Annotated in this window: 53 protein-coding genes, 1 pseudogene and 1 riboswitch (1 of these 55 only partly in view); of the genes and pseudogenes, 23 read left to right on the top strand and 31 right to left on the bottom strand. The window is 73.2% G+C overall.

Annotation, left to right across the window (positions count from 1 at the left end):
* Together ACZ4QV_RS28470 and ACZ4QV_RS28465 are read left to right on the top strand one after the other, a co-directional pair.
* A protein-coding gene (locus ACZ4QV_RS28470; protein WP_467763569.1) for a hypothetical protein crosses the window boundary here: on the top strand, positions 1-575 show its 3' portion. It extends 133 nt beyond the left edge of the window; only the last 575 of its 708 coding nucleotides appear in the window; its start codon lies beyond the left edge, outside the window; the stop codon is at positions 573-575.
* A gap of 57 nt (positions 576-632) precedes the next feature.
* Entirely contained in the window at positions 633-1,439 is an 807-nt protein-coding gene (locus ACZ4QV_RS28465) for an EI24 domain-containing protein (protein ID WP_361142438.1), read from the top strand.
* Here the strand turns inward: ACZ4QV_RS28465 and dapA are convergent.
* Both dapA and ACZ4QV_RS28455 read right to left on the bottom strand, forming a co-directional pair.
* A complete protein-coding gene (gene dapA / locus ACZ4QV_RS28460; protein WP_361588417.1) occupies positions 1,396-2,307 on the bottom strand; it encodes a 4-hydroxy-tetrahydrodipicolinate synthase in 912 nt (303 codons plus the stop codon). The genes ACZ4QV_RS28465 and dapA overlap by 44 nt on opposite strands.
* Positions 2,308-2,393: 86 nt before the next feature.
* A complete protein-coding gene (locus ACZ4QV_RS28455; protein ID WP_467763587.1) occupies positions 2,394-4,238 on the bottom strand; it encodes an endonuclease/exonuclease/phosphatase family protein in 1,845 nt (614 codons plus the stop codon).
* Between the two features lie 295 nt (positions 4,239-4,533).
* On the opposite strand from ACZ4QV_RS28455, the gene ACZ4QV_RS28450 reads away from it, so the two are divergent.
* The gene (locus ACZ4QV_RS28450) at positions 4,534-6,048 is read left to right on the top strand and encodes a hypothetical protein (RefSeq protein WP_361588415.1); all 1,515 of its coding nucleotides are present in this window, start codon (positions 4,534-4,536) and stop codon (positions 6,046-6,048) included.
* Positions 6,049-6,208: 160 nt separating this feature from the next.
* Here ACZ4QV_RS28450 and ACZ4QV_RS28445 read toward each other — a convergent pair whose 3' ends face one another.
* Both ACZ4QV_RS28445 and ACZ4QV_RS28440 read right to left on the bottom strand, forming a co-directional pair.
* Positions 6,209-6,649 carry a hypothetical protein gene (locus ACZ4QV_RS28445; protein ID WP_361142429.1) on the bottom strand — a complete coding sequence of 147 codons (441 nt, stop codon included), beginning with the start codon at positions 6,647-6,649 and terminating at the stop codon, positions 6,209-6,211.
* A gap of 23 nt (positions 6,650-6,672) precedes the next feature.
* Positions 6,673-7,830, bottom strand: a complete 1,158-nt coding sequence (locus ACZ4QV_RS28440) for a chymotrypsin family serine protease (protein ID WP_361142427.1) — start codon at positions 7,828-7,830, stop codon at positions 6,673-6,675.
* Between the two features lie 505 nt (positions 7,831-8,335).
* Here ACZ4QV_RS28440 and ACZ4QV_RS28435 point away from each other — a divergent pair.
* From ACZ4QV_RS28435 to ACZ4QV_RS28425, 3 genes are all read left to right on the top strand, one after another.
* Positions 8,336-9,799, top strand: a complete 1,464-nt coding sequence (locus ACZ4QV_RS28435; RefSeq protein ID WP_361142425.1) for an alkaline phosphatase PhoX — start codon at positions 8,336-8,338, stop codon at positions 9,797-9,799.
* Positions 9,800-9,884: 85 nt separating this feature from the next.
* A complete protein-coding gene (locus tag ACZ4QV_RS28430) occupies positions 9,885-10,994 on the top strand; it encodes an LLM class flavin-dependent oxidoreductase (protein ID WP_361588412.1) in 1,110 nt (369 codons plus the stop codon).
* A 30-nt stretch (positions 10,995-11,024) separates the two neighbouring features.
* Positions 11,025-11,663, top strand: coding sequence for an HAD family hydrolase (locus ACZ4QV_RS28425; protein WP_361588410.1), 639 nt, complete (start codon positions 11,025-11,027; stop codon positions 11,661-11,663).
* A gap of 31 nt (positions 11,664-11,694) precedes the next feature.
* Here ACZ4QV_RS28425 and ACZ4QV_RS28420 read toward each other — a convergent pair whose 3' ends face one another.
* Both ACZ4QV_RS28420 and ACZ4QV_RS28415 read right to left on the bottom strand, forming a co-directional pair.
* Entirely contained in the window at positions 11,695-12,252 is a 558-nt protein-coding gene (locus ACZ4QV_RS28420) for a flavoprotein (protein WP_361588408.1), read from the bottom strand.
* A complete protein-coding gene (locus ACZ4QV_RS28415; protein WP_361588406.1) occupies positions 12,249-13,595 on the bottom strand; it encodes a hypothetical protein in 1,347 nt (448 codons plus the stop codon). The genes ACZ4QV_RS28420 and ACZ4QV_RS28415 overlap by 4 nt, the downstream gene beginning before the upstream one ends.
* Positions 13,596-13,735: 140 nt before the next feature.
* Here ACZ4QV_RS28415 and ACZ4QV_RS28410 point away from each other — a divergent pair, with 140 nt between their 5' ends.
* Positions 13,736-14,143 (top strand): hypothetical protein, encoded by a 408-nt coding sequence (locus tag ACZ4QV_RS28410; protein ID WP_361588404.1) that lies wholly within the window; start codon positions 13,736-13,738, stop codon positions 14,141-14,143.
* 165 nt (positions 14,144-14,308) lie between these two features.
* Here ACZ4QV_RS28410 and ACZ4QV_RS28405 read toward each other — a convergent pair whose 3' ends face one another.
* From ACZ4QV_RS28405 to ACZ4QV_RS28395, 3 genes are all read right to left on the bottom strand, one after another.
* A complete protein-coding gene (locus tag ACZ4QV_RS28405) occupies positions 14,309-15,544 on the bottom strand; it encodes a TerD family protein (RefSeq protein ID WP_361588454.1) in 1,236 nt (411 codons plus the stop codon).
* 83 nt (positions 15,545-15,627) lie between these two features.
* Positions 15,628-15,900, bottom strand: a complete 273-nt coding sequence (locus ACZ4QV_RS28400; protein WP_030021300.1) for a GlsB/YeaQ/YmgE family stress response membrane protein — start codon at positions 15,898-15,900, stop codon at positions 15,628-15,630.
* 168 nt (positions 15,901-16,068) lie between these two features.
* The gene (locus ACZ4QV_RS28395) at positions 16,069-16,878 is read right to left on the bottom strand and encodes an NAD-dependent epimerase/dehydratase family protein (protein WP_361588402.1); all 810 of its coding nucleotides are present in this window, start codon (positions 16,876-16,878) and stop codon (positions 16,069-16,071) included.
* A 316-nt stretch (positions 16,879-17,194) separates the two neighbouring features.
* Here ACZ4QV_RS28395 and ACZ4QV_RS28390 point away from each other — a divergent pair, with 316 nt between their 5' ends.
* From ACZ4QV_RS28390 to ACZ4QV_RS28380, 3 genes are all read left to right on the top strand, one after another.
* Complete coding sequence (locus tag ACZ4QV_RS28390; protein WP_361142404.1) at positions 17,195-18,139, top strand: 5-dehydro-4-deoxyglucarate dehydratase; 945 nt, start codon at positions 17,195-17,197, stop codon at positions 18,137-18,139.
* Positions 18,139-19,398, top strand: a complete 1,260-nt coding sequence (locus ACZ4QV_RS28385) for a glycoside hydrolase family protein (RefSeq protein WP_361588452.1) — start codon at positions 18,139-18,141, stop codon at positions 19,396-19,398. Before ACZ4QV_RS28390 ends, ACZ4QV_RS28385 begins: the two co-directional genes overlap by 1 nt.
* A gap of 310 nt (positions 19,399-19,708) precedes the next feature.
* Complete coding sequence (locus tag ACZ4QV_RS28380) at positions 19,709-20,617, top strand: DUF7916 family protein (RefSeq protein WP_361142402.1); 909 nt, start codon at positions 19,709-19,711, stop codon at positions 20,615-20,617.
* Between the two features lie 72 nt (positions 20,618-20,689).
* Here ACZ4QV_RS28380 and ACZ4QV_RS28375 read toward each other — a convergent pair whose 3' ends face one another.
* The 5 genes from ACZ4QV_RS28375 to ACZ4QV_RS28355 form a co-directional block, all read right to left on the bottom strand.
* Positions 20,690-21,382 carry a class F sortase gene (locus tag ACZ4QV_RS28375; RefSeq protein WP_361637166.1) on the bottom strand — a complete coding sequence of 231 codons (693 nt, stop codon included), beginning with the start codon at positions 21,380-21,382 and terminating at the stop codon, positions 20,690-20,692.
* A gap of 191 nt (positions 21,383-21,573) precedes the next feature.
* Positions 21,574-22,080 carry a hypothetical protein gene (locus ACZ4QV_RS28370; RefSeq protein ID WP_361142397.1) on the bottom strand — a complete coding sequence of 169 codons (507 nt, stop codon included), beginning with the start codon at positions 22,078-22,080 and terminating at the stop codon, positions 21,574-21,576.
* 363 nt (positions 22,081-22,443) lie between these two features.
* On the bottom strand, positions 22,444-23,067 hold the full coding sequence (locus tag ACZ4QV_RS28365) for a response regulator transcription factor (protein WP_467763586.1): 624 nt from the start codon (positions 23,065-23,067) through the stop codon (positions 22,444-22,446).
* A gap of 113 nt (positions 23,068-23,180) precedes the next feature.
* On the bottom strand, positions 23,181-24,425 hold the full coding sequence (locus ACZ4QV_RS28360) for a sensor histidine kinase (protein ID WP_361145093.1): 1,245 nt from the start codon (positions 24,423-24,425) through the stop codon (positions 23,181-23,183).
* Between the two features lie 80 nt (positions 24,426-24,505).
* Entirely contained in the window at positions 24,506-25,276 is a 771-nt protein-coding gene (locus ACZ4QV_RS28355) for an IclR family transcriptional regulator (protein ID WP_361588397.1), read from the bottom strand.
* Between the two features lie 127 nt (positions 25,277-25,403).
* Here ACZ4QV_RS28355 and ACZ4QV_RS28350 point away from each other — a divergent pair, with 127 nt between their 5' ends.
* Complete coding sequence (locus tag ACZ4QV_RS28350; protein WP_467763568.1) at positions 25,404-27,134, top strand: aldehyde dehydrogenase (NADP(+)); 1,731 nt, start codon at positions 25,404-25,406, stop codon at positions 27,132-27,134.
* 11 nt (positions 27,135-27,145) lie between these two features.
* Positions 27,146-27,697, top strand: a complete 552-nt coding sequence (locus ACZ4QV_RS28345; protein WP_361637160.1) for a GNAT family N-acetyltransferase — start codon at positions 27,146-27,148, stop codon at positions 27,695-27,697.
* Here ACZ4QV_RS28345 and ACZ4QV_RS28340 read toward each other — a convergent pair.
* Both ACZ4QV_RS28340 and ACZ4QV_RS28335 read right to left on the bottom strand, forming a co-directional pair.
* Positions 27,675-28,328, bottom strand: a complete 654-nt coding sequence (locus ACZ4QV_RS28340) for a class I SAM-dependent methyltransferase (RefSeq protein ID WP_361637157.1) — start codon at positions 28,326-28,328, stop codon at positions 27,675-27,677. The two genes, ACZ4QV_RS28345 and ACZ4QV_RS28340, sit on opposite strands and share 23 nt — an antisense overlap.
* Before the next feature lie 41 nt (positions 28,329-28,369).
* Positions 28,370-28,756, bottom strand: a complete 387-nt coding sequence (locus ACZ4QV_RS28335; protein ID WP_361637154.1) for a hypothetical protein — start codon at positions 28,754-28,756, stop codon at positions 28,370-28,372.
* On the opposite strand from ACZ4QV_RS28335, the pseudogene ACZ4QV_RS28330 reads away from it, so the two are divergent.
* The 5 genes and pseudogenes from ACZ4QV_RS28330 (at position 28,719) to ACZ4QV_RS28310 (ending at position 32,350) form a co-directional block, all read left to right on the top strand.
* A pseudogene (locus tag ACZ4QV_RS28330) lies at positions 28,719-29,722 on the top strand (helix-turn-helix domain-containing protein). The gene ACZ4QV_RS28335 and the pseudogene ACZ4QV_RS28330 sit on opposite strands and share 38 nt — an antisense overlap.
* Positions 29,722-29,928 (top strand): DUF397 domain-containing protein, encoded by a 207-nt coding sequence (locus ACZ4QV_RS28325; RefSeq protein ID WP_467763567.1) that lies wholly within the window; start codon positions 29,722-29,724, stop codon positions 29,926-29,928. Before ACZ4QV_RS28330 ends, ACZ4QV_RS28325 begins: the two are co-directional and overlap by 1 nt.
* Positions 29,929-30,043: 115 nt before the next feature.
* Positions 30,044-30,250, top strand: a complete 207-nt coding sequence (locus ACZ4QV_RS28320; protein WP_467763566.1) for a DUF397 domain-containing protein — start codon at positions 30,044-30,046, stop codon at positions 30,248-30,250.
* Between the two features lie 192 nt (positions 30,251-30,442).
* Positions 30,443-31,174 (top strand): DsbA family oxidoreductase, encoded by a 732-nt coding sequence (locus tag ACZ4QV_RS28315; protein ID WP_361142378.1) that lies wholly within the window; start codon positions 30,443-30,445, stop codon positions 31,172-31,174.
* 117 nt (positions 31,175-31,291) lie between these two features.
* Positions 31,292-32,350, top strand: coding sequence for an aminotransferase class V-fold PLP-dependent enzyme (locus ACZ4QV_RS28310; RefSeq protein ID WP_361588381.1), 1,059 nt, complete (start codon positions 31,292-31,294; stop codon positions 32,348-32,350).
* A gap of 92 nt (positions 32,351-32,442) precedes the next feature.
* Here ACZ4QV_RS28310 and ACZ4QV_RS28305 read toward each other — a convergent pair whose 3' ends face one another.
* Positions 32,443-33,753 carry an alpha/beta fold hydrolase gene (locus ACZ4QV_RS28305; protein WP_467763565.1) on the bottom strand — a complete coding sequence of 437 codons (1,311 nt, stop codon included), beginning with the start codon at positions 33,751-33,753 and terminating at the stop codon, positions 32,443-32,445.
* 155 nt (positions 33,754-33,908) lie between these two features.
* Between ACZ4QV_RS28305 and ACZ4QV_RS28300 the strand changes: the two genes are divergently transcribed.
* Positions 33,909-34,499, top strand: a complete 591-nt coding sequence (locus ACZ4QV_RS28300) for an RNA polymerase sigma factor (RefSeq protein ID WP_361588377.1) — start codon at positions 33,909-33,911, stop codon at positions 34,497-34,499.
* 202 nt (positions 34,500-34,701) lie between these two features.
* The gene (locus ACZ4QV_RS28295) at positions 34,702-35,958 is read left to right on the top strand and encodes a maleylpyruvate isomerase mycothiol-dependent enzyme family protein (RefSeq protein ID WP_467763564.1); all 1,257 of its coding nucleotides are present in this window, start codon (positions 34,702-34,704) and stop codon (positions 35,956-35,958) included.
* Positions 35,959-36,057: 99 nt separating this feature from the next.
* On the opposite strand, the gene thpD is transcribed toward ACZ4QV_RS28295, so the two are convergent.
* From thpD to ectA, 4 genes are all read right to left on the bottom strand, one after another.
* Positions 36,058-36,957 carry an ectoine hydroxylase gene (gene thpD, locus ACZ4QV_RS28290; protein ID WP_361142364.1) on the bottom strand — a complete coding sequence of 300 codons (900 nt, stop codon included), beginning with the start codon at positions 36,955-36,957 and terminating at the stop codon, positions 36,058-36,060.
* A gap of 93 nt (positions 36,958-37,050) precedes the next feature.
* Positions 37,051-37,470: an ectoine synthase gene (locus ACZ4QV_RS28285; RefSeq protein WP_467763563.1), complete on the bottom strand. Its 420-nt coding sequence runs from the start codon at positions 37,468-37,470 to the stop codon at positions 37,051-37,053.
* 57 nt (positions 37,471-37,527) lie between these two features.
* Positions 37,528-38,796: a diaminobutyrate--2-oxoglutarate transaminase gene (gene ectB / locus ACZ4QV_RS28280; protein WP_361142358.1), complete on the bottom strand. Its 1,269-nt coding sequence runs from the start codon at positions 38,794-38,796 to the stop codon at positions 37,528-37,530.
* A 65-nt stretch (positions 38,797-38,861) separates the two neighbouring features.
* Entirely contained in the window at positions 38,862-39,377 is a 516-nt protein-coding gene (ectA, locus tag ACZ4QV_RS28275; protein ID WP_361142355.1) for a diaminobutyrate acetyltransferase, read from the bottom strand.
* A gap of 491 nt (positions 39,378-39,868) precedes the next feature.
* Between ectA and ACZ4QV_RS28270 the strand changes: the two genes are divergently transcribed.
* Complete coding sequence (locus ACZ4QV_RS28270) at positions 39,869-40,960, top strand: amidohydrolase family protein (RefSeq protein ID WP_361637134.1); 1,092 nt, start codon at positions 39,869-39,871, stop codon at positions 40,958-40,960.
* A gap of 953 nt (positions 40,961-41,913) precedes the next feature.
* Here the strand turns inward: ACZ4QV_RS28270 and ACZ4QV_RS28265 are convergent.
* Both ACZ4QV_RS28265 and ACZ4QV_RS28260 read right to left on the bottom strand, forming a co-directional pair.
* Positions 41,914-42,894, bottom strand: a complete 981-nt coding sequence (locus ACZ4QV_RS28265) for a bile acid:sodium symporter family protein (protein WP_361142349.1) — start codon at positions 42,892-42,894, stop codon at positions 41,914-41,916.
* Between the two features lie 76 nt (positions 42,895-42,970).
* Positions 42,971-43,339 carry an ArsR/SmtB family transcription factor gene (locus ACZ4QV_RS28260; protein ID WP_361142346.1) on the bottom strand — a complete coding sequence of 123 codons (369 nt, stop codon included), beginning with the start codon at positions 43,337-43,339 and terminating at the stop codon, positions 42,971-42,973.
* A 142-nt stretch (positions 43,340-43,481) separates the two neighbouring features.
* On the opposite strand from ACZ4QV_RS28260, the gene ACZ4QV_RS28255 reads away from it, so the two are divergent.
* Positions 43,482-43,865: a hypothetical protein gene (locus tag ACZ4QV_RS28255; protein ID WP_361142343.1), complete on the top strand. Its 384-nt coding sequence runs from the start codon at positions 43,482-43,484 to the stop codon at positions 43,863-43,865.
* A 32-nt stretch (positions 43,866-43,897) separates the two neighbouring features.
* Positions 43,898-44,644 carry an SDR family NAD(P)-dependent oxidoreductase gene (locus ACZ4QV_RS28250; RefSeq protein ID WP_361588367.1) on the top strand — a complete coding sequence of 249 codons (747 nt, stop codon included), beginning with the start codon at positions 43,898-43,900 and terminating at the stop codon, positions 44,642-44,644.
* 21 nt (positions 44,645-44,665) lie between these two features.
* On the opposite strand, the gene cobC is transcribed toward ACZ4QV_RS28250, so the two are convergent.
* On the bottom strand, positions 44,666-45,769 hold the full coding sequence (gene cobC / locus ACZ4QV_RS28245; RefSeq protein WP_361637130.1) for an Rv2231c family pyridoxal phosphate-dependent protein CobC: 1,104 nt from the start codon (positions 45,767-45,769) through the stop codon (positions 44,666-44,668).
* A complete protein-coding gene (locus ACZ4QV_RS28240) occupies positions 45,766-46,245 on the bottom strand; it encodes a cobalamin biosynthesis protein (protein ID WP_361637127.1) in 480 nt (159 codons plus the stop codon). The genes cobC and ACZ4QV_RS28240 overlap by 4 nt, the downstream gene beginning before the upstream one ends.
* 137 nt (positions 46,246-46,382) lie before the next feature.
* On the opposite strand from ACZ4QV_RS28240, the gene ACZ4QV_RS28235 reads away from it, so the two are divergent.
* Positions 46,383-47,108 (top strand): ZIP family metal transporter, encoded by a 726-nt coding sequence (locus ACZ4QV_RS28235; protein WP_361142332.1) that lies wholly within the window; start codon positions 46,383-46,385, stop codon positions 47,106-47,108.
* Positions 47,109-47,146: 38 nt separating this feature from the next.
* Here ACZ4QV_RS28235 and ACZ4QV_RS28230 read toward each other — a convergent pair whose 3' ends face one another.
* The 6 genes from ACZ4QV_RS28230 to ACZ4QV_RS28205 are packed head-to-tail and all read right to left on the bottom strand — an operon-like array spanning position 47,147 to position 54,638.
* The gene (locus tag ACZ4QV_RS28230) at positions 47,147-47,791 is read right to left on the bottom strand and encodes a VOC family protein (RefSeq protein ID WP_361588361.1); all 645 of its coding nucleotides are present in this window, start codon (positions 47,789-47,791) and stop codon (positions 47,147-47,149) included.
* Positions 47,784-49,190 (bottom strand): cobyrinate a,c-diamide synthase, encoded by a 1,407-nt coding sequence (locus ACZ4QV_RS28225; protein WP_361617199.1) that lies wholly within the window; start codon positions 49,188-49,190, stop codon positions 47,784-47,786. The genes ACZ4QV_RS28230 and ACZ4QV_RS28225 overlap by 8 nt, the downstream gene beginning before the upstream one ends.
* Positions 49,191-49,245: 55 nt before the next feature.
* Positions 49,246-49,845: a cob(I)yrinic acid a,c-diamide adenosyltransferase gene (gene cobO, locus ACZ4QV_RS28220; protein WP_361142324.1), complete on the bottom strand. Its 600-nt coding sequence runs from the start codon at positions 49,843-49,845 to the stop codon at positions 49,246-49,248.
* Positions 49,845-51,980 carry a putative cobaltochelatase gene (locus tag ACZ4QV_RS28215; protein WP_467763562.1) on the bottom strand — a complete coding sequence of 712 codons (2,136 nt, stop codon included), beginning with the start codon at positions 51,978-51,980 and terminating at the stop codon, positions 49,845-49,847. Before ACZ4QV_RS28215 ends, cobO begins: the two co-directional genes overlap by 1 nt.
* Positions 51,980-53,599, bottom strand: a complete 1,620-nt coding sequence (locus ACZ4QV_RS28210) for a cobyric acid synthase (protein ID WP_361142318.1) — start codon at positions 53,597-53,599, stop codon at positions 51,980-51,982. Before ACZ4QV_RS28210 ends, ACZ4QV_RS28215 begins: the two co-directional genes overlap by 1 nt.
* A gap of 31 nt (positions 53,600-53,630) precedes the next feature.
* Positions 53,631-54,638, bottom strand: coding sequence for a cobalamin biosynthesis protein (locus ACZ4QV_RS28205; protein ID WP_361617204.1), 1,008 nt, complete (start codon positions 54,636-54,638; stop codon positions 53,631-53,633).
* A gap of 131 nt (positions 54,639-54,769) precedes the next feature.
* A riboswitch (cobalamin riboswitch) is annotated at positions 54,770-54,916 on the bottom strand.
* Between the last annotated feature and the right edge of the window lie 232 nt (positions 54,917-55,148).

Genomic DNA, 55,148 nt, shown 5'->3' with positions numbered 1-55,148 from the left:
GGTTCGTGGACGAGGCTCGCTGTGTGTACGGGCGGCGTCATCGCTGCCCGGCCCTGCGCTGTGATTGTGGGTTCTACTGCTTGCATACGTTCGATCAGGCGCTGGCCTTGGCGTGTGCCGGTGAGCACCGGAGAGCGGTGCTGCTGGAGGTCACCGTGCTCGGGGCGTACATCCGTTTCGAGCGCGGGATGCGGTACGAGCGGCAGCGGGTGCGGGTGGCGCGGGTCGGCGCGTGTGCGTGCGGCCGGATGCCGTGCGCGTTCGCGGATGCCGGGTGGGGGCGTACGGGCTGGCGGGTGCTGACGGCCGTCTGCGCGGAGTGCGCCGCCCGGCGTGGGCGTACGGCGTTCGCGTCGTGGACGGCGGTGAGCTTCGCGGAGTTCGTACGGTGCGGGGGCGGGCCGCTGCGGATCGTTGCGGGTGGGGAGCCGGGGGAGCCGGAGGGTAAGGAGGAGGCGGTGTCCGAGGTGCGGTCGGTGCCCGAGCTGGCTGCTGAGGCTTCGCTCATGCAGGCCCGGCTCGACTGGTTGCAGCGGGAGCTGGCGCGGTTCACCGGCGGCGGCAGGGTTTCGTGACCGTATCCGTACCGTACGGAGACGGAGGCCGGTCGGGCGCCGTCTAGGCTGACGCGTATGCGCGATCTTGTGGCGGGAACGGGGTACCTGGGGAAAGGGCAGCGCTGGGTTGCCCGGCACGGCCGGTGGTGGGGGTTCGGGATGATTCCCGCGCTCATCGCCCTCGTGCTGTACGCGGGGGCGCTGGTCGCGCTGGCCTTCTTCGCGGGTGACCTCGCGGCCTGGGCGACGCCCTTCGCCGACGGCTGGGGATCGCCCTGGCAGGGGCTGCTGCGCGGGCTGTTCGTCGCGCTGCTGTTCGCGGGCGGTCTGCTGCTGTCCGTACTGACCTTCACCGCCGTCACGCTGCTGATCGGCGACCCGTTCTACGAGTCGCTGTCGGAGAAGGTGGAGGAGAGCGAGGGCGGCTGCCCGCCGGGTACCGGACTGTCGTTGTGGCGGGAGCTGTGGATCTCGCTCAGGGACAGTGTGCATGTGTTGGTGCGGGCTGCCGGGTTCGGGCTGCTTTTCTTTGTGCTGGGGTTCGTGCCGGTCGTTGGGCAGACCGTGGTGCCGGCGATCGGTTTCTGTGTGTCGGGGTTCTTCCTGACGGTGGAGCTGACCTCGGTGGCGATGCAGCGGCGCGGTATCCCGGTGCGGGAGCGCCTGCGGATGCTGCGCGGCCGTAAGGGGCTCGCCGTCGGGTTCGGCACTCCGCTGGTGCTGCTGTTCCTGGTGCCGTTCGTGGCCGTGTTCCTGATGCCGGGGGCGGTGGCGGGGGCGACGCTTCTGGTCCGTGATCTCTCAGGTGAGGATGGGGACGAGGGGGAAGCGGAGGAGGCTACTGCTGCGCCGTCTTCAGGGCCGTCGCCAGCTCGCTGGTGATTGCGGGGCCTGCTGCCAGAAGGGGTGCGCGGACCGGTCCGGAGGGTAGTCCGAGCACGTTCAGCAGGGCCTTGGCGGTGACCGCGCCGGGGTGTTCCGTCCCCGTCATCGCTTCGACGAGCGGTACGAGGCGGAGGTAGCGGCGCGTGGCCTCGGCCGGGTCGCCCGCGTCGTACGCGTCGAGGACGGCCCGTACCTCCCGCGGCGCGGCGTTGGCCACCGTGCTGACGCAGCCGACGGCGCCCATCGCGCGCAGGGGGAGGGTCTGCTCGTCGCAGCCCGCGTAGTAGGCCAGGCCGGTCGAGGCCAGTATCTTCGCGGTCTTCATGAGGTCGTACGCGCAGTCCTTGACACCCTCGATGCGTGGATGCTCCGCGAGCCGTTGGAGGGTGTCGGCGGTGAGTGCGGTACCGGTGCCGGTGCGGCCGGGGATGTCGTAGAGCATCACGGGGAGGTCGGTGGCGTCCGCGACCGTACGCAAGTGGTGGGCGACGGCTTCCCGGCCGGGGCGTGAGTAGGCAGGGGCGGCGACGAGCAGGCCGTGGGCGCCGGCCCGTACCGCGGCGCGGGCCAGTTCGACGGTGTGCCGGGTGTCGCTGGTGCCGACCCCGGCGGTGATCCGCGCCCGGTCGCCGACCGCCTCGGCGACGGCCCTGATCAAGGCCTCCTTCTCGGCGTCGGTGGTGGTGGGGGACTCGCCGGTGGTGCCGCTGAGGACGAGGCCGTCGCAGCCCTCGCCGACGAGGTGGACGGCGAGGCGCTGGGCACCGTCGAGGTCCAGGCCGCCGTCGGCGCGGAACGGGGTGATCATGGCGGCGGTGGTGCGGCCGAAGGGCGGTGGGGACGGGACGCTGCTCGTCGAGATCATGGAGCGGAGTCTGACCCCACCGTAGTCTTCAGGTCTACTTAGATGTGCTCCCGTAAAAGGTAAGCAGTGCTACGGCGAGCGGGGTGCTACGGCTTCAGGCGCAGCACCTGCGGGTCGTGGTCGCTCGACTGGTCCGCGTACTCCGCGTTGATGTGCACGATGTCGTAGTCCACGCGGCGCAGGTGGCGGCTGGTGAGCATGTGGTCCAGTACCTGTGAGTTGCCCTGATAGACGTAGCCGTAGCGCTCGCCGCGCGGCAGGCGGTCGACGAGGTCGGTGAGGACGCCGCCGGCGGTCAGGGCCTTGAGGGCGGGGGAGAACGGGAAGTCGTTGAGGTCGCCGGCCACCACGACATCGGCCCCCGGGTCCACGGCCAGGACGTCCTCGACGAAGCCGTGCACCGCCTCGGCCTGCTGGACGCGCTGGGTCTCCGACGTACGGGCCGGCGGCTGGAAGCGGCTGTCGAGGCCCTGGTCGCCGCCCTTGGAGTTGAAGTGGTTGGCGACGACGAAGACCGGGCGGCCCCGGAAGCAGAACTGGCCCACGAGCGGCTTGCGGCTGTTGGCCCAGGCCGTGTTGCCGGGGTCGATGCGGCCGGGCGAGGCGGTGAGGCGGGGCCTGCCGTGCGTCCCGGTCACCTGGACGGGGGTGGTGGCGTCGCCCCCGGCGACATCCGTGAACGAGACGCGGGCGGGGTTGAAGAGGAACGCGGTACGGATGTTGCCGCCGGGCTGGCCGCCGTCCTGGTTGTTCACCGGGTCGATCTGCCGCCACGCGTAAGAGGGGCCGCCGGCGGCCTTGACGGCGTCGGTGAGCTGCTTGAGGGTCGCGTCCGCCGAGACGGTTCCGTCGTTCGTCGGGCCGTTGTCGTCCTGCACCTCCTCCAGCGCCACGATGTCCGGTGCCGCCAGGTTCTTCACCAGCGCCTCGGCGAGCCGAGCGAACTTGGCGGGCGGTGTCTTCGGGGAGAGGTTCTCGACGTTGTACGTGGCCACGGCCAGCTCGTCGGCGCGCTGCTCGCGGGTGGTCTCGCGGGCCGGGCCGCGGTCGTCGAGCGTGCCCAGTTCGGTGGCGGCGATCCCGTACCCGCCGAAGTTGTCGTAGTCCAGCGGGCCGGCGGTGGTGCCGGTCAGCCGGTCGCCGGTGTCGGCGACCGGGAAGGGCCGCTGGGCGAAGGGGATGAGCGATGTGATCTTGATGCGGCCGGGGTTGGGGTCCTGGTACGAGCCGTACAGCGCGCCGCCGCGCACGGTGCGGCCGTGGCGGGGCTCGGCGGTCGCCCACAGCTCGTTGTGGGTGCTGGTGGGGCCGATGACGGAGGCGTCGGCGAGCGAGACCCGCATGCCCTCCAGGGACTCGTAGCGGTCCAGGGCGTACGCGTTCGGGCGCAGCGGCAGGTTCTCGATGCTCTTGCCGCCCGCGGACGGGGCGTATCGGTCCGGCACGGTGGAGGCGGTCAGTTCGACGGCCGCCGGGAGCGGGTTGCCGGCGGACGCCACGGTCCAGGTGGCGTCGGTGATCTCGGTGACGGACTGGAGGCCGGCCTGCTCACCGCCCGGGTAGTACTCGCTGACCGTGCCGGAGACCCGTACGGAATCGCCGACGGCGGCCTTCGGCGTCTGCTTGCCGGTGAAGACGAAGATCGCCTCGCTGGTGGCCGGGTCGCGGTCCGGCCGCGGGTCCTGCACCCAGAAGCCGCGGGCCGAGCCGAAGGCCCGTACCGCCGTGACCGTGCCGGGCACGTCGGCGACCTGTCGGCCCGCGAGCGGCGAGATCCGGGTCGTGCCCTGGACGTCGTGGATGCGGGTGACCGCGGCGGACGCGGTCTGCGGTACGGCGAGCAGCCCGCCGGTCAGCGCGGCGGCGACCAGCGCGGTCAGCGTGGCGGGCCTGCGCAGGGCGCGGCGGCGGGGCGTACGGCTCGTACGGATCGGTTCGTGCGGCGGTACGTGCGGTGGGGTGTGCGGCGGTATCTGCGCGGACACGGAGAGCCTCCGGAAGGCAGGCGAGGGGGTGGGGAACAGCGGATGAAAGGCGTGAACGCAGCGGAGCGGAAACGGTCCGGCAGCCTCTACGCGCGTCAATCTCTTGTGTGGCCACGGCAGTTGTCAAGGCTCGCCGGGTGTCCGGGAACGGAAACCAAGGTGAACCGCCCGAGATGCACGGAATTCCGTCTACGCTGGGGCTTCGCACGAGCCGTAGTCCGCACGAGGAGCTGAGCCCGAGATGTCCGCAGACCGCCCCACCCTGCCGCCGGTGCGGCTGCACTCCGACGCGGAGCTGGCGCGGGACGCGCTGAGCGCACCGCTCTTCGCCCGTGCCGCGCGGCTGGCCCGCTGGGCCGAGGCCGGCGTCCCCGTCGGAGTCGGCGGCGAGCTCCTTGAGGAGCGGCTGGCCGATGCCGTCGACCACCTCGGTCTGGCCGGGGACGAGGACGGCGCCGGGTACGCCGCCGAAGCCTGGCAGCTCGCGGTCGACACCGGACTGGTGGAGATCGAGGAGACCGAGGAGCCCGAGGAGGGCGCGGAGAGCGCGGGGGACGGCGACGAGCTGCCCGAGGCCGCCACCGGCACCGCCGCTCCCGGCGAGGAACTGTCCCTGCTGGCCTCCGGCAGCCCGCAGGACATCCTCGACATCTGGCTCGGCGGCATGGAGACCGTACTGGCCGACGCCGTGGCGCCCGACCTCTCCGACATCGCCGACCAGATCGCCGAGGGCGGCGAACTGGACCTGGACGCGATCGACTGGAACCCGGAGGAGGAGGCCGAGCTGCTGGACGGCATCCTCGGCAACCTCTACCTGCTCACCGCCCTCAACGAGGACCCCGCGCAGGCCGTACCGCTGCCCGCGCTGGCCGCCTCCATGATCGTCCCGGACGACATGGACGAGCCCACCGACGACATCCTCGAAGAGGTCTCCGAGGCGATGATGCGGCTCGACGACCAGTTCCGGGTGCTGCAGCCGATCGGCCTGGTCGACTACCAGCCGGTGGACGAGGCGCTCATCGAGGAGCTGGACGAGGACGGCGCCACGGTGCGGCCGGCCGAGCCCCTGGAGGACGAGGACGTCTCCCGGTACGGCATGGTCCGGCTCACCCCGCTCGGCGTCTACGCCGTACGCGCCCGGATGCTGGACGCGGGCGTCGACGCGCCGGCCGTCGGCGACCTCACCGACAAGGGCGCCGACGTCCTTCTGGACGCGCTGCCCGACTACCCGGAGCCCCTGGCGCAGGCCGAGTCCGAGCAGTGGCTCGCCGCCCGTACGCCCGTCGACGCCGCCCGTGACCTGCTCTCGGCCGCCCGCGGCGACGACGAGGACGGGCCGCGGCGCCGGCTGGCCTGCCAGCAGACGCTGTCGCTGGCCGGAGCCCAGGCCGAGCCCGCGCTGCGCGAGGTGCTCGACGACGGGCAGCTCGGCGGTCTGGCCCGGGTCTGGCTCGCCGAGCGCGGTGCGGCCGACATCCCCGAGCCGTCCCAGGACATGATCTTCTGGCTGACCGTGGACACCATCGCGGCACAGCTCGGCGCGGCCGAGGCCGACGAGGAGAGCGCGGCCGAGCTGCGCGGCCTCGTCGAGGGCGTGGTAGGTCAGCACAACGGCTTCTTCGACGCCGCCTGGCGGGTGGACCACCCGGCGACGTCCGACGTCCTGGAAGCCATGGGCCGCCTCCACCCGGACAAGAAGACCGCCAAGGAGGCCCGCAAGGCCGCGTTCAAGGCGCGGTCCCGGCAGGGGGGCTGAGCGTTCGCTCCTTCGTGGCAGGGGGCGAGCTTCCTGGCAGGGGGGCTGAGCGTCCGCGGCTTCCTGGCAGGAGGGGCCTCCCGGCTCCACGTGACCGGCGGGCGGCCGGAGCATTTCGGTGCTCCGGCCGCCCGCCGGCGTCTTCCGCGGCGGTGCGCCGTCAGCACACCAGTTGGGTCACGCAGTTGAACGTGGTGGACTGGCCGTTGAAGCCGTAGGTGCCGCGGTAGGACAGCGGGACCTGGAACTGGCCGATGATGGTGACCGTCGTGGCGCAGTTGCCGCCGGTCCCCGGACGCTTGGCGTCGATCCGCAGCGAGCTGCCGATCGAGCCGCCGGTGATGTCCCACGGGGCGCCGCAGATGCCGGAGGTGATCCGGCCGCCCGTGACGGCGTTGGTGTTCGGGTTGTAGTTGATCTCCATGTCGAAGGTGAGCGCCTGGTTGTGGAGCGCCATCTTCTGGGTGACCTGGAGGGCTTCGGCCGAGACCTCGCGCTGTACGGCGAACGCCTCGTCGCGGGTCTTGACCTCGGACCCCTGGGCGTTGACGAACTGGTGCTCGCGGCCCGGACCCTTCCTCTTCTGCGCTGCGCTGGACATGGCTCTCCCTCGGGCTCGATGGGTCAGGCCAGCTGCTCGGCGATCTCGACGCGCAGCAGCGTGCGGACGGTCTCGATGTGGTTGACGACGGTGACCGTCGACGAGCCCGCGAAGAGCAGTCCGACCGCGACGTTGTCGAGCGAGGTGACCAGCGAACCGGAGTCGCCGCCCGCCGAGATGTTCGTGGTCATGATCTGGTCCTTGAAGCGCGCCGTGCCGGCCGTGCCGTAGTTGACGTCGACCGTGGCGTCGGTGGAGACGATCCGTCCGAAGCTGATGTTGGTGGTCCGGCCGGTCTTCTTGACCAGGTCGCCCACCGCGACCGACGACTTGCGGCGCCACGCGCGCGGCGCGCCGCTGAAGTACTGCTGCCGGGTGGCGTCCTCGAACTCGATCTTCGCGAGGGCCGCGTCCACCACGTTGTTGTGCTGCGTCAGCGGGATCTGCGGGGCGAACTGGATCGAGATGAAACGGTCCAGCGTGCCGATCCGGTCCGCCGGGTCCGTACCTCCGTCGAACTTGCCCGGCTGGAGCACCGAGCTGCCCAGCGGCGCCCGGTTGGAGTCCGCCAGCACGTGGTTGTTGCTGAGGATGTAGAACTTGCCGGGTACGCCGAGACCGGGCGCCGGCGGGTTGGTCTGGGCGCCGGGCAGGAAGTCGTACACCACGCTGCCCAGCGTGCCCGCGGTGACCTGCACGTTGCCGACGGAGAAGCCGGCCGGGCAGGGGCGCATCCGGCGCTTGAGGAGCTGCGGCTCCAAGGCGCTGCCGAGCTGGCTCAGCTCTTCGAGCAGCGGCTGGGTGAGCGCGCCCATCCGGCCGCCGTTGCTGCCGAGGCCCTGCTCCTGCGCCATCGACCGGCCCTGACCGCTCGGTACGCGCTGCTGGGCCTGCGCGGAGATGTGGCCGACGGCCAGGACGTCGGTCGGGGTGCCGTCGTCCATCTCCCGGGGGATCACGTCCCGTTCGGGGAGCATCGACTCCGGGACCTTCTGCGTGACGAAGACCAGGACGGCTTCCTCGCCCGTGGGCTCGCCGTTGGTCCACTTCACCCCGTGCCCGAAGCCGACGACGTTCGCGGTCGGGTTCTGCGGGTGCATGAAGTCGGAAAGTGCCTGTTGGCGGGAGGTGTCGCTGACCTGACCTCCGGTGGGTCCACGCATCATCTCGGGCTGGTTCACACCAGACCACCTCTTCCCCGGTGGGCGTCCCGCGCGGCTCTCAGCCGTGCGCCCGGTGCCGTACGGACGGGCCGTACGGGCGGGAGCCCTCCTACGGGCGGGAGTGCTCCTGCGGACGGGTGGCTACGGCTGCGGGGCGGGACCGCGTTCGCTTCACGAGCCCGGGCCGTGCACGGCGGCGGGCTCTCAGGGGAGGGCGGGAACCCGGCACGGACTGCTCCCCGGGCAGCTCCGTGCAGCCGCGGATTCTCCGCTCTCCCTACGGGTGATGCAGGTAGGGACTGTCTATTGCCGGGCCGGTCGGCGGTCAAGGAGGTACGCGATAAATCTTGCGCTTGCTGCGCAGATGCCGTTGATGACCTTGTTTGCCATGGTTTTCCGGGCTGTGGAGGAACGCTTCCGGACATCGCGGCGTCGTGTCGGGTTCAACCGGTGTTCGCCGGGGCGCGCGAGGGTGTGCGGCGCAGGGACCGAGCACACCGAACCGGCCGTCCAGGAGATGACCATGCCGCTCACCCGCAGGGACTTCGCCAAGCGCTCCGCCGCAGGCGCGGGCGTCGCACTGACCGGCAGCGTGGGCGTCCTGGCCACGGCGCCCGGCGCCATCGGGCAGCAGGTCCCGGAACAGGGGCTCACGGAGGCGGACGGGCCCGCCCCGGCCGCCGGCGCGCACGGGCGCACACCGGGGTACGGGCCGCTGGTCCCCGACCCGGCGGGCATCCTGGCGCTGCCCGCCGGATTCTCGTACCGGATCATCACCCGGACCGGTGTCACCACCCTGGAGACCGGCGAGCCCACCCCCTCCCACCACGACGGCACCGCCGCCTTCCGGGGCCCGCGCGGCACCACCCTGCTCGTCAACAACCACGAGCTGAAGGGGCCGCGTGCGCAGTGGCCGCACCCCGTACCGCTCGCCGAGGGCCTGGTCTACGACCCGGCGGCGGCCGGCGGCTGCACCGTCGTGGAGATCTCCCGGGACGGTACGCACGTCTCCGAACGGGTCGGCATCGCCGGCACCTCCACCAACTGCGCCGGCGGACGCACCCCCTGGGGAACTTGGCTGACCTGCGAGGAGACCGAGGACAAGGCCGGCCGGAACGGCATGACCAAGGACCACGGCTACGTCTTCGAAGTCGACCCGCACGACCTCCGCGCCGCCCGCGAACCCCGCCCCCTCAAGGCCTTGGGCCGCTACGCCCACGAAGCCGTCGTCGTCGACCCGGACCGAGGACACCTCTACCTCACCGAGGACGCCGACCGCCCCAACGGCCTCTTCTACCGCTGGACCCCGCCGCACGGCTTCCAGCACGGCCGCGGGCGGCTCCGCACACTCGCCGACGACGCGGGGGTCCTGGCCGCGCCGCGCTGCTACGACTCCGGCGGCCGGTTCGTCGACGACCTCTCCCGCGCCACGAGGACCGGCACGGTCTACGGCGTCGACTGGATCGAGGTCCCCGACCGCGACGCCCGCCACACCCCCGTACGCAAGCAGTTCACCGACGGGATGATCACCCGCGCCCGCAAGCTGGAAGGCATGTGGTGGGCCGACGGCGGCGCGTACGTCGTCTCCTCGTACGCCCGCGCGGAGAGCCCGGTCCGCCACGACGGCCAGGTCTGGTTCTACGACCCGCGCCGCCGCACCCTGACCCTGAAGGTACGGCTCGGCGTCAACCCCGACCCCGGCCGGGACGGCGCCTTCGACGGTCCCGACAACATCACCGTCTCCCCGTACGGCGGCCTGATCATCGCCGAGGACGGCGAGGGCGTCCAGCACCTCTTCGGCGCCACGGACGACGGCCGTACGTACCCGATCGCCCGCAACGACCTCAACATCGGCACCGCCGACGACCCCGAGTACAGCGAATTCACCGGCCCGGTCTTCTCCCCGGACGGCCGCACCCTCTTCGCCAACATCCAGGAACCGGGGATCATGCTGGCGATCACGGGGCCGTGGCGGCGGCAGCGGTGACCGCTGCACGGCCGGGGTTCCTGAGGCGGCGTACCTGGCGTGCCCCTCCAGGAATCCCGGCCGGAACGCGCACGTTGTACCGAGGGTGAGCACGCGGACGAGCACGACGACCCAGGCACCCGAGAAGGAGGCGGCCGGGACCGCGGACGCGCCCGCCGGCCGCCTCCGGACCACCCCCTTCTCCCTCCTCGACCGCTCCCGCACCCGCCTCGGCCACCCGGAGGCCGAGGCGCTCCGCGACACGGTGGCCCTCGCGCAGCACGCCGAAGCGCTCGGCTACCACCGCTTCTGGGTCTCCGAACACCACAGCGTGCCGGGCGTCGCCGGGTCCGCGCCGACCGTGCTCGCCGCCGCGGTGGCCTCCGCGACCTCCCGTATCCGGGTCGGGACGGGCGGCGTCATGCTCCCCAACCACCGCCCGCTGGTCGTCGCCGAACAGTTCGGCGTCCTCGCGTCCCTCTTCCCCGGCCGCATCGACATGGGCCTCGGCCGGTCCGTCGGCTTCACCGACGGCATCCGCCGCGCCCTCGGCTCCGACAAGGACGCCGCCGACTCCTTCGCCTCCCAACTCGCCGAACTGACCGCCTACTTCACCGACGGCCCGCGCCCTCACCCCCAGGTGCACGCCCGCCCGGCGGAGGGTCTGCACGTCCCCGCCTTCGTCCTGGCCACCGGCGCGGGCGCGGACATCGCCGCCCGCGCCGGACTGGCCCTGGTCATCGGCGACCTGCGCGGCCGCGACGCGATGCGCGAAGCCGTCGAACGCTACCGCGCCGCCTTCGAGCCCTCCCCGCTCTGGCCCCGCCCGTACGTCATCGTCTCCGGCACGGTCGCCGTGGCCGAAACCCGCGAACAGGCCCGCGACCTCCTCCTCCCCGAAGCCTGGTCGATGGCCTACTCCCGCACCCATGGCGTCTTCCCACCCCTGGAACCGGCCGAGTCGATCGCCGCCCGCGAACCGTCCATGCCGCCAAGACAACGCGACCTGTACGAATCCGCCCTGACCGGCCACATCCACGGCACGGAGCCCGAAGTCGCCGCCCAACTCGACACCCTCCTCACCGAGACCGCCGCCGACGAATTCCTGGTGACGACCAGTACGTACGACCGGGCGGGGTTGGTGGAGTCGTATGAGCGGCTGGGGCGGGTGGTGGGGCTGGAGGGAGCGGGGCGGCCGGATCGGGCAGAGGTGTGAGAAGGCGCCGCGTCATCCAGGGGAGGACACATGTTCGAAGCGGTCGTGTTCGACATCGGGGGGACTCTCGTCAGTGACGAGCGGTACTGGGGTGACCGGGCGGATCGGCTGAACGTGCCCCGTCACATGCTGTCCGGGCTCGTCGGGGCCGTGGTCGCCCAGGGAAGGGACAGCGCGGACGCCATCCGCCTGCTGAGGCCAGGCGTCGACGTCGGAGCCGAGTACCGTGCACGTGGAGCGGCCGGACGGGGCCAGCGCCTGGACGAATCGGAACTGTACCCGGACGCACGTCCGGCGCTCCGTGCGCTGCGCGCGGCCGGAATCCGGGTCCTGATCGCGGGAAACCGGACGGTCCGCGCCGGTGAACTGATGCGTGACCTGGGGCTGCCCGCCGACGCCGTCACGACATCGGGAGACTGGGGAGTGGCCAAGCCGCATCCGGACTTCTTCCGGAGGGTCGTCGCGTTCGCCGGGGCCACCCCGGAGCGCATCGTGTACGTCGGCGACAACCCGGCCAACGACATCGCGCCCGCGCTTGCCGCAGGGCTGCGGACCGTACACGTACGGCGTGGCGTGCACGGATATCTGTGGGCCGACAGCCAGGAAACGGAACGGGCCGACTGGCGCATCGACAGTCTGGCCGAGCTGCCGGCGCTCCTCGCACCGTGAGCCGGCCGCAGCGGCCCAGGCGTGAAACGCCTTACGGCCGGCTTCCGGCCAACTCCTCGACCATGTCCAACGTCAGGCGCCACGGATAGCTGTCCACCTGCTCACCACCGGTCCCGGGAGAGTGGGGCTCCCACGCGCCGGGGCCGTACAGCACATGAACCCCCATGTCCCGCAGTGTCCGCACCGAGCGCCGGGTGGCCGGGTGCGCGTCCAGCGCCGTGGACCAGAACGGCAGCGCGACCACCGGCAGCCCGAGTCCGACCGCTTCGGTGAGCAGGCCGAGGGCGTACGTGTCGGCGATGCCCGCGGCCCATTTGTTCACGGAGTTCATCGTCATGGGTGCGACGATCACCGCATCGGGCGGCGGATTGCGCTTCGCCTCGCCCGCCCGGCGCCAGTCACTCCGTACGGGGCGGCCGGAGGCGGACTCGACGGCGGGAACGTCGAGGAACTCACCTGCTTCGGCCGCGGGCGTGGCGATCACGCACACCTCCCACCCGTCGGCCACGGCGGCCTCGACCAGGCGGACGAGGCGTGTGGCGGGTCCGGCTGCACAGGCGATGAGGTAGAGCACTCGCGGTGTGGTCATGCCGGCACCTGCGCCCGGTGGGCCAGCGCACGAAGCAGGGGCACGCGCCCGGCGCAGTCACGTTGCAGCAGTTCCCCGATCAGTTCCCGCGTCACGGTACGGGACCGTACCTCCTCCGGCGAGGCCTTCTCCGCAGCCAGCAGCGCACGGACCGCTGCTTCCGTACGGCCGCAGGCGTGCAGCGCGCGTGCTACGTCCGACCAGTACGTCGCTCGCCTCTCGGCCACCACGAGCTGCGCGGGGACGACGGTCCGCGCCGCTTGCAGGGCGTGGCCTGCGTCGCCGAGTGCGAGCGCGATCGACAGACGGTGCAGTGCCACGTTGCCGGCTCCGAACGCGGTCCACTGGCGATTTGTCGCTTCTTGCAGCAACGCGGCGGTACGTTCGGCTTCGTCGAGCAACTCCGCTGCCGCGTCCCGGTCCTCGCCCAGCGCGGCGGCCCACGCCCCGCGCAACAGCAGCGCGCCGAAGACCGCGACGCTGTCGGGCGCTGACCTGTTCACCTGCCCACCGAGACGGTCGACACCTGTTATCGCCACGCGCACCGCCTGCCGACGATGGCCGACGGTGGCGATGGCATGGGTCAGAATCCGGTAGGCCGAGCCGATCGCTGACGGGTCCTCGGTCCGCCGGGCCGCTGCTGCCGCCTTTTCGGCGGCGATCCAGGCCGATGCCGCGTCGTCGTACTTGAGGAGCAGGGTTGCTGCCACGTGGTAGGCGTGGACCGCAAGCGGGTCCCTGATTCGCTGTTCGAGCAGCGCGGTCCCGGGGTGCTCGAACCGGATCAGGAGAGCGGGCAACTGCTGTGCGAGCCGCGCGTAGCCACATGCCTGAACGAGTCGCTTGGCTTCCGTGAGGTCCCGGCGCAGCGACTCGGCGGTGCCCGGTTCCTGCTCGCACACCGTGCCGGTGAGAACGTCGCGGATGCCGTCCAGCGGATCGGAGCCGGGGACGGGCAGCACATCGCCGGGACCGGTGGGGATCGTTGCCGAGCCGACCACGGCAAGAGAGTGGGACACGAAGGTCCGACGCCGCATGGCGCCTTCGTCCCGGGACGGAGCGGACGCGCCATGCGCTTCCGGAGGCAGCGGCCGGACGCGGCGCCGGAAACCGAGGGCTTCGGGCGGGCGTCCGAAGAGAGCTGTGAGCACGGTCCGGGCCGTGGGGTGGGGCCATCCCGGGGCCGGGGATTCCCAGCGCCGTACTTGGCGCACCGTCACCGTCGCGTCGATGCCCAGCTCGAACGCCTTGTCCTGGAAGGCGATGACGAAATCGTCCTGAGTGTGCAGGCCCGCACGGATACGGGCGCTGACAAGAAGCGGATTCCCCGGGGGGCCTGGCATGGCGAACCTCCGTGCTGCGTCTCGGCCCAGCGTAAGGGTGCGGAGAACTGGCCAGGATGCGAATGTCCTGGCCGATGTCCTCAAGGGTTGCCTCCTGCGCTGCCTCGTCCGAGAGCGCTGGACCCGGTGTTCTTGGCCGCATGACGATTTCCGCGAAGAGCAGCGCACCCGTCTCCCTGCCCGACTGGATTCCCCGTGGAGCGGGGCTGCGTGTGGTGCGTGACGTGGCCGCGCTCGGGGTGGATGTGGTGTGGCTGGGACGGCCGGCCGGGGAGCGGGTCCTGAGCCGGCTGGGTGGCCGGTCCGGGGCCGTCATCGAGGATCACCGGCGTCCGGCCGGGATGTGCTGGATGGTGCCCGCCGGGACGGCCGGTGGCGTTCGGCTGCCCCCGTGGGAGGACGCGAGCATGGGGGCGGCCCTGTTTGTGCCGGGGCTGGAGATGTGCAGCGAGCTGCTGGGGTGGCGGATGCGGCCGGAGGTTGGTGCGTTGGTCACGAGTCCGGTGGCGCTGCGGGCGGCGGTCATCGCGGTGGGGGCCGGGCGGTGATCGGGTGTGCGGACTGCGGCGCCGTACGGGACGTGATCGTGATTGGGACGGTGCACACCGCCAACGGGGGCGGCGCCGATATCGGGAGGTGTGCGGGGTGCGAGGAGAAGCGGGCGCGACGGCGCAGGGGCGGCAACCGGGTGAAGGGTGCCGCCCCTGACGCGGTCAGAGCGCCGCGCCCCCCGGCTTGACCATGCCGCGGACCGTGCGGGAGTCGACGAATTCGCCCAGGGCGGTCATTTCCCATTCGCCGGAGAACTGGCGGATGAGTTTGGCCATCATGACGCCGGTGCGCGGTTCGGAGTGGGTCAGGTCGAAGCGGACCAGTTCTTCGCCGGTCTGGGCGTCGAGCAGGCGGCAGTAGGCCTTGGCGACGTCGGAGAACTTCTGGCCGGAGAAGGAGTTGACCGTGAAGACCAGGCCGGTGACCTGCGGGGGGATGCCGCCGAGGTGGACGGTGATGGCCTCGTCGTCGCCCGCGCCCTCGCCGGTGAGGTTGTCGCCGGAGTGCTGGATGGCGCCGTTGAGGATCTGGAGCTTGCCGAAGAAGCAGTTGTCGACCTTCTTGCGGTCCGGGCCGTAGGCGATCACGGACGCGTCCAGGTCGATGTCCTTGCCGCGGTAGGCGGGCTCCCAGCCGAGGCCCATGCGGACGGAGGACAGCAGCGGCTGGCCGCCCTTGACCAGGGAGACGGTCTGGTTCTTCTGGAGATTGACGCGGCCCTTGTCGAGGTTGATCTTGCCGGCGCCGGGCGCGGGAGCGGCGGGGGGAGCGGGGGCGGCTGCCGCGGGGGGCGGGGCCATGGGGGCCGGGGCGCCGGTGGGCGGGCCCCACTGGGCGGCAGGAGGGGGCGTGGGGGCGGCGGGAGGCGCGGCCGGAGGAGCCTGCGGGGCCGCCGGCGTGGCCGGTTCCTCGACGGAGACGCCGAAGTCCGTGGCGATGCCGGCCAGGCCGTTCGCGTAGCCCTGGCCGACGGCGCGGACCTTCCAGGCGCCGTTGCGCCGGTAGATCTCGACGACGACGAGGGCGGTCTCCGCGCCGAGCTGGGGCGGGGTGAAGGAGGCGATGACGCTGCCGTCGGCGGCGTTGCGGACCGTGCCGGTCGGTTCGGTGCCGGCGAAGGTGGCGCCGGGCGCGTCCAAGCTGGCGGTCACGACGATCTTCTCGATGCCGGCGGGCACCGCCGCGGTGTCCACCGTGATCGTGTCGCCCGCGCCGCCCGCGCCGGACGTGTGGGTCACGCCCGGGCCGGCCGGCTGGTTGTAGAACACGAAGTCGTCGTCGGAACGCACCTTGCCGTCGGCGGTGAGCAGCAGGCCCGACACATCGAGCCGCACGGGCGCGGTGACGTCCACCGCCACCCGCGAGGCGGTGAGCGGGAGGTTCGAGCCAGGAGTCATAGCGGTCATGCCGGGGATAACGAGTGGCCTTCCTTTGCGGTTCCATTACCGAGGGCCGGACAGGGCCGGTGCCCCGTCCGGGGTCAGCGGCGTTCGCGGCTGTTGCCGAACAGCAGGCGGTAGGCGATGAGGAGCACCAGGGAACCGGCGATGGCGGCGATCCACATCGACGGCTCGAAGAAGTCCTTCGGGATCGGCTTGTCCAGGAACTTCGTGGAGAGCCAGCCGCCTATGAAGGAGCCGACGATGCCGATGAGGGTGGTGCCGACGAGTCCGCCCGGGTCCCGTCCGGGCAGCAGGACCTTGGCGATGACGCCTGCGATCAGTCCCAGTACGAGCCAGCTGACGATACCCATGGTGCGTTCCTCGTTTCCTGCGCGGTTGCGCAACTGATTGATACGTAGACAAGGACGCCGGGAGGGCGGGGCGGGTTGCGTCGGCGGCTGTCGGGCCGTGGCGCGGGTGTCTCCGTGAGGCGACGGGCCCTCGGTACGGCCAGAGGCTTTCGGTGCAGCCAGAGGCTCTCAGTACGGCCAGAGGGGCGGGTTCACGCAGAAGGAGCCGCCCAGGTGGGTGTGTTCGGGGTCGGCGGGGTCGAGGGCGCCGTGCGCGGCGAGGAGTTCGGCCGCGTACGGTTCGGAGTCGTCCTGCGGCGCGTAGCCGAGCGAGCGGGCCGTGGTCAGGTCCCACCAGAGGCGGGTGTTGGCGGAGGAGCCGTAGACCACGGTGTGGCCGACGCCCTCGGCGGTGAGCGCGGCGTGCAGCAGGCGGGCGCAGTCGGGCGGGCTCAGCCAGATCGACAGCATGCGGACGGTGGTGGGCCGCGGGAAGCAGGAGCCGATGCGGACGGAGACCGTCTCGATGCCGTGCAGGTCCCAGTAGAGGGAGGCGAGGTCCTCCCCGAAGCCCTTGGAGAGGCCGTAGTACGTGTCGGGGCGGCGCGGGGTGTCCACCGGGATCGCGCCGGAGCCGTCGGCGGGGCGCGGGGTGAAGCCGACGGCGTGGTTGGAGGAGGCGAAGACGACGCGGCGGACGCCTTCCTCGCGCGCCGCCTCGTAGAGATGGTAGGTGCCTTCGATGTTGGCGCGCAGGATCTTCTCGAAGGGGGCTTCGAGGGAGATCCCGGCGAGGTGGACGATCGCGTCCACGCCGCGTACGGCCGCGCGGAGGGCTTCCTTGTCGGCCAGGTCGGCGGTGACGGCGTCCGGCGCGTCGTCGATGGTCCGCCGGTCGAGGAGTCGGAGCCGGTAGCCGTACGGGGGCAGCAGCTCGCGCATCAGGGTGCCGAGGCCGCCGGCGGCGCCGGTGAGCAGGACGGTGCGGGGTGCGGGCATGGGGCTCCTCCGGGCGGGCTCGGGCGTACGTACGGCTTCATCCGCGGACAGCGTTCAGGTAAGTGGACGATCGCAGTCACCATAGGAAGGCGCGCCGGACCGGGGCAAGGTGCTCGGCGGGACGGGCAAGTGCGGTGGCGGGGGAGGGATTTCGGGGGGCGACGCGGCCGATTCGGGGCCTTGACCGGTCCTGGAGCGCTGCCCTAGCGTGAACGCGTTCATGAATGTGGACACCAGTCAGGGACGTGCATGTGCAGAGGTGGTGGCGTCACCGCGCCCGTACGCGCCTCCTGTACGAGCATGTCAGGGAGAGCCCGTGACCTCAGCCCCGCCGCTCGCCGACCGCCTCGACGGACTGCTGTTCTTCCCCGTGACCGCGTACGGCCCCGACGGCGCTCTGAACCTGCCCGCCTTCCGTGCCCATGTACGCGCCGGTGTCGACGCGGGCGCGGCCGCCGTCTTCGCCTGCTGCGGTACGGGCGAGTTCCACGCGCTGACCCCGGAGGAGTTCCGGGACTGTGTGGCCGCCGCCGTCCAGGAGGCGGCCGGGCGGGTCCCGGTGCTGGCCGGCGCCGGGTACGGCACCGCGCTCGCCGCGCGCTACGCCCGGCTCGCCGAAGCGGCCGGCGCCGACGGGCTGCTGGCCATGCCGCCGTACCTCGTCGTCGCCGACCAGGCGGGCCTGCTGCGGCACTACACCGACCTCGCCGCCGCCACCGCGCTGCCCGTCATCGTCTACCAGCGCGACAACGCCGTCTTCACTCCGGACACCGTCGCCGCCTTCGCGCGCACCCCCGGCATCATCGGCCTCAAGGACGGCCTCGGCGACCTGGACCTGCTGCAGCGGACCATCAGTGCCGTGCGTACCGAGGCGGCGGAGGAGCAGTTTCTGTACTTCAACGGGCTGCCGACCGCCGAGCTGACCGGCCTCGCCTACCGCGGGCTCGGCGTCCGCCGGTACTCGTCGGCCGTCTTCGCCTTCGCCCCGGAGATCGCCACCGCCTTCCACCGCGCCCTCGAAGACGGCGACGACACGACGGCCGGCCGGCTGATCGACGGCTTCTACCGGCCGCTGGTCGAGCTGCGCAACCAGGGGCGGGGATACGCGGTCTCGCTGGTCAAGGCAGGGGTACGGCTGCGCGGGACGGACGTCGGGCCGGTCCGGCCGCCGCTCGGCGAACCGGCGCCGGAACATGTCGAGGCACTGGCCGCGCTGATCGAACAGGGCTTGGCGCTGGTCGGCGCTACGGGCGGCCGGTGATGCGCGCCGCCGCGTTCCTGTATCCGTGGGACGTGGCCGGCGATCCGGGCGCCGCCCGCCGCGTCGCGGACCTCGGCGTCCAGCAGGCCACGCTGGCCGCCGCCTATCACTCCACCCGGGCGCTGACCCCGCGCCACCCCCGCCACCGCGTCGTGACCGCCCGGCACGCGGCCGTCCTGTACCCGCCGGACACCGAACGCTGGGCGGGCCGCGCCCTGCGCCCGTACGGACAGGACTGGGTGGCAGGCCGGGACCCCTTCGGGGAGGCGGCAAGGGCGCTGGCGGACGTGGGCCTGGAGGTGCACAGCTGGGTCGTACTGGCCCACAACACGCGCCTGGGCACCGAGCACCCCGCCATCGCCGTACGCAATGCCTACGGCGACCGCTATCCGTGGGCGCCCTGCATCGCCCGGCCCGAGGTACGTGCCTACCTGCGGGACCTGGCAGCGGAGGCGGCGGTACGGCCCGGCGCGCGCGGCACCGAGCTGGAGTCCTGCGGCTGGTACGGGCTGACCCACCCGCACGCCCACGACAAGACCGGCGGCGTGCCGCTCTCCGGCGCTGCCCAGTACCTGATGTCCCTGTGCTTCTGCGAGGTCTGCGAGGCGGGGTACACGGCGCTGGGCGTGCCGGCGCGGGAGGTGCGGAACGCGGTCGTACGGGCGTTGCAGCCGGTGTGGGCGGGCGCGGAGGGCGGCGGAGACGGAGAGGGGGCCTGCGGCGAGGTGGGTGAGGGGCGGGCGGGGGAGTGGCGCGAGGTCGGGGAACTGCTCGGCGGTGAGCTGGCGGGGCTCGTACGGAGGTGGCGCGAGGATGCCGCGCGCACGCTCCAGCGGGAGGCCGTCGCGGCCGTACGGGCCGCCGCGGACGACGGATTCCGCGTGCTGCTGCACGCCGACCCGGCCGGGCACCGCTGCGGCGCGAACGCGGGCGTCGACCCGGTGGACGTCCTCGCGCACGCCGACGGGGTGGTGGTGCCGTGCACGGGTGACGACGCGGCCCGTACGGACGCGCTGGTGCCGTTCGCGGAGGCACGGACCCATGCGGCCACGTCCCCGGACACGCCCGCCACCCCCGTCGTCGCCGCCAACCTCACCGTCGTCACCGCCATGGGCGGCCGCCCCGGCGCCCTCGCCGCCGACGCCGCGCACGCCGCGGCCCTCGGCGCCGACGAGCTGCGGCTCTATCACGCGGGTCTGGCGGGCGACGGGGATCTGGCGGCCGTGCGGCGTGGACTGGCGGCTGTACGGAAGCGGTAGGAAACGCTGGCGGCCGTACGGGAACGCCTGCGGGCGGCGGCCGTGCGGAGGCGGTGCCCGCCGTCCGTCGTCCGCCGTCGGCAGGGGGCGAAGAGCCCCGTGCCGCCCTGTCAAGACCGCCCCGCCCGTTCCGCTCCGTCCGTACCGCACGGTGATCTACTACAACGCGTTCCGTTTCGCGGCCGTGCTCCTCGCCGTACGGCCAGGGCCGCGCGCCGGAGACGTCAGCGTGTTCGCCGCCGCTCACACCCGCGAGTGCACCGCGCGCACGACGGCGGACACGACCACGAGCAGACCTGGAAGGAACGTCATGACACAGCGCATCCTCGACCTCGACCGGGAGGAACTGGCTTCGCTGCGGGGCCGGGAGCTGACCGAGGCGGTCGCCGCCGCCGAGGGCCGCACGATGATCGCCGAGGTCTTCGCCGAGCGCGCGGCGCTCTCCCCGCACCCCGACGGCCGCGCGGGCGTGCACAACATCGAGCTGGTCTCCGCCTTCGGCGCGGACATCGTCGTCCTCAACCTCATCGAGCGGGCCTGGGACGGGGAGTATCTGCGGCTGCCCGGACTGGGCACCTTCACCAGTTTCGCCGACCTCGCCTCGTACGTGGGCCGTCCGATCGGCGTCAACCTCGAACCGGGCGACGTGCCGGAGATCCGCAGGGCCGGGCCCGAGCAGGCCCGCCGGCTGGTCGACATGGGCGCCGCCCTGCTCTGTCTGACCGCCAACCCCGGCACCGGCGGCAGTTTCGACGGCCTGGCCAGGGTCACCGACGAACTGCGCCGGGGGCTCGGCGACGACGTGGCGCTGTGGTCCGGCAAGATGCACCACGCGGGGCACCCCGAGCGGGTGACCGCCGGACGGCTGACCGCGCTGGTGGACGCGGGCGCCGATGGCGTCGTCCTGCCGCTGCCCGGCACCCTGCCCGGCCTCACCAAGGAGCGGGCCGCCGAGGCGGTCGCCGCCGTGCAGGACGCGGGCGCGGTGGTGATGGGGGCGATCGGTACGAGCCAGGAGGGCGCGCACGCCGACATCGTGCCCCAACTGGCGCTGACCGCCAAGGAGATCGGGGTGGACGCGCACCACTTCGGGGACGCGTTCCTGCCGGGCATGTGCGATCCGGAACTGCTCTACGCCTACTCTGTCGCGGTCCGCGGACGGCGGCACACCTGGAACCGGATGGCGCTCAACGGGCGCGGCAACCGCATCCCCGGCTGAGGCCGGGAAGAAGGAAGAGGGGCAGGCTCGGGGCCTGGACCTGGGCCTGGTCCGGGGGCACGGCGCCGGGGGTCAGCCGTCGCTCGCGCGCGGGGCGGGTTCGCGTTTCGTACCGGTCAGGTGGCCGAAGACCACCACGTTGCCCAGGTATTCCTGCCGGGCCTTGCTGAAGCCGCCGCCGCAGGTGATCAGCCGTAGTTCGGGCCGGGAAGCAGGCGCGTAGACCTTCTTGTCGGGGAAGTCCTCGCCGTCGTAGACCTCGACGGCGTCGACGGAGAAGACCGCGGTCCGGCCGTCCGCGCGGACGACCTCCACCTTGTGGTTCTTCTTCAGGGAGCCGAGGTTGTAGAAGACCCCGGGCCCGGAGCGGTTGTCGACGTGGCCCGCGATCAGTGAAGTGCCGGTGGTGCCGGGCGTGTTGCCGTCCGCGTACCAGCCGGCGAGGTTCTTGTCCTCCTGCGGCGGGGTCGCCAGGCCGCCGCTCTCGTCGAGACCGAGGCGCATCAGCGGCGCGTCCACGCCGACCGACGGGATACGCACCCGCAGCGGCCGGGAGGCCGGCATCGGCGGAGGCGGCGGGGCGGGGGCCGCGGACGGCCAGGGGTGCTGTGGGCCCGCGGCGAACCCCTGGTCGGCGGAGGGCTGCGGCGGTGGCGCCTGGGCCTGCGCGCCGTGGCCTATCAGCCAGATGCCGGTGCCCATCGCGCCCGCGGTGAGCAGGGCTATGAGCCCTTGGTCGCCGCGGCGGCGGGGGGTGTGTCCCATGGCTGTCGTGCCTCCGGGTGTGCTGCGGACCGTCGGGCCGCCGGATCGATCGCGTCCGGGTGCCGGGCGCGGCCCCCGGCCTCCCGGAATGCGGCAGACGGGTCCGGGAGGCGGGGACGCGGTCCGGCGGCCGGGCGGTGCCGGTGCCGGGCGGCGCTTCCGGGTGCGGAAGGGCCGGGCCCGCGGAAGGGTCAGGCCGAGTCGTCCGCGCGGCGGCGGCGCACCATCCACACGCCACCGGCGGCGGCCGCCAGCAGGACGCCCGCACCGGCGACGATCTCCGTGGTGCTGGAGCTCTCACTGGTGGTACCCAGGCCGGTCTTCGTCCTGCCGTGCGGGGTGGTGCCGGAGGAGACCCGCACCGTGCCGGAGATCTCCGTCCCGTTGGCGCACTTGCCGCCGATGCCGTAGTTGCCCGGCTTGGTACTGGCCGGCACCCGCAGGGAGCCCTGCACGTTTTCGGTGTGCGTCTGGTTCTTCGACGACAGCGTGATCCGGCCGGCGCCCAGGGTGCTGGCGTCGACGGTGGCCGAGCCGTCCTTGCCGCAGGCGCTGCTGTTGAGGTTGACCGAGTTGCCGGCCTTGACCGGGTTGGGCGTCACCTCGATGCTGCCGGTGGCCGCGAAGGCCGCGGAGGTGGACAGGCCGAGGGCGGCGACGGACAGCGCCGCACCGGTGAGAACGCGAGTGGAACGCATGGGACGAACCTCCACGAGGCACGGACCGCGGCACACCACAGCACCGCAAAGGAAGTTGGGGGAATTCCGCGCCTCCTGCAATCGAGGTAAGCGGCCGGGCACGCCGGGAGCCTGTTGACGCGATGTCAGAACTCCCGTGCACCGTCGGCGTGTCGCGCATGATCGGTTATGTTTCGGCAGGTCAGGGGCTAGGTGGTCGTGACGTTCGGTGACGTTGCGGATTGGGATGAACGGGTGACGGATATTTCGCGCGGAATGTGGTAGTGGCGCTGCGTAATCGGGTGTTACGGAGGGTGCCCGAGGGGTGGCCCGGGGGCGGTCGGGGGGGGCGGGGGCCAGGGGACCGGGGATGCGGCGGCGGGATCACCCCGGCCGGACGAACCCGCTCTCGTACGCCGCGATCACCGCCTGGGTCCGGTCCCGCACGCCCAGCTTGGCCAGCACCCCCGCGACATGCGTCTTGACCGTCGCCGGGCCGACCGTCAGCCGGTCCGCGATCTCCGCGTTCGTCAGGCCCTTGGTCATCAGCCGCAGCACGTCCGCCTCACGGTCGGACAGGCGCGCCCGCAGGGCCCGCGCCGACTCGCGCGCGGCGCGCGCCCCCGCGTACCGGGCGGCCAGCTCCCGTACCGCCGCCGGGAACAGCAGCGAATCGCTGCGTGCCACCATCCGCACCGCCTGCACCAGGTCTTCCACGCCGGCCCGCTTCAGCAGGAAGCCGCTGGCGCCGGCGCGCAGCGCGTCGTACACGTACGCGTCGTTCTCGAAGGTCGTCACCACGATGATCCGCGGCGGTTCCGCCATGGCCGTCAGCACCTGTTCGGTCGCGCGGATGCCGTCGATCTCCGGCATCCGTACGTCCATCAGCACGATGTCCGGGCGCAGTTCGCGGATCAGCGGCACCGCCTCGGCGCCGGTGGCCGCCTCGCCGACGACCTCCATGTCCGGCTCGGCGCCGAGGATCGCGCGCAGCGCCGTACGGACCATCCGCTCGTCGTCCGCGAGGACGATGCGCAGCGGGGGAGCGGCGGTGCCGGTACGGGCGTCCGCGCGCTCCCCGTTCGCGCGCTCCTCGTCCGCGCGGCCCTCGTCCGTGCCGCTCACCGCGATGCCCCCAGGGGGAGCCGTACGGTCAGCCGCCACACGCCGTCGCGGCCCCCGGCCCGGGCCTGGCCGCCCAGCAGACGGGCGCGTTCGGTGATGCCGGGCAGGCCGCGACCGCCGCCCGGGCGGGGTGTGGCCGCGGCCGTCTCGCTCGGCGTGGCCGCGTCGTCTCTCTGCATGGGGTTCTCCACCGTGATCCTCAGCTCGTCGGCGTCCAGGGCGATCCGCAGCCGGACCGGTACGGTACCGGCGTGCCGCAGCGCGTTGCTGAGACCTTCCTGCACGATCCGGTACGCCTCCCGCGAGACCAGCGTCGGCAGCCGCCCGCATCCGTCGTCGACGTTCGCGTCGATCCGCAGCCCGGCGGCGCGGGTGCGGTCCAGCAGCGCGCCCAGGGCGCCCAGTTCCGGTGCGGGTGCGTCGGCCCGGCCGTCCCCGTCCTCCCGCAAGAGCCCCAGTACGGTGTCGAGTTCGGCGACCGCGCCGCGGGTGGTCTCCTCGATGGCGAGCAGCGCCTGCCGCGCGAACTCGGGGTCGGCGTCGAGCACCCGGCGGGCCGCGCCCGCCTGGAGGGTGACCGCGCTGAGCGCGTGCCCCACGGAGTCGTGCAGTTCGCGGGCGAGCCGGTTGCGGGAGGCGAGGTCGGCGGCGCGCCGTTCGGCGGCGGCCAGGCGGTCGGCGGGGGTACGGCCGAGCAGTACGGGCGCCAGGCGGGCCAGCAGCCGGCCGCCCGCCCACGTGGTGCCCGCCACCAGGACGAGCAGGCCGAGCCCGGTCAGCGGGCCGAGCAGACCGCCGGCCAGGTCGGGCCAGCCCAGTTCCTGGTGCCGCAGCGGGTCCGTGACCGGCAGCAGGAGCAGCATCACGGCGGCGGGCGGCGCCGCCAGTGTCATACCGCTGACGATTCCGCCGGCGGCCAGGTGCGCCACGAACCACAGGGCCGTACGCCGCCGGGCGGCCCACGAGTCGGCGGGCTCCTCGGCCAGTTCCGCCGTCACGTCGGCGGGCAGGCCGCACAGCGACCGCGCCGCCGTCGCCTCCAGCGTGCGCAGCAGCGGGAAGAGCAGCGCGCCCAGGGCGGCGAGCGGCAGCGCGAAGGCGAACGCGGCGAACTGCCAGGGGAAGTCGCTGAAGGGGTTCACCTCGTCGAAGGTGAGCGGGACGACGAGCGCCGCCAGCAGGAAGAAAGGGGTCAGCAGGGCGCCGCCGAGGACGAGATGCACCCAGCGGCCGAGGAACAGCCGCGCCCCGCTCGTTCGTGACGCGCCGGGCGTCGCGCCGGGCGTCGCGCCGGGCTTCGGGACGGCCTTCAAGGTGATCTTCAAAGGCGTCGCGTAGCCAGCGTCAGCCGGTCCCGCGCGTCGAACAGCGCGTCCTTGATCAACTGCTCGTGCCCCGGGGTCAGCCGGGCCACCGGCACCGAGCAGCTCACCGCGTCCCGCGCCGGGGTGCGGTACGGGACCGCCACGCCGAAGCAGCGCAGTCCGAGCGTGTTCTCCTCGCGGTCCACGGCGTACCCCTGCTCACGCACCAGGCGCAGCTCCTCGATGAGCTGCTCGCGGTCGGTGACGGTGTGCTCGGTGAGGGCGTCGAGCTTCTCCGGGAGGAGCACCCGTACCTGGTCGTCGGTGTACGTGGCGAGCAGCGCCTTGCCCAGGGACGTGGAGTGGGCGGGCAGCCGGCGACCGACGCGGGTGAAGGGGCGCAGGTAGTGCTGGGACTGGCGGGTGGCGAGGTAGACGACGTTGGTGCCGTCCAGCCGGGCCAGGTGGATGGTCTCGGTGGTGTCGTCGGCGAGCCGGTCCAGAGTGGGGCGGGCGGCGGCCACCACCTCGTCGCCGTCGATGTAGGAGGTGCCGACCAGCAGGGCGCGCACGCCGATGCCGTACCGGGTGCCGGTGGCGTCGGTCTCCACCCAGCCGAGGTCGACGAGGGTGCGCAGCAGCATGTAGAGGCTGGACTTCGGGTAGCCGACGGCCTCCTGGACGGCGGCGAGGCTGTGCATACCGGGGCGGCCCGCGAAGTACTCCAGCAACTCCACCGTGCGCACCGCGGACTTGACCTGCGCTCCGGTGGTCTCGGCAGCGGCCATCGGCCTTGACCCCTCAGTTCGGACAGCCATAGAGTCCCAGCGGACGTCACATTCACCACCTGGGACGGCGTTCAGCATAGCGAACGGCGTCCTGGACGCGACAAGAGTTCGCCGGGAGGAATGCGCGGTGGCAGCAGCACCAGTCTGGAGTGTCGACCCCCGTACCGGGAAGCGGCGCGAGCAGGTTGCGGTGGAGGCCACAGCGGCCGAGGTCGACGCCGCCGTACGGGCCGCGCACGACGCCCGGGGCGCGCTCGCCGACCGCCGTGTCCGGGCCACCCTGCTGCGCCGCGCCGCCGACCTGCTGGACGGGGCCGAGGAACGGATCGTCGGGGCCGCCGACGCGGAGACCGCACTCGGCCCGGGGCGGCTGACCGGCGAACTCGGCCGTACGACGTACCAGTTGCGCGCGTTCGCCGACGTCGTCGAGGAGGGTGCATTCCTCGACGTGCTGATCGACCACGCCGACCCCGCGCTCACCCCGCCCCGCCCCGACCTGCGCCGCTACAAGATCCCGCTCGGCGTCGTCGCGGTCTACGCGGCCGGCAACTTCCCACTCGCCTTCTCCGTGCCCGGCGGCGACACCGCCAGCGCCCTCGCCGCCGGCTGCCCGGTCGTCGTCAAGGCCCACCCCGACCACCCGGCCACCTCCGAACTGAGCGCCGCCCTGCTGCGCCGCGCCGCGGCCGAAACCGGCCTGCCCGCGGGCGTGATCGGCCTGGTGCACGGCTTCGAAGCGGGCATCGAGCTGGTCCGGCACCCGCTCGTCGCCGCCGCGGGCTTCACCGGCTCGGTACGCGGCGGACGCGCCCTGTACGACGCGGCCGCCGCCCGCCCGCACCCGATCCCCTTCCACGGCGAACTCGGCAGCCTCAACCCGGTCGTGGTCACCGAGGCCGCCGCCGACGAGCGCGCCGAACAGATCGGCACCGGCCTGGCCGGTTCGATGACCCTCGGCACCGGCCAGTTCTGCGTCAAGCCCGGACTGGTCCTCGCGCCGCACGGCCCGGCCGGCGACCGCCTGGAGCGCTCCCTCGCGGAGGCCGTCAGCACCACCGAGGCCGGCGTGCTCCTGGACCACCGGATGCGCGACGCCTTCATCGACGGCGTACGGGAACGGGCCGCGCTGCCGGACGTGCAGGCGCCCGTGACGCCCGGTGCGGGCGGCGAGCACACCGTCAGCGCGGGCTTCCTCACCGTCCCCGCGGCCCGGCTCGCCGATGACGGCGGCACCCACGACCTGCTCCTGGAGGAGTGCTTCGGGCCGGTCACCGTCCTCGCGCGCTACGCCGACGAGGCCGAGATCGGCGCCGTACTGGCCCGGCTGCCCGGCAACCTCACCGCGACGCTCCAGCTGGGGGCGGCGGAGTGCGCGGGGGAGGACGCGGGGGCCGGCGCGTCCGGCGGTAGCGGGGCCGAGGTGAGGACCGGTGCATCCGGCGGCGGCGGTACGGGGGCCGAGGCGGTCACGGGCGGTACGGGGGCCGACGCGGGGACCGGTGCGTCCGGCGGCGGTGCAGGGGCCGAGGCGTCCCCGGGCGGTACGGGAACCGCCGCGTCCCCGTCCCCGCGCGGTACGGGGCGTGGCGCGCGCCTGCTGGCCGCGCTCACCCCGCTGGCCGGCCGGCTGCTCGTCAACGGCTGGCCGACCGGCGTCGCCGTGGCCCCCGCCCAGCACCACGGCGGCCCCTACCCGGCCGCCACCTCCACCGCCACCTCCGTCGGCGGCACGGCGGTCGAACGGTGGCTGCGGCCGGTCGTCCACCAGGACACCCCGCCCGCCCTGCTCCCGCCGGAGCTGCGCGAGGACAACCCGCTGAACCTGCCCCGCCGAGTCGACGGCCGCCCCGAAAGGTGACATACGCGCACATGCCCCACGCCCCGGAAGCGCCCGACGCGGCCGCCGCCCCCGCCACCCTCGTCCGCGACGCCACGGCCGCCGACCTCGACGTCATAGTGGACCTGCACCAGCGCGCCCGCGCGACGTACTACCGCGGCCGCGTGCCCGACGCGCAACTGGACGACCCGGCCGAGCGTGAGCGCTGGCGCGAAGGCTGGGCGCACGGCCTCGCCCGTACGGACGCCACCGTGCTGTGCGCGGAACGGGACGGCGCGGTCGTCGGCGTCGCCTCCTACCGCCGCGAGGACGGCGCGCCCGCCGACACCGTCAAACTCTTCCAGCTCCACGTGGACCCGGACCGCTGGCGCGACGGCATCGGCTCCGCCCTGCACCGCGCCTGCGTCGCGGGCTGGCGGGCGGCGGGCGTCACCACCGCCCGCCTGGACGTGTACTGGCACAACCGGCGGGCCCGCGCCTTCTACACCCGGCACGGCTGGCAGCCGGACGCGTCCCGCCACCCCGCACCGGACGCCACCCACCTCGACCTCGTACTGCCGCTCAGCCCCGCCGCCGTCCGATGATCTGAAGCCGCTCGGCGGTGCGCCCGTCCAGCGTCGGCACCGGGTCCGTGCGCTCGGCCTCCACCGTGAAGCCGTGCGCCCGGACCAGCCCGCGCAGCCGGTCCGGCTCGTGGTGCCGGAACACCCCGCCGTCGGGCGTCCCGAACACCCCGTACGCCCCGAACCGCTCCGCGTACTCCTCGTACCGCGCCACGTCCCACCGGTCGCGCTGCAACGGCATGTCGCTGACGTACAGCACGCCGCCCGGCCGCACCAGCCGGCCCAGCTCCGCGACGATCTCCCCCTGCTCCCCGGAACCGGGCACGCACGTCAGCACCGCGAACAGCAGCGCGGCCCCGAAACTCCCGTCCCCGAACGGCAGCGGCAGCCCCGGACAGTGCTCGATCCGCACCTCCGGATGCTCCCGCCCGCCGCGCTCCACCAGCGCCCGCGACACATCCACCCCGCACACGTCCCCGTACCCGGCCGCCACCAGCTCGGCGGTCAGCCGCCCGTACCCGCAGCCGTAGTCCAGCACCGGCACATCACGCGGCACGTACGCGTCCAGCAGCTCCCGGTCCAGCGGATGGGTGAACGTCTTGGCGGCCCCGGCACGCTCCCAGAAGCCCAGCACTTCTCGCGGCATCTCCATGGGCGGAAGCTACTCCGGAAACGGCGGACGGGCTCCCGGTCTCACGGCCCGAAGTTCTGGCGGGCTCCGGGCTTCGAGAAGGTGTTGACGGGCTCGTCCGTGTGCTTCCGGCACTTCGTGTGTCCGGTCTCCATCGCGTGCGCTCGAATCCACGTGTGCACCTGCACAGGGGAGCCCCAAGTGCTGGAACGGACACCGCACTGCTTGCCGCCGGTTTCGGTCACGCATTCGGCGACGTGCTCCCGAATGCCGGTGATGTGAATTTCCATGCGCGTGGGCGTGGGGGCGGGGGTTGTCATGGTCAGACCTTCGGGTTGCGGGTTTTCGAGGGCAGCGGCACTGTCTTCGCCGGTACGCACATGGAGCACGCCTGCGTGTCCGTGGGAGCGCATGAGGCGGGAGAAGTGCTCCCGGCCGGGGCTGGTCATGTGGAATTCACCGTTCCTGGAAGTTCGTCGGCAGACGGTCAGCGAGTGGCCGACTGCTTACAAGTGCCGTTCCGGGCGTAGGCTCCATAGAGCTGGAGGGTTTCCAAAGCAGTTGGAAAAACAGGGAGTTGCACACGTGAGCGAAAGGTCCCCCGCGTCGCAGTCCGAACCGCGCAACGGCCTTGAGTGGTTCGGGCGAGAGCTGGAGGAAGCCCTTCGCCATCGCGGCGCCACGCAGCAGGAGCTGGCGGACGCGACAGGCTACAAAGCGCCGTACGTGACGAAGGTGAAGCAGGGAAAAGCTCTTGCCAGCCTGCATTTCGCCGAAGGCTGCGACCGGTTTTTCGACACCTCCGGATACTTCGCTCGTATGCGTACCCGGATCTCGCAGCATGGGCATCCTGAGTGGTTCGTGCCGTACCTACTTCTGGAGGAAAAGGCAGCGCAAGTTCTCGACTTCTCGCCGTACCTGGTCATGGGGGTTCTGCAGACCTTCGCCTACGCCGAAGCGCTGTACCGTGCGGCGAACCCGCGCTACTCGGACGACGTGATCAAGGAGAAGGTCACCTGGAGGCTCCAGCGCCGGACATCTTGGAGCGCCCCGACCCGCCGCTGCTGTGGGTGGTGCTGGACGAGTCGTGTTTGCGTCGGGAGGTTGGCGGCCGTCCCGTGATGTGTGGGCAGATGGAGCATCTGTTGCAGGTGTCGGAGACGCCCGACGTCACTGTCCAAGTACTGCCGTTCGACTCCGGGGCGCCTCCGGCAGCAGAGCCGTTTACGCTGCTGACGTTCGACGACGGCTCGGCACCGGTGCTCTACTCGGAAGCTCAGGGACTGGGACGCGTCATCGATTCGGCGTCCGTGGTGGCCACGAGTGTGAGCAGGTACGAACGGCTGCGCGCGGACGCGCTGTCCCCTGAAAAATCACTCCGCACACTGCGCGAAGCGATCAAGGAGTACGCGTGATGAAGATAGCGAAGCCCACCCGTTGGGTGAAGAGCACTTACAGCAGTGGGGACGGCGGCCAGTGCATCGAGTGGGCGCCGGAGCACGCGGTGGTTACGGGTGAGTACCTGGTCCGGGACAGCAAGTCTCCGGACGGCCCTCACCTGACGCTCACCGGCGATGCTTTCGCCGGGCTCGTTCAGTTCGCTCGGTGGGCCACCGTCTGACCTCGGCCGACCGGACAGTGAGCCTCGCCGCCTTCGCGATGGGGGCGGCGGGGCTCCGCAGCGCTTAGGCGTCCCACCGTGCGGCACTGCGCGAAGCGATGAAGGAGTACGCGTGATGAAGAGGGCGAAGCCCATCCGCTGGGTGAAGAGCAGCTACAGCGGCGGCGAAGGCGGCCAGTGCATCGAGTGGGCGCCGGAGCACGCCGCGATCACGGGTGAGTACCTGGTCCAGGACAGCAAGTTCCCAGACGGCCCCCACCTGACGCTCACTGGCGACGCCTTCGCCGGGCTCGTCCAGTTCGCCCGGCAGACCACCGCCTGACCTCGGCCGACCGGCCCGCGAGCCCTGTCGTCCCCGCCACGGGGGCGGCGGGGCTCCGTCATGCCCCGGCGTCCGTACCGCCTGTGACGCCGCACACCCGCACACGTCACCGCGCCGGGGAATAGCCGCCGCCTCCGCAAGGTTGTCCGCGACTGTCCCCTTTCGTACCGATCATCTGAGGAAACACCTGACATGCGCGTCGAGATCTGGGCGGACATCGCCTGTCCCTGGTGCTACATCGGCAAGGCCCGCTTCGAGAAGGGCCTGGCCGGGTTCGCGCACCGGGGTGAGGTGGAGATCGTCCACCGGTCCTTCGAGCTCGACCCGGAGGCGGCGCCGGCGGCGGACACGCCGGTGCTGGAGATGCTCGCGCAGAAGTACGGGGTGTCGCGGGAGCAGGCCGAGGCCATGGAGGCGCGGGTGGCCGAGGCGGCGGCGGGGGAAGGGCTCGGGTACCGGTCCGACCGGATGCACGGGAACACCTTTGACCTGCACCGGCTGCTGCACCTGGCCAAGGAGCGGGGCGTGCAGGACGCGCTGCTCGGCGCGCTGTACCGGGCCAATTTCGCGGAGGCGCGGGCGCTGGGGAACGGGGAGGTACTGACCGAGGTGGCGGTGGCCGCCGGGTTGGACGAGGAAGAGGTGCGCCGGGTGCTGGCGGACCGGGACGCCTACGCGGAGGCGGTGCGGGCCGACGAGCGGGAGGCGGCGGAGCTGGGGGCGCGGAGCGTGCCGTTCTTCGTCATCGACCGGCGGTACGGGATCTCCGGCGGGCAGCCCGCGGAGGTGTTCCGGCAGGCGCTGGAGCGGGCGTGGGAAGAGGGCGGTGCGTCCGCGCCGGGCGACGAGGGGGCCACTCCGAAGGACGAGGCGGCCGCGCCGGGGTGCGAAGGGGATGTGTGCCGACCCGGTACGGGGAGCTGAGCCCGGCGGACTCCAGCGGAGCGGTAAGGCGCTGAGCTGCGCGAATAAGGCGCGCTTGGCGCCGCGCAAACGGAATACGCGATGGACGCCGGACGGCCGGACGGCCACAGTGGTGGCATGCAGCGCATCGAGCCACTCGGTGGGGACGAATTCGCGCCCCTGACAACGTTTCTGAACACCGCGTCCAGCGGCCTGCTCCCGGCCCGTTCGGCCGCCGCCCTGCGTGCGGCCGTCGAGGAGTCCGTCTCCTACGGGACCATGGGCCAGGACTACTTCGGACCGGCGGACGCCTCCCGGGCCGCCTTCGCCCGGCTGCTGCACACACCGCCGGAACGGGTCGCGATCGGCGGGGCGGTCGCGGTGCACGTCGCGCTGATCGCCGGGTCGCTCCCGAACGGGGCCGAAGTGCTGGTACCGGAAGGGGAGTTCAGTTCGCTGGTCAACCCGTTCGCGGCGCGGGCCGGGATCAAGCTCCGTACCGCGCCGCTCGCCGAGCTGGCCGACGCCGTGCGGCCCGGTACGGCGCTCGTCGCCTTCAGCGCCGTCCAGGCGCTGGACGGGCGGATCGCCGACATGGCGGCGGTACGGGCCGCCGCCGCAGCCCATGGAGCGCGCACCCTTCTGGACGTCACGCAGGCCGCGGGCTGGCTGCCGCTGCGGGGCAGTGACTTCGACTACGTGGTGTGCGGGGCGTTCAAGTGGCTGCTGTGTCCGCGCGGCGCCTCCTTCCTGGTGTGCGGAGACGACGGGCTGGAAGCGCTGCACGCCGGGTGGGTGGCCGCCGCGGACCCGTACGAGTCCAACTACGGGCCGATCCGGGAACCGGCGGCCGGAGCGCGCCGCTACGACGAACCGCACGCCCACTACTCGTACGTGGGCGCCGCGCAGTCCCTCGCCCTGCTGAACGAGATCGGCGTCGAGACCGTGTACGCGCACAACAACGCGCTCGCCGACCGGTACCGCGAGGGGATCGCGGCGCTCGGCCACACCCCGCTGCCCGCGCCCGGCTCGGCGATCGTGTCCGTGCCGGGACTCGCGGACGCGGCGGACCGGCTGGCGGCGGCGGGCGTACGGGTCGCCGTGCGCGCGGGCAGCCTCCGGGCCGCTTTCCACCTCTACAACTCGTCGGACGATGTGGACCGGGTGCTGGAGGTGGTGGGGGAGGGGCAGCGGTAGGCGAACGGCGGTAGGAGGACGGCGGCAGCAGGAAGCTTTCCTCGCTGCCGCCCGCCGTCAGCCCCTTCCGCTGAATGCCGGCCCCCGGAACGTCAGACCTCTCCGCGCACCATCCGGATCAGACGGTCCAGCACCGCGCCGCCGCCGGCGCTCAGCCCGTCGTGCTCCCACTCGTTGGTCACCCAGGTCCGCAGTCCGCGGATCTCCCGCGCGGTCTCCAGGGAGTGGGCGGTGTCGACGTACATGTCATCGGCGTAGACGGCGGCCACGGCCGGGACCTCGTTGGCCGCTAGGCGGTCGGCGTCGTACAGATCGGGCCAGTCGGCGCGCTCGGCCAGTGCTTGTGCCGTCTCCTTGAGGGGGCGCAGTGACGGGTCGGTGTCGAAGAGCCAGGGGTGGACCGTTTCCCCGGTGAAGTGAACGGGCCGCCCGCCGTCCAGCGCCGCGTCGACGTCGAACTCGGGGAACTCGGCGCGGACGCGCTCGGCGGCCCAGCCGGTGCTGCCGGACTTCACCGACCGCTGGGCGTAGATCGCTTCGTGCAGGACGGCGAACAGCGGGGCGGCGGTGAAGGAGAGGTGGCGCTGCGCGGCCTCCAGGAAGGAATCCGCCAGTTCGGGCCCGGAGGGGCCGGTCACCCACGCGTCCTCGATCAGGTAGTGCAGGACGTACGAGCCGGTACCGGTCCCCAGCATCCGGCCCAGCCCCTGGAACGCCTCCGCCGTCAGATGCCCGCCGCCGGGCAGCCGGGCCGGGCGTTCCCGCAGGCGCGCGGCGATACGGCGGACGCGCTCGATGTCCTGCGGGTATCGCGCGTAGTGCGCGGCGTTCCTTCGGGCCACCCTCGGGTACGCGGCCCGGTAGACGTCCTCCGCGGTGGCCCGCAGCCCCGGCAGACCACCCGTGATCATGACCTCGCGCAGGCCCTCGGGCGCGTACGAGAGATAGGTCGTGGCGCAGAAGCCGCCGAAACTCTGCCCCAGGACGCTCCACCGCGCACCGGGACCGGCCAGTTCGCGGCGGAACAGCTCGGCGTCCCGCACGATCGCGTCGGCGCGGAAACGCGCCAGATAATTGGCCTGTTCCCGCGGGCCTCCGCGCAGCGGCAGGGTCTGCCGGTTGGCCGGCGTGGAACGGCCGGTGCCCCGCTGGTCCAACAGCAGCACCCGGTAGTGGTCCAGCGCGCTCGCCAGCCAGGAGTTCCGGCCCGGCGGGCGCGGTGCCGCGTAGCCGGGGCCGCCCTGGAGGTAGACGAGCCAGGGCAGTTCCTCGTGCTCCCGGCCGGGCGCCACGGCTTCGCGCCCGTACACCGTCAGCCGCTCGCCGTCCGGCTCGGCGTGGTCCAGCGGCACGTCCAGGAAGTGGTCGGTCAGTACGACACCGGGCAGCCGGTCGGTCCTCATGTGCGCTCCTTGGTCTGCTTCGGCCCCGCACCCCTTCGGAGCCCCCCGGATCGTGCGGCACCCACCGGGCGCCGCGCAATTCGGCCGGACGGACGGCTACCGCGGAGGAGGGCGAAAGGCTAGGAATGTCACCACACACTCACGAGGTGGTGCCGGTGGACGGGACAACCAGGTACCCGCCGCGCGACCGGGAGCTGCACCGGCGGCTGGTGTACGGGGACGAAACCGCGCTGGGCGAGGCGTACGACGCCTACAGCGCGCTGGTCAGGGCGGTGGCCCGGCGGGTGACCGGCAGTACGGCGGTCGCCGGCGAGGTGACACAGCGCGTCTTCATCGAGCTGTGGACGTGCCCGTACGCATTTGAACCCGGCCACGGTTCGCTGCGCGCCTGGCTGAGCATCCGCGGCCACCACGGCGCGGTGGCCCGGGTGCGGGAGGCGGAGGCGGAGCGCGCTGCGTGCGGTCCGGAAGGGGAGGAAGGGGAGGACGAGGCGCCCGAGACCGTCGAGGAGGCGCGGGTGTCGCTGCACACCGCCCTCACCGAACTGCCCCTGCCGGAACGGGAGGCGCTGCACCTGGCATGCTTCGCCGGGCGTACGTACCGGCAGGTCGCGGTGGAACTGGGCATCGCGGAGACGGCGGCCACCGCCCGGCTGCGGAACGCCCTGAGCGGTCTGGCCGACCGGCTCGCCGGGCCGTCGTCCGGCCCCGGCAGCCCGGCCGACGAGGCGCGGGACGAGTGCTGAATGCCGGGCGCCGGCCGCGGGCAGCAAGGGAAGCGACAGGCGGGCGCGCGGCCCGGCCGGGCGGCGGAACAGCGAGAAGGGGCATGCGATGGGCGCGGGAGGCAGGAACGGCCGGGGTGGCACGGGCGGTCCGGGAGGTACGGACGGTCCCGGAGGTACGGACGGTCCGGGCGGCGTGGGTGGTTCGGATGGTTCGGCTGGGATGGGCGGTTCGGGTGGGAGCGGAGGGCCGGAGGGGCCCGGGAACCCCGCCGGTCCGGACGGCCTCGGTGAGCCCGGCGGCGCGGACGGCTCGTCCGCGGCGCACGAGGAGGTCAGCGCGCTGCTCGCGGCGTGGGCGCTCGGCGCCGACATGCCGGGCGACGACGCGCGGATCCGCGACCACCTGCGCGACTGTGCCCCCTGCGCGGCCGAAGCACGGCGGCTGCGGGAGACCGCACGCCTGCTGGACGAACCGGCGCCCGGCGGGAGGGGCCGCGGAGCCGGGCGCAAGGCGAACGCGGGCCTGGCGCGCGGGCGGCTGATGGCCGCGGCCCGTGCCGCGCGCCCCGGCCAGGTCACGCCGGCCGCGCACGCTGCTCCGTACGCGGGTGCGGTGGCCTGCCTGGACGCGCTGCTGCGGGAGCTGGACCACGCCCCGGCCCGTTGGGGCACCCCGGTCGTGCACGACTGGGACGTCCAGGGCACCGTCGCCCACCTGGTCGCGGCCGACGAAGTGCTGGCCGAACGGCTGGGCCTGGCGCCGGTGACGGAGGCGGGCACGGGCTTGGGAGCGGTGCCCGGGACGCGGCCGCCGGAGGGGTACGGGCCGGAGGGGTACAGGCCGGAGGGGTACGGACCGGACACCGGCACGGACCCGGACGCCCCGGCCGCGGGGCGGACGCCCGGCGCGCGTGCCCCCTGGGAGCTGCGCTGGGCGGCCCGTACGCACGAGGTGGTGACGTACGAGCACACCCGGCCGCCCGCCGAGACCCGGGAGGCGTGGCGGACCCAGGCACACGGGCTGCTCGCGCTGCCCGAGGCGGGCGACGAGCAACTGGCCGCCGCGGCCACGACGCTGATGGGACTGCGGCTGCCGGTCGCCGACCACTACGTGATCCGCGCGTTCGAGACCTGGGTGCACACCCGGGACATCGGGCGGGCGCTGGGCCGTACCGTCCCGCCGCCGCTGCCGGTGCACCTCCAGCGCTTCCTGGGGCTGACGGTACGCATCCTGGACCTGGCGCTGGGCCCGGACGCGCGGCCGGTGCTGCTGTCGGTGGAGGGCGAGGCGGGCGGTGACTGGGTGCTCGGCTCGGACGCCGAGCCGATCGCCGCCGAACTGGTCCTGGAGGCCACCGACTTCCTGCTGCTCGTCGGCGGCCGGCAGGAGCCGGACGAGATCGCGCGCGGCCAGGCGGGCGACGCGGCCGCCTCGCAGCGGCTGCTGGAGACGGCCACGTCGCTGGCCTGGCTCTGAGGGCGCGGGCGCGGGTAGGGCCCCGGTCGCCCGACCGGGGCCCTACCCGCACTCCGACGCCGTGCCGTGGTGCCCCGCCGGCGCCGTACGGCGCGGACGTTACTTCACCGGGGTGAAGTCACGTGCGCCGATGTACTCCGGGCGCGGGACCGGCGCCGCGAAGGGCTCCACCGCGGTGTTCTCCACGCTGTTGAACACGATGAAGACGTTGCTGCGCGGGTACGGCGTGATGTTGTCGCCGGAACCGTGCATGCAGTTGCAGTCGAACCAGGTGGCCGAACCGGCCTTGCCGGTGAACAGCTTGATGCCGTGCGCGTCGGCCAGCTTGGTCAGCGCCTCGTCCGAGGGCGTGCCGGCGTCCTGCATCTGCAGCGACTTCTTGTAGTTGTCCCGCGGCGTCGCACCGGCGCACCCGAGGAAGTGCCGGTGCGAACCCGGCATGATCATCAGGCCGCCGTTGGTGTCGTGGTTCTCCGTCAGGGCGATCGAGACCGACACGGTCCGCATGTTCGGCAGGCCGTCCTCGGCGTGCCAGGTCTCGAAGTCGGAGTGCCAGTAGAAGCCGGAGGCGCCGAAGCCCGGCTTGACGTTGATCCGCGACTGGTGGACGTACACGTCCGAGCCGAGGATCTGCCGGGCGCGTCCCACCACGCGCGGGTCGGAGACCAGCTTGGCGAACACCTCACTGATCTTGTGCACCTCGAAGACGGACCGGATCTCCTGGGACTTCGGCTCGACGATCGAGCGGTCGTCCGCCCGCATCTCCGGGTCGTTGACCAGCCGGTCCAGTTCGGCGCGGTACACCGCGACTTCATCCGCCGTCAGGAGTTCCTCCATGGCGAAGAAACCGTCGCGTTCGAAGTCGCTCAGCTCGGACGGCTGGAAAGGCCCCTCCGTGCCGGGCTGCGACCACACCACCGGGTCCTGCCGCGGGGTCATCACCTCGGTGGTCCCCCGGGTCGGGTACAGGTCGGCGGTGCGCTCGGGTGCGGTGGTCATGGTGTTGCCTTCCTCTCCTCTCGTACGTGCTTTCCTTCTCGCGCCTTGCTCAACTGCCGGACGGGGCAGGGGGTGCGCCGAATGCCGGCCGGGTTACGCCGACGGCTCGGGCTCGGGCTCGGGCTCGGTGAGCAGCGGGTACACGCCGTTCTCGTCGTGGTCCTCGCGGCCCGTCACCGGCGGGTTGAAGACACACACGCAGCGGAAGTCCTCCTTGATGCGCATGGTGTGCTTCTCGTGCCCGTCGAGCAGGTACATGGTGCCCGGGGTGATGGTGTGCTTCTCACCGGTCTCGTCGTTGGTGAGCTCGGCCTCGCCCTCCACGCACAGCACGGCCTCGATGTGGTTGGCGTACCACATCGACGTCTCGGTGCCGGCGTACAGCGTGGTCTCGTGCAGCGAGAAGCCGACGCGCTCCTTGGCGAGCACGATGCGCTTGCTCTCCCACGTGCCCGACTTGGCCTTGACGTGGCGGTCGGTGCCTTCGATGTCCTTGAAGGATCGGACGATCACGGTGTTCTCGTACCTTTCTGTGGTGCGGACAAGGAGTGGTGCGGTTCCGGGGTGCGCTCAGGCGCAGTCGCGGACCGCGCGGGCGAGGATGCGCAGACCCTCGTCCAGCTCCTCGGGGGTGGTCGTCAGCGCCGGCAGCAGCTTGACGACCTCACTCTCCGGGCCGGAGGTCTCGATGAGCAGACCCAGCTCGAAGGCGCGCTTGGCGATCTTGTTGGCGAGCGGCTTGTCGGAGCACTCCAGGCCCCAGACCATGCCGCGGCCGCGGTACTCGGCGATGGAGGCGGGGTGCTCCTCGACGATGGCGCGCAGGTGCGACTCGATGATCTCGCCGCGGGCCAGCGTCTGCTTCTCCATCTGGCCGTCGGCCCAGTACGTGTCCAGGGCCGCCGCGGCGGTGACGAAGGCCGGGTTGTTGCCGCGGAAGGTGCCGTTGTGCTCGCCCGGCTCCCACACGTCCAGCTCCGGCTTGAACAGGGTGAGGGCCAGCGGCAGGCCGTAGCCGCTGATGGACTTCGAGACGGTGACGATGTCCGGCACGATGCCCGCCTCCTCGAAGGAGAAGAACGCGCCGGTGCGGCCGCAGCCCATCTGGATGTCGTCGACGATCAGCAGCATGTCGCGGCGCTTGCACAGCTCGGACAGGGCCCGCAGCCAGTCGGCGCGGGCGACGTTGATGCCGCCCTCGCCCTGCACCGTCTCGACGATCACGGCGGCCGGGGTGTTCAGGCCGGAACCGCTGTCCTCCAGCAGCCGCTCGAACCAGAGGAAGTCCGGGTAGGTGCCGTCGAGGTAGTTGTCGAACGGCATGGGGGTGCCGTGCACGAGCGGGATGCCGGCACCGGCCCGCTTGAAGGCGTTGCCGGTCACCGCGAGGGCGCCCAGCGACATGCCGTGGAAGGCGTTGGTGAAGGAGACGATCGACTCGCGCCCCTTGACCTTGCGGGCCAGCTTGAGCGCGGCCTCCACGGAGTTGGCACCCGTCGGGCCGGGGAACATGACCTTGTAGGGCAGGTCGCGCGGGCGCAGGATGGTGTTCTGGAAGGTCTCCAGGAACGCACGCTTGGCCGTGGTGGACATGTCCAGGCCGTGGGTGACGCCGTCGCGCTCGATGTAGTCGATCAGGGCGCGTTTGAGTACGGGGTTGTTGTGCCCGTAGTTGAGCGACCCGGCGCCGGCGAAGAAGTCGAGGTAGGTGTGGCCGTCCTCGTCGTACATGTGGCTGCCCTGCGCGCGGTCGAAGACCGTGGGCCATCCGCGGCAGTAGCTGCGCACCTCGGACTCCACGGTCTCGAAGACGCTCAGGTCGGGCTGGGTGATGGTCACAGCATGCTCCTGGGAGATGAGTGGCGTGAGCGGGGAGAAGTCTGGGGGGGCTGCGAAAGAGGCGGTCAGGGGCGGTGCTCGGCAGGGGGACCGAGCGGGCCGATGCGGTGGAGCACCTCGGCGTCGTGCCCCTGCTCCGGGAAGAGCCCGGCGTCGAGGAGGACTTCGCGGGCCAGCGGCGCCCCGTGGCGCTCGGCGAACGAGGCGAAGAGACGGTTGGACGCCGCGTTGTCCTCGGTGATCGTGGTCTCGATGCGACACACGCCCTGTTCCGCGGTGGCGCGGGCGACCAGGCCGTCCAGGAGGGCGGCGGCCAGTCCGCGACCGCGGTGCGCCTCGTCGACGGCGACTTGCCAGACGAAGAGCGTGTCCGGGGACTCGGGGCGGAGGTAGCCGGTGATGAAGGCGGCCGGCTCGCCCTCGCCGTCGCGGGCGACGGCGGAGGTGGCGGCGAAGTCGCGACACCACAGCAGGTAGCTGTAGGAGGAGTTCAGGTCCAGTGCCTTGGAGTCGCGGGCGATGCGCCAGATCGCGGCTCCGTCCTCCACGCGCGGTGTGTCGAGCTTGAAACCCTCCGGCATTTCTCTGATATCGCTTCGGGCACCTGCATGGTCTGCTTGTGCGGCGGTCATGCGAATTCAATTTACCCAGGGAAAAAGGAAAATGCATCGCGAGGAGGGGTTACGTGGGGAGGTGGTCATGTGTTATCGCGCGGGGGCGCACGAGCGCGCGAAACGACTGCACGATGTACGGGTTTGCCCGGAAAATAGGGGGTGAAGCGGACAGGGTGTGGGGTCGGTCACAGCTCCGTAACGTCCTGGTGACCCGACGGAATTACCTGCTCCGGCACTAGCGAAATCTTGGCGTTTGAGCTGCGAAAAAGCGGGCAGAAGAATACGGGAAGCTGCGCGCTGGAGAATTGGAAATTCGCCGGTAAAAGGTGTACCGCAAGAAAAGCCCGGGCGTCCACAGTGTTTCTGTGGAAGGAGTCGCCGTACGGGGCTGCGGTGCTCCGCGCCCGGTGGCCCGGACCCCGTGCCGCCCGCCGTGCCGCGCGTCATACAGTGCGGCCATGAGCGAGAGCGTGGTGCTGCACATCAAGGGCAGGGTCCTGACCGGGCCGGACGACGTGCGCGACGAACTCTGGGTCGTCGACGGCCGGGTGACCTACGAACGCCCGACGGGCGCGCGGGAGGTGACGACCGTTCAGGGCTGGGCGCTGCCCGGCCTGGTCGACGCCCACTGCCACGTCGGACTGGACGCCCACGGGCCGGTGGACGAGGCGACCAGCGAGAAGCAGGCGCTGACCGAGCGGGAGGCGGGCACCCTGCTGCTCAGGGACGCCGGCTCGCCGTCCGACACCCGCTGGATCGACGACCGCGAGGACCTGCCGCGGATCATCAGGGCGGGCCGCCACATCGCCCGCACCCGCCGCTACATCCGCAACTACGCCCACGAGATCGAGCCCGAGGACCTGGCCGCGTACGTCGCGCGGGAGGCCCGGCGCGGCGACGGCTGGGTCAAACTGGTCGGCGACTGGATCGACCGCGAGACCGGCGACCTGTCGGCCTGCTGGCCGCGCGGCGCCGTCGAGGCCGCCATCGCCGAGGCGCACCGGCTCGGCGCCCGGGTGACGGCCCACTGTTTCGCGGAGGAGACCCTCGCCCCGCTGGTCGAGGCGGGCATCGACTGCATCGAACACGCCACCGGCCTCACCGAGGAGACCATTCCGCTGTTCGCCGAGCGCGGCGTCGCGATCGTCCCCACCCTCGTGAACATCGCGACGTTCCCGGCGCTGGCGGCCGGTGGTGAGAAGAAGTTCCCCGCCTGGGCGAGCCACATGAGGAGCCTGCACGAGCGGCGCTACGACACCGTACGCGCGGCGTACGACGCCGGGGTGCCCATCTTCGCCGGCACCGACGCGGGCGGCTCGCTCGCACACGGCCTCATCGCGCAGGAAGTCGCCGAACTGACCAAGGCCGGCATCCCCGCGGTGGACGCGCTCGCGGCGACGACGTGGGGCGCGCGGCGGTGGCTGGGGCGGCCGGGCCTGGAGGAGGGCGCTCCGGCGGACCTCGTCGTCTACGACGGGGATCCGCGCGCGGACGTACGGGTGCTGGCGGCGCCGCGGCGGGTGGTGTTGCGGGGGCGGGTGGTGGGGTGACCCGCTTGCGGGTCGGTTTTCCGATTCAGGCAGCCGGTCGGCCGCGGTGCCTGGCCCGTCGTCGGGCGCCGAAACTCCGCCGTACCGCGGGTGGCTCGACGGTGGTGCGGGCCCGGGCCCTCCAGACTTCGTCCTCCGGTCCCGCGCCCTCCTGTACGTGTTCGGCTTTCGCGGTGTGGGTGGGGGGACGTCTGCCCCTACCGGCCGTTGGTCGCTGTACGGCGGGAGGGGGCGGGCCGTAGGACGGAGTCTGGAGGACCGCTCCCGTGTCCGGGCTGCGGCGGCGCCACCCGGTACGGTCTGCCAGTCGGCTACGGAGTCCGGCCCGCCGTCGGGCGCCGAAACCCTGCCCCGACTGCGGGCGGCTCGACGGTGGTGCGGGCCCGGGCCCTCCAGACTTCGTCCTCCGGTCCCGCGCCCTCCCGTACGCGTTCGGCTATCGCGGCGAGGGTGGGGGGGGGACGTCTGCCCCCACCGGCCGTTGGTCGCTGTACGGCGGGGAGGGGGCGGGCCGTAGGACGGAGTCTGGAGGACCGCTCCCGTGACCGGACCGAAGAGAGCGCCACCCGCCACAGGCAGCCAGTCGGCCCCGGAGTCCGGCCCGTCGTCGGGCGCCGAAACTCCGCCGGACTGCGGGCAGCTCGATGGTCGTGCGGGCCCGGGCCCTCCAGACTTCGTCCTCCGGTCCCGCACCCTCCTGTACGTGTTCGGCTTTCGCGGTGTGGGTGGGGGGACGTCTGCCCCCGCTGGCCGTTGGTCGCTGTGCGGCGGGAGGGGCTGGGGTGTGGGGCGGGGGCTGGAGGGCCGGGACCGTGTGCGGGTGCGGGCCAAGCGGGTCTGGCCAAGTCGGCTGCGGTTCGGCCGCGCCCTGAAGGGGCGCGGGGAACTGCGCGACCAGCCGCCTTGGTGCCGCAGACGATCGACGGCATGTCGCCGCACCTCCAGCGGAGCGCCTAGCGTTCGTGACGGGTGTTGCGGGCCATCCAGGCGGCCACCAGTGCGCCCGAGATGTTGTGCCATACGGAGAAGACGGCCGCCGGGAGTGCTGCCGCCGGGCTGAAGTGGGCGGTGGCCAGGGAGGCGGCGAGGCCGGAGTTCTGCATGCCGACCTCGAAGGCCATCGCCCGGCCTGCCGGTTTGCCCAGCCGGGCCAGGCGGCCCGCCGCGTAACCGAGGGCCAGGCCCAGGCCGTTGTGCAGGACGACCGCGAGGACGACCAGGGCCGCCGCGTCCTTGATGCGGGCGGCGCTGCCGGAGACCACGACCAGCACGATGGCCGCGATCGTCACCGCGGACAGCCACGGCAGCGCGCGCAGAGCACGGTCGACCCAGCGGCCCGCGACGAGCCGGACCAGCAGGCCGCCGAGTACCGGCAGCAGCACCGTCTTGAGGATGTCGGTCACCATCACCCCGGCGTCCACGTCCAGGAACTGGCCGGCGAGGAGGAGCGTCAGCGGTGGGGTGATCAGGGGGGCGAGGACGGTGGAGACGGTGGCGACCGAGACGGAGAGGGCGACGTCGCCGCGGGCGAGGTAGGTCACGACGTTGGAGGCGGTGCCGCTGGGCGCGCAGCCGACGAGGATGACACCGGCCGCGAGCTGCGGGGGCAGGTGGAGGGCGGTGGCGATCAGCCAGCCCAGGCCGGGCATGATCACGTAATGGGCGACCAGGCCCAGGCCCACCGCCCAGGGCCGCTTGGCGACCGCCGCGAAGTCCGGCGGCGTGAGCGTCAGCCCCATCGAGAACATCACGACGCCGAGCAGCCACGGGACGGCGGGCGCCCAGCCGGTGAACGGTGCGGGCCACAGCAGTCCGACGGCGCCCGCCGCGATCACCAGGAGAGGGAAGACGGTGACGGCACGCCGCGCCGCCCGGTCGGAGGCGGGCAGGTCGCCGGTGGGGGCGGGGCGCTGGCTGAGCTGTTCGGTGGGCACGGCGGCACCTTAGCGCCGGGCTGCGTGTACGGGGCAACGGGTTTCGGATGGTGGACGGGGGCGGCTCGTCGTGGGGTCAGGGGGTTGCCGATTCCGCCTCGGCTGCCTTGAGCAGGGCCGCCAGCAGTCCGGGGAACCGTTCTTCCAGGTCGTCCCGGCGTAGTGAGATGTAGCGCTCCCGGCCGATCTGGCGGGTGTGGGTCCAGCCCGCCTGCCGCAGGACGCGGAAGTGGTACGAGCCGGTGGCCCGGGTCACCGGCAGTTCGATGGCGCCGCAGCCCGCCTCGCCGTCCGCCGCGAGCCGCCGCACGATGTGCTGCCGCAGCGGGTCGCCGAACGCCTGGAGGAGCGGGCCGAGGCGGATGGCGCCGGTGTCCGGCTGGTCGGCGTCGGCCGGGGGAGAGGCGGTGGGGGGCGTGCTGCGGGCGGTCTCCGTGGGAGCCATGTTCAAAGAGCCTTCTCAGTGGGTGATACGGTCCGGACCGTCGACGTTTCGACGATCCTCTAACTGTTGGTTCGCGGCAAACCGCCGCGCACTCCCTTCCGCCGCGCGCCGTCCCCGCCGCCGTCCGAGACGAGGTTCCGCCATGTCCGCCACCGCCGCACCGGACCCGCCCGAAACCCCGCTGCGCACCCTCTTCTGCATCGGTGTCACCCAGGAGTTCTTCAACGCCGGTGACGAGGAGCGGACCGCGGTGGCCGCCGCCATCCCGCCCGCCTTCGCCCGGCTCGCCGAGCGCTTCGGCGTCCGTGTCCTCGGCACCCTCGACGACGACCAGTTCATGGTCGGCGCGTCCGCCGCCTGGCCCTGGACCTCGTACATCCTCGCCGATGTGCCCGACCTGGACACCGTGTCCCGCATCTGCGGCATCGTGCGTGACACCGAGGTGGGCGACGGGGGCGTACGCCTGTGGCGCTATCTGCGGATCGAGGCGCGGGCCGGGCGTCCGCTGTTCTTCGGCACCGAGTGACCGCTCCGTCCGCCTTCGGGAAGGAGCACTCCGTGCTCGACACCGGCCTCGCCGGCCGTACCGTCCTGATCACCGGCAGCGCCCAGGGCCTCGGCGCCGCCCTCGTCCGCGCCTTCCACGCCGAGGGAGCGTATGTCGCGGCCCTGGACCGCGACGACGCGGCCAACCGGGCGCTGGCCGCGGACCTCGACCCGGGCGGGGAGCGCGTCCGTACCGTCCACGCCGATCTGCGCGACCTCCCCGCCACCGAGGAGGCATACCGTACGGTCCGCGCCTGGCGGCCCGTGGACGTCCTGGTCAACAACGCCGCCCGGCCCCTGGCCGCCTCCCTGTGGGAGATCACCCCGGAGGAGTGGGACGAGGTCTTCGCGGTCAACCTGCGCGCCGTCTTCTTCCTCACCCGGGCCGTCGCCGGGGACATGCGCGAGCGCGGGTACGGACGCATCGTCACCATGGCCTCGATCGCCGGGCAGACGCCCCGCCCCACCGGCGCCGCGTACGGGACGTCCAAGGCCGGGCTGATCGCGCTGAGCCGGGTCTTCGCCGCCGAACTGGCCGGTGACGGCATCACCGTGAACACCGTCGCGCCCGCGATGATCGACACGCCGATGGTCCGGTCCGTCTCGCCGGAGGCGCTGGCCGGGCTGACCGCGCAGGTGCCGCTCGGGCGGATCGCCACTCCGGAGGAGGTGGCCCGCGTCGCCGTCTTCCTGGCGTCGGAGGAAACGTTCGTCACCGGCGCCACGTACGACGTGAACGGGGGCGCGTTGATGCGCTGAGGCGGCGGGGGAGCCGCCGGGTCAGCCTGTCAGGGCCTTCTCCAGCGCCTCCGTGAAACGGTCGGTCGTCGCCCGGTCCCGTACCGCCAGCCGCAGCCACTCCGGGCCCAGCCCCGGAAACGTGTCGCCGCGCCGTACCGCGAAGCCGAGTGTCCGCAGCCGGGTGCGGGCAGCCGCCGCGTCCGGCATCCGGACCAGGACGAACGGGCCCTCGGCCGGAGTCATGACGTGCACCCGCTGGCCGTCGGGGCCGCGTACCTGCGCCAGCCGGGCCAGCAGTTGGTCCCGGTCCGCCGCGATCTGCCGGGCCGCGTCCGCCGCCTCCGCCAGCGCCGCCGGTTCGCAGCACGCCTCGGCCGCGGCGAGGGCCGGAGCCGAGACCGGCCACAGGGGCTGGGCCCGTTCCAGGTCCGCGATGGCTTCCGGGGCGGCCAGTACGTAGCCGATCCGCAGGCCCGCCAGCCCCCATGTCTTGGTCAGGCTGCGCAGTACGACCAGCCCCGGCACGTCCGTACGCGACGCCAGCGACGCGTGCTCGCCGGGCACCGCGTCCATGAACGCCTCGTCCACGACCAGGGTGCGGCCGGGCCGCGCCAGCCGGGCGATCTCCTCGGCGGGGTGCAGGACGGAGGTGGGGTTGGTCGGGTTGCCGACGATGACGAGGTCGGCCGCGTCGGGGACCGCGTCCGCGTCCAGCCGGAAGCCGTCCCGCTCGGAGAGCAGCAGCCGCTCGACCGGGTGCCCGGCGTCGCGCAGCGCCGACTCGGGCTCGGTGAACTGCGGGTGCACGACGAGCGGCCGCCGGGCCCGTACGGCGCGGGCGATCAGCACGAACGCCTCCGCCGCGCCCGCCGTCAGCAGCACCCGTTCCGGCGGGAGGCCGTGCCGCGCCGCCACCGCCCGGCGGGCCGGGCCGCCGTCCGGGTACGCGGCGAGCCCGTCCAGCGAGGCCGCGATGCGTGCCTTGAGCCAGGCCGGCGGCGTCCCGGCGCGCACGTTGACCGCGAGATCGGTCAGCCCGGCGTCCGCGCCGCGCACTTCGGCGTCCCCGTGGTGACGCAGGTCCGGTTCGTACGGGTACGGGCCGGGTATGCCGCCGGGGGCGGCGGGCGGCGGGGTGGTCACGACGTCTCCTTGGTGCAGAGGTGGTGAGGTGTGCGTCCGTGTGCCACGGCGCAGGTGGCCCGGGCCCCTGGCCCCGACGTGCGTTTGCCGACGAGGAGCCGGGCCGGGCGGGCGTGGGGAGGCGTTGCGGGGTCCGTGCCGGAACCACTCATGGCGAGGGCGTCCGCGCCGGCCAGCGCGGCGGCCTCCGCGACGCTGGGCGTGCCGGTGGCGGCCAGTGCCGCCGGGGACGGATGCGGTACGGGCACGGCGGCCAGCACCTCGGCCGGGTACGCCAGCAGCGGCACGCCGAGCCGGCCGGCCGCCTCGGCCAGCCCCGGCTCCGCCGCCTTGGTGTCCACGGTCGCGAGCGCGGTGATCGCTTCGGGTGTCGTACCCGCGGCCGCGAGAGTGTCCTTGACGAGTGCCAGCACCTCGGTGGCCTGGACGCCCCGGCGGGCGCCGACGCCGACGACGACGATCGGTTCCGGGCTCATCGCGTCGGTCCCGCGCCTCGGACAGCCGGGTTCCGTACGCCCAGGGTCCGGGCGCCCGCGCTCCGGACATGCGGGATGCCCGGCCGGTCAGTAAGCAGGAGTGAGGGGTGCCGGAACCCCGGGGAAGGGGTGACACCGTGCCGGTGGTCATCGCGCTGGGCGCGTTCCTGATGACCCTGGTCGGCGGCTGGGTCGCCCACCGGGTCACCGACCGCCGCCACCTGGTCCTGGGGCTGGCGGGCGGCCTGATGCTGGGCGTGGTCGGCCTCGACCTGCTGCCCGAGGCGCTGGAGGCGGCGGGAGAGGAGATCCACGGCGTGCCGGCCGCGCTGCTCTGTTTCGTCCTGGGGTTCCTCGCCGCGCACGCGGTGGAACGGCTGCTGGCGGTCCGCAAGGCGGCGCACGGCATGGACCCGGAGGAACGGGTGCCGCAGGTCGGCCTGACGGCCGCGGCCGCCATGGTGGTGCACAGCTTCATGGACGGCTTCGCGATCGGCCTGGCGTATCAGGTGGGGCGGGAGATGGCGGTGGCCGTGGCGATCGCCGTCATCGCCCACGACTTCGCGGACGGCTTCAACACGTACACGATCACCAGCCTGTACGGGAACGCCCGCAACCGGGCGCTGACCATGCTCGGCGCGGACGCGCTGGCCCCGCTGGCCGGTGCCGCCTCGACGCTGCTGTTCACCCTTCCGGAGCAATGGCTCGGGATTTACCTGGGCTTCTTCGGCGGCGTCCTGCTCTACCTGGCGACCTCCGACATCCTCCCCGAGGCGCACCACGACCATCCCGCGCTGTCCACCCTGCTGTGCACGGTGGCGGGTGTGGGGTTCATCTGGCTGGTGGTCGGCCTCGCGGGCTGAACCGGTGCGCCGGGAGTGCACGCCACCGGGAGGAAAGGTCACGGCGCGCCGGCTCCCAGGCCGACCGAGACCGGCCCGTTGCGGCCCTCCAGTACGGCCGACAGGCCCGGTTCGTCGCCCGCCTCGACGGTGAGCGTGGCGCCCAGAGCGGCCAGCTCGGCGCGGATCGTCGACGGGTCGGGGTGCGTACCGGAGAACGCGCGCAGCGGTACGACCGGCAGTCCCGGCGCGGCGGCCGGGTGTGGCGTGGCACCCCAGTCCAGCAGGAACGGGACCAGGCCGCCGCCGGTACGCGGCGGCGTCAGCGTCCAGGAGAGCGTGCTGCCGTCCGGTGTGCGGCGGGACATCGTCACCGGCTCACCCGGGTCGTAACCCAGCGCACGGGCCTGTGCCACCTGCCCGGCGATCCCGCGCACCCGGACCGCCCAGTGGGCCAGCCGGGGGCCGCGCAGCGCGTCGATGCCGAACCAGCGCGGCGCCTCGGGCGCGGGCTGCGCGGGGTCCGGGCCGATGATTTCCAGGTAGGCGCCGTCGCCCAGGCCCAGCAGGGCGTTGCGGGTGCCCCGGCCAGGGTGGCCGCCGCCCGGCACCGGCCGGACGCCGGTCAGCGCGGCGACCTCGGCGGCGGTGTCCTCCAGGTCGGGTGTGGCGAGGACCAGGTGGTCCAGTACGGCGTCAGCCACAACGGGCCTCCAGCGGCGGGCGGTCGGCGGCACGGGCGGCCAGGCGGCGGGCCAGCGACGGCTCGGCCGCCCAGTGGACGTGCAGGTACGAGGCGTGCACCCCGCCCTGGACGTGGCCCTCCACCCGGCGTGCGGGGTGGGTCATGCCCCAGGCGGGGGACGCGCCCGCGCCCGGTTCCAGCACCGTACGGTGGAACTCGTGGCCGCGCACCCGCGTACCGGCCACGGCCAGGGCGTTGTCGGCCAGCGCCACCGCCTCCCGGTAGCCCAGGGTGAGCCGCTCCGACATCCGCGCGTCGGCGGGCAGCACTCCGCACATCGGCTCGCCGTCGAGGGTCCGTGCCAGGTACAGCAGCCCCGCGCACTCGGCGACGACCGGCGCGCCGGAGGCCGCCAGGTCCACCACGGCCCGGCGCAGCGGCGCGTTGGCCGACAGTTCGGCCGCGTACATCTCGGGGAAGCCGCCGCCGATCACCAGGGCCTGCGTCCCGGCGGGCAGCCGCTCGTCGCGCAGCGGGTCGAAGACGGCCACCTCGGCTCCGGCGGCCGTCAGCAGTTCGGTGTGCTCGGCGTACGAGAACGTGAACGCGGCGCCGCCCGCGACGGCCACCACGGGCTTGCCGGGGACCGCGGCCGCACCCTGCGTGCCCGTCACGCTCCGTGCGACGGCGAGCGCCGGGTCCCAGGCCGTGCCGGGCAGTTCCGGCGCGCTGTGCGCCAGCGCCAGCAGGGCCTTGAGATCGCAGCCCTCCCGTACCTGGGCGGCCTGCGCCCGTACGGACTCCAGCGCGTCGGCCTGCCGTTCGGCGACCGGGATCAGGCCCAGGTGCCGGGACGGCGTCTGCACCTGCGGCGCCCGGCGCAGCGCGCCCAGTACCGGCACGCCCGCCTCGTCCAGCGCCGCGCGCAGCAGCTCCTCGTGCCGGTCCGAGCCGACCTTGTTCAGGATCACCCCGGCCAGCCGTACCTCCGGGTCCCAGGACGCGAAGCCGTGCACCAGCGCGGCCACCGACCGGGACTGCGCCGAGGCGTCCACGACCAGCACCACCGGCGCCCGCAGCAGCTTGGCGACCTGTGCGGTGGAGGCCAGTTCGCCGAACCCGGAGGCGCCGTCGTAGAGCCCCATCACGCCTTCGACCACCGCCAGGTCGGCACCGGCCGACCCGTGCAGGAACAGCGGCGCCAACTGGCCGGGACCGCACAGGTACGCGTCCAGGTTGCGGCCCGGCCGGCCCGTGGCCAGCGCGTGGTAGCCCGGGTCGATGTAGTCCGGGCCCACCTTGTGCGCGGAGACCGTGAGCCCGGCCTCGGTGAAGGCCGCCATCAGGCCGGTGGCGACGGTCGTCTTGCCGCTGCCCGAGGCGGGCGCGGCGATGACGAGCCGGGGGATCGTACTCACGGTCTGGCTGCTCCTGGTCCTGCCGCTCCGGTCGCTGTGGTGTCCGGCCGTGCCGTCACCACTCGATGCCCCGCTGGCCCTTCTGGCCCGCGTCCATCGGGTGCTTGACCTTGGTCATCTCGGTCACCAGGTCCGCGAAGTCGCACAGCTCCTGCGGCGCGTTGCGGCCGGTGATCACGACGTGCTGGTGGCCCGGCCGGTCGCGCAGGACGGAGACGACCTCGGCGGGGTCCACCCATCCCCAGTGCATCGGGTAGGCGAACTCGTCGAGCACGTACAGCTTGTACGTCTCGGCGGCCAGGTCCCGCTTGACCTGCTCCCAGCCCTCGCGGGCCGCCTCCTCATTGCTGAACTGGGAGTCGCGCTGGACCCACGACCAGCCCTCGCCCATCTTGTGCCAGGCGACCGTGCCGCCCTCGCCGGTCTCGCCGAGCACCCGCAGCGCGCGCTCCTCGCCCACCTTCCACTTCGCCGACTTCACGAACTGGAACACCCCGACCGGCCAGCCCTGGTTCCAGGCCCGCAGCGCCAGCCCGAAGGCGGCGGTGGACTTGCCCTTGCCGGGGCCGGTGTGGACGAGGACCAGCGGGCGGTTGCGGCGCTGGCGTGTGGTGAGTCCGTCGTCCGGGACGACGGACGGCTGTCCCTGAGGCATTAAGCGGCCCTCCGAGTGGTGTGGTGGTTGCCCTGTCCGCGCACGTCGCGGACGAGCGCGGAGACGCTGTCCGCGCGCAGTTCGTCGAGGGTGACGGCGGTGCCCTGGAGGTCGCGGGCCAGCTCGCCCGCCAGACCCAGCCGTACCGGCCCGGCCTCGCAGTCCACGACCACCGAGGCGACGCCCTCGGCGCCCAGCAGCCGTGCGGCGCGCGAGGTGCGCACCAGCGGCTCGGGGCCGCCGGTGGACCGCCCGTCGGTGACGACCACCAGCAGTGGCCGCCGCGAGGCGTCCCGCAGCCGTTCCACCCGCAGCACCTCGTGCGCCTTGAGCAGGCCCGCGGACAGCGGTGTCCGGCCGCCGGTGGGCAGCGACTCCAGCCGGGCCGCGCCCGCCTCCACCGACGAGGTGGGCGGCAGCGCCAGTTCGGCCTCCGCGCCGCGGAAAGTGATCATGCCGATCTTGTCGCGCCGCTGGTAGGCGTCGAGCAGCAGCGAGAGCACCGCGCCCTTGACCGCGCTCATCCGCTTGCGCGCCGCCATCGAGCCGGACGCGTCCACGACGAAGAGCACGAGGTTGCCCTCCCGGCCCTCGCGCACCGCCTCGCGCAGATCGTCCCGGCGCACCACCAGACCCGGGCCGCGGCGGCCGCGCGCCACCTGGTGCGGCGCGGCGGCCTGCACGGTCGCGGCCAGGTGCAGCTTGGTCAGGGTGCCCTGCGGGCGCCGGGCGCCGGTGGTCCGGCCGTGCGCCGTACGGGCGCGGGAACGCCGGCCGTCCGCGCCCTCGCCGAGCCCCGGCACGTCCAGCCGCCGCGTACGGAACGGCTCGCCCGCGCCGACGGCGGCCTTCTCGCCGCCCCCGCCAGGAGCGTTCTCCCCGTCGCTCTCGGACTGGGCCTTCGGGTCGGCGGGGGCCGGGTCCGCCTCCGGGGCCTGCGGCTGCTCGGGCAGGTGCGGCTGGTCGTCCGCCTGCGGCTGGTCGTGCGGTGCCTGGGCGTCCTCGCCCTGCGGACCGTCCGTGCCGCCGTCGCCGTCCTGCGGCGGCTGTCCGCCGCCGGGCCCGTCGGGGCCGCCGTCGGGGCCGCCGTCCGGGTCGGGTTCCGGGTCGTCGTCCTCGTCGGCGGCGAACTCCTCCAGCGTCCGGTCGAGCTTGTCCTCGTCCAGGCCGGGGGCGTCGAACGGGTTGCGGCGGCGCCGGTGGGGGAGCGCCAGCAGGGCGGCCTGCCGTACGTCCTCCTCGCGGACCTCCGTACGGCCCGCCCAGGCGGCCAGCGCGCAGGCGGTACGCGCCATCACGATGTCGGCGCGCATGCCGTCCACCTCGAACGCGGCGCACACCGCGGCGATCTGCCGCAGCACCGCGTCCCCGAGGGCCACGTCCGGCAGCAGCGCCCGCGCGGCGGCGATCCGCTCCCGCAGCTCGCCCTCCTCGACGGCCCAGCGGCCCGCGAAACCCTCCGGGTCCGCGTCGTAGGCCAGCCGCCGCCGGACCACCTCCACCCGCTGGTCCGGCTCGCGGGACGCGGCGACCTCCACGGTCAGCCCGAAGCGGTCCAGCAACTGCGGCCGCAGTTCGCCCTCTTCGGGGTTCATGGTGCCGACGAGCAGGAATCGCGCGGCGTGCCGTACGGAGACACCCTCGCGCTCCACGTACGAGGCGCCCATGGCGGCGGCGTCCAGCAGCAGGTCCACGAGGTGGTCGTGGAGCAGGTTGACCTCGTCGACGTACAGGATGCCGCGGTGCGCGTCCGCCAGCAGGCCCGGCTCGAACGCCTTCACGCCCTCCGACAGCGCCCGTTCGATGTCCAGCGCGCCGACCAGCCGGTCCTCGGAGGCGCCGACGGGGAGTTCGACCATGCGGGCCGGGCGGTCCTCCGCGCCGGCCGCCTCGTGCGGGCCGTCCGGGCAGGCCGGGTCCGGCGCGGCCGGGTCACAGGAGAAGCGGCAGCCGGTGACGACGGGGACGTCCGGCATCAGCGCCGTCAGGCCCCGCACGATCGTCGACTTCGCGGTGCCCTTCTCGCCGCGGACGAGCACCCCGCCGATGGCCGGCGAGATGGCGTTGAGCAGCAGGCTCAGCCGCATGTCGGACATGCCGACGACCGCGGTGAACGGGTAAGGGACCGATGCCATTAAGGAGTACCCCCTTCGAGGGACGTGCGGTGTGCGGGCGCGGCAGAGGCCGCGCCGGGTGCGGCCGGGGTGCGGGGTGGCGGCGGTATCGGCGGCGCCCCCGGTGGTACGAACGGCAGTCCCGCCGGTACGCCGTCCTCGATGAGCCGCAGCAGCGCCTCCGTGTCCGCGTGCTCCTCGATGAGGTCGCCGAGCCGGTCGAGCTGCTCCTCGCGCAGCGCGGCGAAGCTGGTGTCCGGCGCCGGGACGAACGCGCGGCCGGCGTCGGCGGCCACCCGCCGCAGGAACGCCCGCCGGAAGCCGTCGCTCTCCAGCGAGCCGTGCCAGTGGGTGCCCCAGACCGCGCCGGACCGGCAGCCGTCCAGGAAGGGCTGCCCGCCGAAGACCTCGGCCACGCCGTGGTGGATCTCGTACCCCTCGACCGGCTCGCCCAGCGCCTCGCCGGACGGCCGGGCCAGGGTCTTGTCCGCCGCGAACCGTACGCGTACGGGCAGCAGGCCCAGCCCGTCCACCGTGCCGGCCTTCGACTCGACCTCGTCCTCGATCCGTTCGCCCAGCATCTGGAAGCCGCCGCAGATGCCGAGCACCGGGCGGCCTTCCGCGGCCCGCCGCCGCACCGCGTCCGCGATGCCGCGCTCGCGCAGCCACTGGAGCGCTCGGACGGTGCCGCGGGTGCCGGGCAGCACCACCAGATCGGCGTCGGCCAGCTCTTCGGGACGGTCCACGAACCGCACCACGACGCCCGGTTCGGCGGCGAGCGCGTCCACGTCCGTGAAGTTCGACATCAGCGGTACGGCGGCCACCGCGACCCGCAGCACGTCGGCGCCGTGCGGCGGCGCGACGACGCTCTCGCGTACCGCGCCGCGCAGCGACACGCGCAGGCCGTCCTCCTCGTCGATGCCGAGTCCGTGCGCGAACGGCAGCACCCCGAGGGCGGGCCGCCCGGTCAGCTCCTTCAGCATGTCCAGGCCCGGCTCCAGCAGCGTCACATCGCCCCGGAACTTGTTGACGAGATAGCCCGCGACCAGCGCCTGGTCCTCCGGGGACAGCAGCGCCGTGGTGCCGAAGAAGGAGGCGAACACCCCGCCCCGGTCGATGTCGCCGACCACCACGGCCGGGATACGGGCGGCGCGCGCGATCCCCATGTTCACGATGTCGGAACGCCGCAGGTTGATCTCGGCCGGGCTGCCCGCGCCCTCGCAGATCACCGCGTCGTGCGTACGCCGCAGCTCCTGGAGGCAGTCCGTGACCGTACCGAGCAACTGCTCCTGACGGCCCGCGTGGTAGCCGCGCGCGCTCAGCTCGCCCACCGGCTTGCCCATCAGCACGACCTGGCTGCTGCGGTCACTGCCCGGCTTCAGCAGCACCGGATTCATCAGGGCGCTCGGCTCGACGCGCGCCGCGGCGGCCTGCATGGCCTGCGCCCGCCCGATCTCCGCGCCCTCGCGCGTCACGAACGAGTTCAGCGACATGTTCTGCGCCTTGAAGGGCGCCACCTTGATTCCCTTGCGGGCCAGCCAGCGGCAGATGCCCGCCGTCACCACACTCTTGCCCGCGTCGGACGTGGTGCCCGCCACCAGCAGCCCGCCGCCGAGCGGTGCTTGACCCGGTCCGTTCACGTGGCACTCCTCGCCGTCCGCACTCCGCTGCTCACTTGGCCCTCCCGGCTGTACGGGATCGTCGTACCGCTCCGGCTGTACGGGTTCGCCGTACCGCCCCCGCCGCCAGCCGGCCCGCGACCGTGGCCGCCAGGGCCAGCGCGCTCACCCGGCGCGACAGGGCCACGGCCCGCTCGATGTCCGGCACCGCGACCGGCCGGCCCGCGTCGCCGTTGAGCACCGGCCGGTGCTCGACCCGGCCGCCGTACGCCAGGGTGCCGCCCAGCCGCACCCCCAGCGCCCCGGCGAACGCCGCCTCCACCGGGCCCGCGTTGGGGCTCGGGTGGGACGGTCCGTCCTGGCGCCAGGCGCGCCACGCGCCCCGCCGGTCCGGGCCCGCCAGCACCGCCAGCGCGGCGGTCAGCCGGGAGCCGGGGTAACCGGCCACGTCGTCGAGCCGGGCCGAGGCCCACCCGAAGCGGCGGTGGCGTGGCGACTTGTGCCCCACCATCGCGTCCAGCGTGTTCACGGCCCGGAAGGCCAGCAGTCCCGGCACACCGGCGGCCGCGCCCCAGACCAGGGCGCCGACCACCGCGTCCGAGGTGTTCTCGGCGACGGATTCGACCACCGCGCGCGCCATCTGCTGCCCGTCCAGGGCCTGCGGGTCGCGCCCGCACAGGTGCGGCAGCCGCTCGCGCGCCACGTCCAGGTCGCCCGCCGCGAGCGCACCGCCGACGGCCCGCGCCTCGCGGCCCAGCGAGGTGCCGCCCAGGACGGCCCAGGTGGCGGCGGCGGTCAGCGCGACGGATGCGGGGAAGGCGGCGGGGGAGCGGCGTACGGCGCGGTCGAGCAGCGCGGCACCGGCGGCGGTGCCGCCCGCGAGCAGCGCGGTGTGCAGGGCGCCGGTCCCGCGGTGGTCGCGCCACAGACGGCGTTCCACTGCGGCCGCGGCCCGCCCGAAGGCGGCCACGGGATGACCGCGCCGGGGGTCGCCCACGACCAGGTCGCCGAGGAAACCCAGGGCCGCGCCGCACGCGTAGCCGGCGTGTTCGGCACGCATCGGATCAGACCGCCGTCGCGCCTCGGAGGGATGGCGTGGGGGTACGTCCAGCAGATTGCGCACTGCGGCCGGGCATGGCGGTAGGTCCTCACTCAGGGTCCGCGCCCTGGCTCGACGGGTACGGCGACGAGAGTCTCCTGGCTCCCCGGATCGGCGCTTCCCCCGGCCTTCCAGTCCGTACGGGAACCTGCGTCGCGGGACGCGGACCGTGGCCCTTGGTGGAGGGGCGCTCCCCGGTGACAGTGGCGGGACCGCGCCGGATTCTCACCGGACTTCCTCATCTGTCGCCGATTGGCTCCGGCAGTCCACCACGCTCCGCCAAGCCCGTCAACTCACGCTTGACCTGCGGTGCGGGGCGGCGGCAGTGCCTGTGTCCCAGGACACAGGCGTGCGGGGGGGGCGGGGGGGGGGGCGCGGCCCCCCCCCGCCCCCCGGGGCGGGGGGGGGGGGCGGGGGGCCCGCGCCGGGGGGGGGGGGGCGGCCCCCCCCCCCCCCCCCCCCCCCCCCCAG

Source organism: Streptomyces sp. NPDC026394 (assembly GCF_055567735.1).
Note: the sequence above shows the minus strand (reverse complement) of the source record. Positions and strands in the feature narration are given on the sequence as shown.

Bases quoted from the DNA above. Each gene is read 5' to 3' on its own strand.
- ACZ4QV_RS28310 (WP_361588381.1), top strand. From the start codon at position 31,292: ATGCAGCGCATCGAGCCACTCGGTGGGGACGAATTCGCGCCCCTGACA.
- ACZ4QV_RS28315 (WP_361142378.1), top strand. From the start codon at position 30,443: ATGCGCGTCGAGATCTGGGCGGACATCGCCTGTCCCTGGTGCTACATC.
- ACZ4QV_RS28415 (WP_361588406.1), bottom strand. From the start codon at position 13,595: ATGCCAGGCCCCCCGGGGAATCCGCTTCTTGTCAGCGCCCGTATCCGT.
- ACZ4QV_RS28435 (WP_361142425.1), top strand. From the start codon at position 8,336: ATGCCGCTCACCCGCAGGGACTTCGCCAAGCGCTCCGCCGCAGGCGCG.
- ACZ4QV_RS28355 (WP_361588397.1), bottom strand. From the start codon at position 25,276: ATGGCCGCTGCCGAGACCACCGGAGCGCAGGTCAAGTCCGCGGTGCGC.
- ACZ4QV_RS28380 (WP_361142402.1), top strand. From the start codon at position 19,709: ATGACACAGCGCATCCTCGACCTCGACCGGGAGGAACTGGCTTCGCTG.
- ACZ4QV_RS28370 (WP_361142397.1), bottom strand. From the start codon at position 22,080: ATGCGTTCCACTCGCGTTCTCACCGGTGCGGCGCTGTCCGTCGCCGCC.
- ACZ4QV_RS28420 (WP_361588408.1), bottom strand. From the start codon at position 12,252: ATGACCACACCGCGAGTGCTCTACCTCATCGCCTGTGCAGCCGGACCC.
- ACZ4QV_RS28205 (WP_361617204.1), bottom strand. From the start codon at position 54,638: ATGCGTGCCGAACACGCCGGCTACGCGTGCGGCGCGGCCCTGGGTTTC.
- ACZ4QV_RS28270 (WP_361637134.1), top strand. From the start codon at position 39,869: ATGAGCGAGAGCGTGGTGCTGCACATCAAGGGCAGGGTCCTGACCGGG.
- ACZ4QV_RS28325 (WP_467763567.1), top strand. From the start codon at position 29,722: ATGAAGATAGCGAAGCCCACCCGTTGGGTGAAGAGCACTTACAGCAGT.
- ACZ4QV_RS28465 (WP_361142438.1), top strand. From the start codon at position 633: ATGCGCGATCTTGTGGCGGGAACGGGGTACCTGGGGAAAGGGCAGCGC.
- ACZ4QV_RS28425 (WP_361588410.1), top strand. From the start codon at position 11,025: ATGTTCGAAGCGGTCGTGTTCGACATCGGGGGGACTCTCGTCAGTGAC.
- ACZ4QV_RS28255 (WP_361142343.1), top strand. From the start codon at position 43,482: ATGTCCGCCACCGCCGCACCGGACCCGCCCGAAACCCCGCTGCGCACC.
- ACZ4QV_RS28240 (WP_361637127.1), bottom strand. From the start codon at position 46,245: ATGAGCCCGGAACCGATCGTCGTCGTCGGCGTCGGCGCCCGCCGGGGC.
- dapA (WP_361588417.1), bottom strand. From the start codon at position 2,307: ATGATCTCGACGAGCAGCGTCCCGTCCCCACCGCCCTTCGGCCGCACC.
- ACZ4QV_RS28450 (WP_361588415.1), top strand. From the start codon at position 4,534: ATGTCCGCAGACCGCCCCACCCTGCCGCCGGTGCGGCTGCACTCCGAC.
- ACZ4QV_RS28445 (WP_361142429.1), bottom strand. From the start codon at position 6,649: ATGTCCAGCGCAGCGCAGAAGAGGAAGGGTCCGGGCCGCGAGCACCAG.
- ACZ4QV_RS28215 (WP_467763562.1), bottom strand. From the start codon at position 51,980: ATGGCATCGGTCCCTTACCCGTTCACCGCGGTCGTCGGCATGTCCGAC.
- cobO (WP_361142324.1), bottom strand. From the start codon at position 49,845: ATGCCTCAGGGACAGCCGTCCGTCGTCCCGGACGACGGACTCACCACA.
- ACZ4QV_RS28365 (WP_467763586.1), bottom strand. From the start codon at position 23,067: ATGGTCCGTACGGCGCTGCGCGCGATCCTCGGCGCCGAGCCGGACATG.
- ACZ4QV_RS28400 (WP_030021300.1), bottom strand. From the start codon at position 15,900: ATGGGTATCGTCAGCTGGCTCGTACTGGGACTGATCGCAGGCGTCATC.
- ACZ4QV_RS28395 (WP_361588402.1), bottom strand. From the start codon at position 16,878: ATGCCCGCACCCCGCACCGTCCTGCTCACCGGCGCCGCCGGCGGCCTC.
- ACZ4QV_RS28260 (WP_361142346.1), bottom strand. From the start codon at position 43,339: ATGGCTCCCACGGAGACCGCCCGCAGCACGCCCCCCACCGCCTCTCCC.
- ACZ4QV_RS28405 (WP_361588454.1), bottom strand. From the start codon at position 15,544: ATGACTCCTGGCTCGAACCTCCCGCTCACCGCCTCGCGGGTGGCGGTG.
- ACZ4QV_RS28375 (WP_361637166.1), bottom strand. From the start codon at position 21,382: ATGGGACACACCCCCCGCCGCCGCGGCGACCAAGGGCTCATAGCCCTG.
- ACZ4QV_RS28340 (WP_361637157.1), bottom strand. From the start codon at position 28,328: ATGGAGATGCCGCGAGAAGTGCTGGGCTTCTGGGAGCGTGCCGGGGCC.
- thpD (WP_361142364.1), bottom strand. From the start codon at position 36,957: ATGACCACCGCACCCGAGCGCACCGCCGACCTGTACCCGACCCGGGGG.
- ACZ4QV_RS28320 (WP_467763566.1), top strand. From the start codon at position 30,044: ATGAAGAGGGCGAAGCCCATCCGCTGGGTGAAGAGCAGCTACAGCGGC.
- ACZ4QV_RS28305 (WP_467763565.1), bottom strand. From the start codon at position 33,753: ATGAGGACCGACCGGCTGCCCGGTGTCGTACTGACCGACCACTTCCTG.
- ectA (WP_361142355.1), bottom strand. From the start codon at position 39,377: ATGCCGGAGGGTTTCAAGCTCGACACACCGCGCGTGGAGGACGGAGCC.
- ACZ4QV_RS28385 (WP_361588452.1), top strand. From the start codon at position 18,139: ATGCGCGCCGCCGCGTTCCTGTATCCGTGGGACGTGGCCGGCGATCCG.
- ACZ4QV_RS28335 (WP_361637154.1), bottom strand. From the start codon at position 28,756: ATGACCAGCCCCGGCCGGGAGCACTTCTCCCGCCTCATGCGCTCCCAC.
- ACZ4QV_RS28410 (WP_361588404.1), top strand. From the start codon at position 13,736: ATGACGATTTCCGCGAAGAGCAGCGCACCCGTCTCCCTGCCCGACTGG.
- ACZ4QV_RS28345 (WP_361637160.1), top strand. From the start codon at position 27,146: ATGCCCCACGCCCCGGAAGCGCCCGACGCGGCCGCCGCCCCCGCCACC.
- ACZ4QV_RS28295 (WP_467763564.1), top strand. From the start codon at position 34,702: ATGGGCGGTTCGGGTGGGAGCGGAGGGCCGGAGGGGCCCGGGAACCCC.